This is a genomic window from Pedobacter sp. N23S346, assembly GCF_048515415.1.
Taxonomy (GTDB): domain Bacteria; phylum Bacteroidota; class Bacteroidia; order Sphingobacteriales; family Sphingobacteriaceae; genus Pedobacter.
Genome location: NZ_JBLYEE010000015.1, coordinates 57,672 through 111,826, shown reverse-complemented (window position 1 = coordinate 111,826; position 54,155 = coordinate 57,672). Strand labels below are relative to the sequence as shown.

Below are 54,155 nucleotides of genomic sequence, written 5' to 3'. Positions count from 1 at the left end.
ATTTAGGTGCCTATATCGGTGGTGTCCACCTCTTCCCATTCCGAACAGAGAAGTTAAGCCCACCAGAGCCGATGGTACTGCGGTAACACGTGGGAGAGTAGGTCGGTGCCAAATCTTAAAAGCCCAAGAGGCATTTAAAAAGAACCCTTGCAGTAACAACTGCAGGGGTTTCTTCGTTTACAGTAAGTTAAAGGTTAAAAGTTGTAGGTTATAAGTTACAGGTCTGGGAGCAGATAGCGATAGATGACAAGCAATTGTTTATAAGAATTGAAAGTTATAGGTTGAAAGGCCAGCAACGAACAACAACAAACGAACAACGAGATCAAAAATATCAATTGAAAAATCCTTCGTATATCCATAACGCGTCTTCCTGAACTTGATTCAGGATCTTTTCATTGCGAATAGACTGAAAACGATGGACGACAAACGACCAACCTCACTATTATTTCCTCACAGATTTTGTGGATCCTGCAGATTCGAGTACATCCTTTATAAACAGGTAAATATTTTACTTTTTATCCATATTCTTCTTCCGCGTTTGATTATAAAAAAAAATGGGAAATAAATTACCCGAAAATGTGGGTATAATTTTACCCATATTTTTTTAATTGTTCCCTAAAACAGCATTAAACGCCAATCTTCATTTTGGCTTATCTTTTGGGTTACTGGAATTATCATTTACAATCGATATGTAGCTAATAATTAGCTGCTTAAAGCGCTCAATCTCCTGTCTTCTTTAAATATCGCTTGTAAGGACCAAAAATCAAACAATTAATTTAAATTAGATGAATAAACATTTACTTCTCAGTTTAACGGGACTTATCTTGAGTATTTCCGTTTCCTTTGCTCAGCAAAAGGTAAAAGACGGTACTATAACTGGTACCAACTTGCCTAATAAAGATGCCATTTTAGAGTTGGAAAGCAATGATAAAGGCTTTTTACACGTTAGGATAGCACTTGTGGCAACTATAAACCCCGCCCCGTTAACTGCACATGTTGCTGGTATGATGGTTTATAACACTGCAACCAGTGCTGATGTAACACCAGGGATCTATTACAACGATGGTACAAAATGGGTTAAGAATGCAGCAGGAGTTGCAGGTCCGAAAGGCGATAAGGGAGATGCAGGATTAACTGGTCCTCAGGGAATTCAGGGTTTAAAAGGTGATGCTGGCCCTATAGGTCTTAGCGGCCCAAAAGGTGATACAGGTGCAACTGGTTTAGTTGGTCCTCAGGGAATTCAGGGTTTAAAAGGTGATGCTGGTCCTATAGGTGTTATCGGCCCAAAAGGTGATACAGGTGCAACTGGTTTAACCGGGTCGGCGGGTGTAACAGGCGATAAGGGCGATAAAGGAGACAGTGGTGCGCAAGGCATTCAAGGGCTGAAAGGAGATAAAGGCGACGTTGGTGCAACAGGTCCACAGGGAGCAACTGGCATTGCTGGTTCACAAGGTATTCAGGGATTAAAAGGTGATACAGGAGACAAGGGAGATAAAGGCGACGTTGGTGCAACAGGTCCACAGGGAGCAACTGGCATTACTGGTTCACAAGGTATTCAAGGATTAAAAGGTGATACAGGAGACAAGGGAGATAAAGGCGACATTGGTGCAACAGGTCCACAGGGAGCAACTGGCATTACTGGTTCACAAGGTATTCAGGGATTAAAAGGTGATACCGGAGACAAGGGAGATAAAGGCGACATTGGTGCAACAGGTCCACAGGGAGTAATTGGCACTCCTGGCGTACAAGGAATTCAAGGATTGAAAGGGGATACTGGAGACAAGGGTGATAAGGGAGATGTTGGAGCCACTGGTGTCACTGGTTCACAAGGTATTCAAGGATTAAAAGGTGATACTGGCGACAAGGGAGATAAAGGCGACGTTGGTGCAACAGGTACACAGGGAGCAACTGGCATTACTGGTTCACAAGGTATTCAAGGATTAAAAGGAGATACCGGAGACAAGGGGGATAAGGGAGATATTGGAGCCACTGGAGCTACTGGTTCACAAGGTATTCAAGGATTGAAAGGTGATACTGGAGATAAAGGAGATGTTGGCGCAACTGGTGTTACTGGTTCACAGGGTATTCAGGGACTAAAAGGTGATACAGGCGATAAGGGTGATGTTGGTGCAACCGGTCCTGCCGGTGCATCAACTCCTCAAACCATTACACATACTTTAAGTTCTGTTGATAACACCTTAACCAGTGATGTAAATGGAACTGCACCTACAGCCAAACTTATTAATTCTAATGTTCTGGGATTAGATGCAACCAATAACTTAACCTCAACCATTAATGGTGTGCTTTCAAATGCTGTAGATCTTTCTTTACTTTCAGTTGAACCGTGGAATGTTCAGGGTACTACCAATAAAGCAACAGCAAATAATGAAAATATTTATCAAACCGGAACAGTAGCGATAGGTAGGAATACCGTGCTGACTGGCACAACCTTAGATATTGCAGGTGCTGTACGGGGAGGCACTGGCAATACAGGAACTGTGGGTACAAACTCAGTAGCTTTTGGAGAGAGAAATATAGTAAGCGGTGCAAATTCGGTAGCTTTTGGTTATGGCAATAATATTTCCGGGATCAGAAATGCAGCCTTTGGGTCGGTCAATGTAATTTCAGAGGCTAATACTACGAGTAATTTTATTTCAGGTGTATCTAATGAGATCCGTAATGGTTCTCAGGAAGCTGCAATTTTTGGTAGAAGCAATATTATTAGTGCAACAGCGACAGCAGCACCAAACTTTATAATGGGATCTAACTCCACCATTAATGGGGGATTAATGTCTTTCATTACAGGTACCTATAATGTTGTTGAAGCTACTGGAGATCATGTGTTTATGGGAGGGATATCAGGCACTGCAAAAGGGAGGTTCAATACTATTTTTGGTAATCAAAATATTGCAGGTTCTTATTTTGAAACGGCAGTGGGATCTAAGTCTGCCATTACAACCGGAACGCCAGATAAATGGGTAACTACAGATGTTTTATTGCAAGTGGGTAATGGCGATAACGCTTTTGCTGCACCTAGAAATAATGCAATGACCATTCTTAAGAATGCCCATACCGCAATCGGTTTAACAGGTACAGAGGCCGCAGCAAAACCAACTGAACTTTTAGATTTAGGCGGCGCTGCAACTACAGGAAATGGTGGTTTAAGAATCAGGAATATCAACTCAGCAGCTTATGCAGGTGCTGCTACAGATAATTTGGTAGTAGCTGATGCTAACGGTATATTAAAAACAGTGACATCATCTACATTAACAACAGAACCTTTCCAAGTAGAAAGCACAACCACAAAGGCAACCACAAACACCCAAAATATTTACCAAAATGGTAATGTAGGTATTGGAGATTTTAGTGCAAGCAACCCATTAACAAATTTAGATGTGAGAGGTGCAATACGTGGCGGTACAGGAAATTTAGGTACAATAGGTACAAACTCTGCAACATTTGGTACTGGAAATACGGCATCTGGAAATAATTCTTTTGCTACTGGACTTAGTTCAACAGCGAGTGGGGTAGCATCTACAGCAATGGGTGAAGGGAGTACGGCTTCTGGCGTTCAATCATTTGCAGCAGGTTATCATTCTAATGCCACAAACATAGCGACTGTTGCATTTGGATATAGAAATAATGCCAATGGGCAATCGGCAGCCACTTTTGGTGGGTATTTGACCGCACAATCACAAAATGAATTGGTAATAGGTCATAATAATGCTATTAAAATTGGTACACCAAACGATTGGCTATACGATGAGCCTGTTTTTCAAATAGGTGTAGGTATAGGTGATCAGGTAGCTAATCAGCCTTTCGGTAATGCAATGACCGTGCTCAAAAATGGTAACATAGCAGTTGGTATTATAAATACAAATGCTGCTTTAGTAACTGAAGCAGCTGCAAAACCAACAGAAAGATTTGATATTGGTTCTGGAAATGTAAGAGTTCGTGATATCAATACTGTAACGGGCTCATCTACAGATAAAATTGTAGTAGCAGATGCAAACGGCGTTTTAAAAACAGTAACCTTCGCAATGAACACCACTAATATTGTAAACATTGCTACCGCTTACACTGCATTAGCAGATGATTATACCATCATTGCAGATGCCGAAACAGCTGGTTTTACTTTAACTATTCCGGCTGCAGCCCCTACCAATAAAGGACGCATTTTGGTTATTCGTAAAATAGATGAAAGTTCAAACGACATAACTTTTAGTCAGAGTATTAAAATTTCGAAAACGGTAACGATAACCAATTTGAACATCAATTCTACCATGCGTATTCAAAGTGATGGTACTAACTGGTATAAAATAGACTAATAAGAACTTATGTATCAGGGTGTAATTTTAAGGTATTACACCTCAGTACCACATTCCAAATCTCTTAAGACAATGAAAAAAAATATAAAATCAATCGCTTTTCTTGCACTCTTAGCAGCAACAGGCTACCAGGCAAATGCACAAACCACAGCTCAAAAAATTGGAGGAAACCCAACTACTAAAGATGTATCTGCACTTTTAGAGTTGGAAGCTAACAATAAAGGAGTATTAATGCCACGTGTTGCTTTAACCAGCTTAACTGACATTACCACTATTGTTAATGCGGCAAATTCACTAACTGTTTTTAACACTGCAACCACAACAACAGGAACTAACGACGTTACGCCAGGTTATTATTACTGGAATAAAGATACCGTTACGCCGGCAAATAGTAAATGGGTAAGGTTATTAGATGAAATAGCACCTTATGCTGAGCCTTTTAATGTAGAAAGCACAACAACAAAAGCAACTACAAATACCCAAAACATTTATCAAAACGGTAATTTAGGTTTAGGAGATTTTAGTGCTACTAATCCAATTGCAAGATTAGATGTTCGTGGAGCGGTACGTGGCGGGAAACCAAATTTAACAGCTGCAATAGGTGCCAACTCAGCTGCATTTGGGTTTGATAATATTGCTAGCGGTTTAAGAGCTATAGCGGGAGGTTGGACTACTACAGCAAGTGGAGTTAACTCAACAGCATTTGGCTCTGGGACAATAGCAAGCGGAGATAACGCATTTGTTACTGGTACAAATTCAAAAGTAACTGGAGCATATTCCACAGCAATGGGCCAGATAAGTGAAGCAAATGGACTTAGTTCTACAGCGATAGGAACAAGTGCTCGAGCAAATGGAGATTATTCAATGACGCTTGGTTATAATGCCATTGCAGGTTCATCTTACGAAACTGTATTAGGTGCAGGTAATGCTATAACTACAACAGGTAATCCTACTAATTTCGTACTAACTGATCCATTATTGCAGGTTGGGAATAGTGTAGCAAGTAGTAAAAACAATGCCCTAACTATTCTTAAAAATGCACACACTGCCATCGGTGTATCAGGTACCGAAGCAGCAGCTAAACCAACCGAACTATTGGATTTAGGTGGCGATGCTACTACAGGTAATGGTGGTTTAAGAATCAGGAATATAAACTCAGCAGCTTATGCAGGTGATATCACCACAGATAAAGTTGTAGTAGCAGATGCAAACGGCGTTTTAAAAACAACAACACCAAGTGCTTTAGCTATCGAACCTTTACAAATTCAGGGCACCACTACCAAAGCTACTGCTAATACGGACGCCGTTTATCAAATGGGTAATGTGGCTATTGGTACACAAAACGGAATCGGAACCTTCCATATAGATGCGGCAAAGACCAATCCGGCAACTGGTACTCCAACCGCCACAGACGTGTTGGATGATATCATCGTTACGCCTGGAGGAAGAGTTGGTTTCGGATATAACCCCTCGGATGCAGTATTTGGTGCTAATCAATTTGATGATAAAGTAACCTTCCAGGCAAATGGTGATTTAGATGTTAATTATAGTTTGGCTACCAGCAATAATGCACAGGCAATTGTTCATCGCAATATCATTTCAAGTGGTACCATTGCGTCTAGAACAGCCCGTCCAAACGGAACTTCTATTGCTGCGTTTGAGGGACATACCTCAACATCTAATAACACATTTGGTGCCTCTAATACAATTACTCAGCAAAGAGCAGGAGTAGTATTAAGAACAGGTAAGTATACCAACGTAGGTGGTGAAATTTGGTTAGGAACATCAGGAGCAAATGCTGATGGAAGTGCAAGGACAGCAGCCGGAAATGCTTATCGAGCCATAATGGATGAAAGAGGAAACTGGTCATTTGGTGCAGATCCAAACGGCGATGCTTTCTACAGAAATCCAACACAGCGTTTAGACTTAATTTTAGGTGGGGTGCGTATTGGAGCTTTAGGCTATGGACCGCTGGCATCATGGAGATCAGCTGAAGCAGCGGAAAGGCCAAACTACATTAGTACAGATGCTAATGATAGGGTTGTTGTTGCAGATGCAAATGGTGTTTTGAAAACGGTATCAGGTTCAATGAATAATATTATTAAAATAACAGCCGACTATACCGCACTGGCTAACGATTACACTATTCTGGCCAATGGAACAAATGGAGGTTTTACCTTAACGCTTCCTGCAGCTAACGCAAGTAAAGGTAGAATTATAGTAATTCGTAAAACGGATGAAACCAGCAATGTGCTTACGTTCAGCCAATCTATTAAAATTTCTGAAACAACCAGCTTCACCACACTAAACGTGCACAGTACGATTCGTATTCAAAGTGATGGAACAGATTGGTATAAAATTGATTAATTCACCCCATTATCATAGATAAAAATTACAGCAATGAAATATATATACATAAGAGTCGGTATAATCATCAGTTTATTTTCGATGACTGGCATGGTGGTTTTAGCACAAACTATAGCTCAAAAAATAGGAACCAATTCTACCATTAAAGACGCAAGTGCCTTACTGGAACTGGAGGCAACAAACAAGGGTTTTTTGATGACAAGAGTAGCGCTAACCAGTTTAACAGATGTAACTACTATTAATTCTCCTGCACATGCGTTAATGGTTTTTAATACTGCAACAACCAATTCCGGTACAAACGATGTAGTACCTGGTTATTATTATTACAATAAAGACCTCAATACTCCGGCCAATAGCAAATGGGTAAAGTTATCTGATTCACAAAATAAATCAGCTTCAGGTGATGTAAAAAATTCCTTCAAAACTGCAGATCATGCAGGATGGTTCCTTTTAGACGGTAGGGCAATTTCGTCACTCCCGGCCGCAGCTCAGGCTGCAGCCAGTGAATTGGGGTTTACTAACAACTTGCCTGATGCAACAAATCGTTTTTTGAAAACAAAAATCTCTTCAGAAAACCTAGGTGATATTGGTGGTATCAATGAATTAACCATTACCGTGGCTAATCTACCAAATACTACCTTTTCAGGCACCATTAATGGTACTGCAGCATCTGCCGGCGCGCATACGCATACCCTGCCTACTCCACTGCAAATAAATGATACGGATAGAGGAGCATCAGGTAATAGGTCCCTATGGAGTATTGATAATGTAGACACTAGTACAACTTCATCATCTGGAGCACACACGCATACGGTATCAGGTTCGGCATCTGTACCCTCAGGTGGTTCAGGTACCGCATTAGATAACAGATCTCCTTACCTGGTGGTGAATACATTTATTTTCCTGGCCAATTAAATATTTATAGGAGTTCTTATAGGAACCGTCATGATTATCAAAATACACAAGTGAATGATCAATCATGACGGCTTTATCACCATAAAAAACAAAACAGATGAAAAATCAATGCTATGGATTTTTGATGTTCTGCTTACTTTATTTTCCTGGTAATCAATTACATGCTCAAACAGGAGTTGGGAGTATGACAGTCGATAATTCTACCGTGACAATTTCTGCAGGTATAACCGAAACCCGATTTTCTGAGGGCAGTTACTTTGGACCAAATGCCAATTGGATTATAGATGGTACACTAGAAATTTTTAGTAAAAATATCTGGATTGCGCCTGGTGCCACGTTTTCTGGAACAGGAAAGATCGTGATTTATAATCCTGGTACCAATCCATTCTATAAAGACATGCCCTCTGGTGCCACTGATATAGATGGAAATAATGGAGCATTTATTAACCTTTTGATAGAACATCGCAATGCTGAAAATATGGTGCTAGCTGATGTAAGTGACCCAGGATATGGTACAGCAAACCCAGCCGGATCGTTGGCGGCCTCACTAAATATTGGCGGTACCTTGGATCTTGCAACTGATCGGGCAGATATTATGCTTAACGGAAATAATCTTGCCTTCAATACATCTGGCAAGATCATTAACTATTCAAGAGATAGAATGGTGGTAACCGAAAATAAGCCTTTGGGTTACATGATTAAAAATTATGCAGGTGCTGATTCATTTGTCTTCCCCATAGGTATTGCAGAAAATGATTATACACCAGCTACCGTTACACCAGTCTCTGCAGAAAAAATATATGCGAGTGTGCAGGATATTTCGGCAGCCGGAAAGCCAATTTTAAATGCGGCACTTGGTATGGATAGAACCTGGCATATTTTCGGTTCAAACCCCTTGCAGGCAAATCTCGTTTTGCAGCACAATAGCAGTACCAATGGTAATCTGTTTAAGGATGCCAATGCTGCGATTGCCCGTTATGTTAATGATGCAAAATGGGAGACGCTGAAAGGAACAAATCCTGCAATTGGTGTTCATACCAGAAGTAATATTTTAATGTCTACAGATTTAGCCGCAAATGGTGGCTACTTTACTAAACTCTCTGTATCCGGATCAACCTTATTGATTCCCAATTTATATACGCCAAATGGAGATGGCTCAAATGATGTTTTCGAAATCCGTGGATTAGATCTTTTCACGGAAAATGATTTGGTTATTGTAAATCGTTGGGGCAATGAAGTCTATAAGGCAGCTAATTATAAAAATAATTGGACTGGTGAAGGCTTAAATGAAGGTACTTATTACTATATACTTAGGGTAAAGGATAGTGCTGATGCAGGGTGGCAGGTATTTAAAGGCTACGTTACCTTAATCAGGGCATTCAAAAAATAATGAGTATTTGTCACAACGGGAAGCACTGGCTTTTCAAAGGGGATGGCACTCTTTATTAATCAGAAACGATGAAACCTTCATGCTTTTCATAATTATACAATGAAAGGATTCAATCATAGCAGCTTCATAAAACAAAATTATACAGATGAAAAAAATATTAAAAGTATTGGTAATACTGTTGTTATTTTCCAGGCTGGCAAATGGGCAGCAAGATGCCCAGTTTAGTCAGTATATGTTTAATGGTATCTATATTAATCCAGCCTATGCTGGTTATAAAGAGCAATTAAACCTCCATGCATTTTACCGTAACCAATGGACCGGAATTCAGGGTGCGCCTAAAACAATGTCGGTAGCTATTGATGCTATTGCCAATGATGGAAATGTAGGGCTAGCCTTGCAGATATCAAGCGACAGGTTGGGTGCGCAACGCAATCAATCTATTTATGGAAATTATGCCTATCGCATTCCAATGAATAAAGAGGGGACATCAAGGCTGGCATTTGGGCTAGGTGTTGGTGTGGTGCAATTGGGGATTGATGGAGCAATGTTAAATCCAAACGATGTAGAAATAGACCAGCCTACCGGTATGCAAAGTAGCATATTGCCTGATGCCCGGGCAGGCGTTTATTTTTCGAATGACCGTTTATACGCGGGCTTTTCGGCTGATAATTTAGTGTCCCAATATATTGATATTGACCGGTATGCATTTATTCCCCAGCCAAAACCACACTATTACCTAACTGCTGGTACACTAATTCCACTTTCCAGAGAAGTTTTATTAAAGCCATCCTTCTTGTTAAAAGATGATCGGGGAGGTCCAACCAGTTTAGATCTTAATGCTTTCGTTATTTTGGCAGAGAAGTTATGGATTGGGGGCTCTTACCGCACAGGCGTAAAACTTTATAGTAAGGATTATCTTCAGAAAGATTTAAGTCAGCTCAATTCTGCTGTGGCAGCGCTTCAAATTTTTCCTAACGATAACTTAAGGATTGGCTATGCTTACGATTATTCAATAGGTCCTCTACAAGGCTATAGCGGCGGTACACATGAAATTTCAATTGGTTATTTCTTTAACAAGAAAAACATGCGAATGTTAACACCAAGATTCTTTTAAACTTAGGTGCCTTAAGAGGCAATGAAATAATATGAGCATGAAAAAACTACTACTTTCTCTTCTTTTTTTAACAGCGTTGATATTAATGACTAAACCTGCATCGGCACAGTATGTATTAAATGCAGCCGATAAGCAATACAAGCTTTTTAATTATATCAATGCGATTGATCTTTACGAACAAGCTTATAAGAAAAAAAACACCTTGTATGCTGCAGAACAGTTGGGTAAATGTTATCGTTTTATAAATGATTATAAACAAACAGAAAGCTGGTATGCTATCGCTGCCGGTATGCCCGAAACCAGTGTGGATAATGTGCTGCAATATGCGAAAGCGCTTCAACAAAACATGAAGTATACCGAAGCAAAAGAACAATATCAAAAATATGCCTCAACCAATAAGCAAGTAACCAATATACAGTTGAAACTTTGGGAAGTGAGTTGTGATTCGGCATTGCTTTGGATGAAAAAACCAGTTGCCATTACCTTGGATAATAAAAAGAAATTGAATACTCCACAATCAGATTGGGGTGCACATTTATATCAAAATAGCGTGGTGTTTGCTTCAGATCGGGGTGGCGCAATTGAAGATAAGCAAGACGCGCATCGTTCGTTTTTAAAGTTTGATGGTTCAAAGAAACCAGATCGTAACATTTACGGCTGGACGGGTAACCGCTATTTAAGGCTCTTCATTGAGGATAAAAACAAAGATAGTGTAAGCAATTTACCAGTGAATGCAGGTACGGAATACCATATCGGGCCTGCAAGTTTTACTGCAGATGGCAATGAAATGTATTTTACCTTAACTAAAATCCCGAAGAAACCAGTATATGGAAAAGATGGTATTGTCACGCTAAATTTAGAGATTTATTCATGTAAAAAAGATTCCACAGGCATGTGGACAGTTCCAACTCCATTTAAATATAATAAGGCAGAAGCTTATTCAAATGGAGATCCATTTATTAGTGCTGATGGAAATTGTTTATATTTTGTTTCCAGCATGCTGAACGGAATGGGAGGAACCGATATTTATATGAGCCGGAAAACAAAGGCTGGTGATTGGGATACACCTGAAAATTTAAAAGGACTGAATACAGAAGGAAACGAACGTACGCCGGTTCTTGATCAGGAGTATAATTTTTTCTTTAGTTCGGATGGTAGAATTGGAATGGGTGGATTGGATATTTTTACTGCAAAAATTTTAAATGGAAAAATCGCAGAGCCTGTCAATTTACATTATCCAATAAATTCATCACAGGATGATTTTGCATATATCAAAAGCAATGATCAAACAGGTTACCTGAGTTCAAATCGTACGGATGGAATAGGTAGTGATGATATTTACAGTTTTGTGCCTAAACAAGTCATTGCATTCTGGCTTGTTGGAAAGGCATTAGATCGCAATTCAAAAAAACCTTTAGCCCATGCCATAGTAACCTTAAAGAAAATAAATGGGCAAGCACTAAAAGTTGAAACGGATGAAACCGGAGACTTTAAATTCAATCTTGATCAGGCCTCTGATTATAATTTAACAGGTGATAAGACTGGTTACAGAGGTGATGTTTCTAGTTTAACTACTCATAACTTAAATGTGAGTTCTGAAATAAAAAGGGATTTATACCTGGAGCAGATCATAATAGATAAACCCATTCGGATTGAAAACATTTATTATGACTTCGATAAATCTAATATTCGTCCGGATGCCGCAATTGAGTTAGACAAGCTGGTAAAAATCATGCATGACAATTCGACCATTTGGATAGAATTGGGCTCACATACTGATAGTCGTGGAAACGACCAGTATAATCAATGGTTATCTCAAAGCAGGGCAAACTCTGCTGTACAATACATTATTGATCGTGGCATTAATAAAAACAGAATTATAGCCAAAGGTTATGGCGAATCTATGTTGTTAAACCAATGTTCAAACGGTGTGAAATGTTCAGAAGCTGATCATCAGCTAAATAGGCGTACGGAGTTTAAAATTACAAAGTTTTAAATTCATATTTAAAGCTTTGATTTCTTCATCAATAGCAAATTTACATACGATATGAAGTAGCGTAAGCTGCCTCATATCATATTCTATAATCATTAGATAATGAGGTGAAATAAATTCATTAAATCTTCATTTGATATTTCGAAGTTTATTAAACAATTAACACAGTTTATAACCCATAAATAAATATTAACATGAAAGCAATTAAAATTTTAATGATCGCCCTGGTAGCTACTTTTTCTGTAAATGCAGTAAGTGCACAAACAAAAGAACCTGTTAAAGCAAAAACAGAAAAAACTACAGTTAAAAAAGCACACACAAAACACCATAACAAAGCCAAAAAAGCTGCTGTTAAAAAATAGTGTATAGCATTAAAAGGTTTAGGTAAAAACCGCTTCAGATTAATTCTTGAAGCGGTTTTTTGCTTATCAAACACTCCTCGCTCGTCCTCCTGAACTTGATTCAGGATCTTATCAAAATAGTTGCTGAACTAAATTCAGCATGACGGGTGGGTTGAGGATTCCCCTTGAAGACTCGTCCTCCTGAACTTGATTCAGGATCTTTTTTTTAGCATTTGATCAGCACTTAAAATGCAGTTTTAGAAACCATCTATCAAACTTAATTAACCTATCATTGTATTAAAATATCAGAAACCCACCTATATGAGACAAAGCGCAGGATTATTACTTTATCGAAAAACCGGAATAGAATTAGAATTTTTTCTGATCCATCCCGGAGGACCAATATTCGCTAAAAAAGATTTGGGTGTATGGTCTGTACCTAAGGGTGAGCTCGATGAAAATGAGGAACCACTCCATGCGGCAATCCGCGAATTTGAAGAGGAGGTAGGGACGAAGATCGATGGAGATTTTATTGAATTACAGCCTATTATTCAAAAAGGTGGGAAAAAAGTTTTATGCTGGGCAGTAGAAGGAGATCTTGATCCGGCAACCTTACATAGCAATACCTTCGAAATGCAATGGCCACCAAAATCGGGTAAAATGCAAAGTTTTGTCGAAGTAGACCGTGGTGATTGGTTTACTTATGAAAAAGCCATTCTTGCTATTAAAGACAGGCAGATTCCATTGTTGGATCAACTGATTACTTTACTGGATTAAGCCAATAAATCAAAGCTTGAACTTTCCTTTTCTGCACCATTAATAATCATAGCGATTTGATGATCGCCTAAGTGAAACTTTCTCGTCGTAATTAATACGAACTTTTGCTTTCGAACAATACTTACTTCGGCACCCGCCGGATAAATTCTTTCTGAGATTTTGAAAACTTTTTTGGTGTTCTGCCCATTTTGTTTTTTATAATAAATCGCATATTCCAACCTCACCTTTTGATCAGTTAAATTTTCATTTTTTATGGAGAATGAAAAAGTCAGGCTTTCGCCTATTTTGATTTTTGGCGTTAAAATTTCGAAGTCTTTAAGAACAATGCCTTCATCATTTAATCCATAATGCTTTAGGATTTCTACATGGCCTTGCTTTAAGAGCGTTCTGCACCCATGTTTAATAATGGCATCGGTTTCTACACTTAAGCCAGACCAGCTTTTAGCTATATTTAACACGATGTTTGGATGATCTTTGGCGATATCATTCAGGCTATTGGCAACACTTCTTCGAACATATTCTGAAGAATCATGCTTCAGGTTCTCTAAAATTGGTAAAATACTGGCTGGATCTTTTTTCAAAAAAGGAATGCCCATTGCCCAGGGTAAACGTGGGCGGCTTCCCTCACTCGATAACCTTCTTACTTTATGGCTTTCATGTAAAGACCATTCTTGCATTTTGGTAAGCATTAGATCACCATATTTTAAAATAAACGGACGAACCGCAAACTCGCAACTTACAAATTGAGTTGTAAATTCTAGTGCTTCAACAGATTCTTCGAAATAGTCAATCCCATAGGTTTCAATATAATCTGGCAAGAACATAAAAGCCAATCCATCTTCTCCGATGCCTTTTTTTCTTAGCTCCTCAATTGTTTTTTTGATGATTTCGATTGTTTCAGAATAATCAGCTGGGAGAAAACCATAAAGTACTTTTGAAGTGTGCTTCATCCTTTCCTTTAATTCTTTCGAACTGAAGTCTTCATTAAAAATTTCTTTCAGAAACTTTTCCCGATCAAAATCTGGTAATACAGAAACCAGTGCGCTTGTTAATCTATCATAAAATGCAGGCGAATAAAGGTCTTTAAGTAAATAGCTCATCGTTTTCTAATTGAGTTTTAAAGTTATGTTTTCCTTTGCCATTTTCATTTTAGGTTTTGCACATTTAATGGTTGCTATCCATAATGAGAATTTGAAAAAATAGGTTTGAAAAAATGATGTAAACAAAACGGAATTCAATCATTTCTTTATCAAATTTGTTAATCATCAAAAACTATAATATGAGCAATATAAAAATTGGTTGGATAGGCTTAGGGAATATGGGCATTCCAATGGCTGAGCAATTGATAAAAGCGGAATATTCGGTAACCGTTTACAACAGAAGCCAGGGAAAGGAAAATAAATTATCGGAAATGGGTGCCAGGGTAGCTGATAGTCCGCAAGTATTGGCTTCAGAAAGTGATGTAATCATCATTATGGTGGCCGATGATAAAGCAATTGAAGCTATTTTTGAGGCTGAAAATGGTCTTCTGAAAGCGGAGTTAAAAGGAAAAACCATCATTAATATGAGCACGGTTTCGCCAGCAATAGCTAAAAAGATGGCTGCTAACTGCACTGAACAAAATGCCCGTTATCTGGATGCTCCGGTATCAGGAAGTGTGAAACAAGCTGAAACGGGTCAGTTGGTGATTATGGTTGGTGGAGCGCAATCGGCTTTTGAAGAAGTAAAACCAATCCTTGATCAATTAGGGAAATTAAGCAAATGGGTTGGTGAAACCGGTGCGGGTAATCAAGCCAAACTGGCGATTAATTCGCTGCTTGCCTTGTACACTCAAGGTTTAGCAGAAACCATTTTGTTTGCCAATGAAAAAGGAATCAAGTCAGCAGATTTATTGGAATTGATCGGCAATGCCGCAATAGGTAATGTTTTTACTAAAATTAAAGGGGAAGCAATTTTAAATGACCAATACAAAGCTGCCTTTGCCTTGAAGCATATTGTTAAAGATTTAAGATTGGCTAAAGATGAAGGCATTTCAACACCCTTAGCTAAAACGGCGTTAAAAACTTTTGAAGATGCTGAAAGTGCTTATGGAGAAGAAGATTTAATAGCAATTTTTAAAGCTTTGAAGTAAGCAAAGCGTTAAGTCGATCGTATCTGGGAAAGCCTGTAAAGCCTTCCCAGATAGGATTACATTTTCATCAGGTTTGGATAAATCCGGATGAAAACCTGTGCGCCTACCGGGTTTTTACCATAAAGTTGATCAAGTGCCACATCTGTTTTATAAAGCGAAACTTGTGCACCCAATGCTGTTCTGAATTTATTAAAATTCAAAATGTCATAATTTATGCCCAAGCTTAAAGCATTAACCCCAAAAGCATCATGCCCGTAAATAGCTTCATTCAGATTGAGTTCTTCGACAGATTTTTGCACATGCTCATATCGGGTGAATAAAGAAAGTTTTTTAACCCGATAAGCACCTTCCAGCAATACAGCATTCTCGCCATCATGATCTTTAGTTTTATTTAAGCCCCATAAAGCTGTAGCGTTAAGGTTTTTTTCGTTGCCAAGTGGAAGCGCATAAATGGCAGAAACAATTGTTCTGTTTACATTTTCATCATTATGCAACGTTTCCGGGCTTTTAATCCAGCCATGCGAAGCCTGCAGCGCCCAGTTTTTGGTCGGATTATAAGATAACCTTGCGCTGTAAGAATCAAATCGTGGTTTATCGAAGTCTAAGCGGTTTTCATCGGGTTCTCTGCCAGTGAAAGACGAAGCCTCTATCTTTACTTTATCATAACGGTAGCCGATCGTCGCCACTCCAAAAGTAATATGCGTTCCGTCATTCCAGTGATGAGATATCGGCGCATCCGGATTGGCCAGTGCCGATGGTCGATGCATAAAGGCAACTGAACCTAAGGCTGGTTCGCCGGGATAGCCCAGGTAAAGCGTTAAATCAGATTTTTTGTTGAAGGCATAGGTATAAGCAACAGAAAGTTCTGAAAACAAATCATGTGGATGCTGGCGATCAACTAAAGGTTGTCCTTTCCAGCTCTCGCCGGTTTGAAACAAAAGCGGATATCCTGCGCCACCTTCGGTAAATCGATCTAATGAAAGCATAGAACTGAAATGAAATAAACCTTTTTGACCAACTTTTCGCTGCCCCATAAACATAAACCAGTTCGGTGCATCAAATTTGTCTCCTCCACGGCTTCCTTTGTCTGCTACATCTTGTTTAGTATAGCGTAGGGCCACATTTCCATGCAACATATACATCCACTTTTTGGAGTGAAACATTAAACCATACATGGGTGAAGCATCTGGCAACCATGCGGTTCCTGATCCATTTCTTTGCATGGGTAAATTTAAAGAGTAGGCATGGCTCATCGGCACTTCAGTTTGCATTCCTTTCATGTGGTGCATACTGTGATCCATTTGGGTAGTATCTTTTTTGCTAGAATCGCTCATCATGTGCATTTCATGCTGTGCGCTTGCGCCCATGGCAAATCCAAAAAGCAACAAGGTAAATAACGATATTTTGATGTTCATTTTTAGTGTTGGTCTTATTTGTGTGGTTACAAAATTAAGATTAACGGTGCTGCTGACTTTACATCATTACTGTAAATGTTTATATGATTTTTAAATGTTTATAATGAATAATACATCTCAAAAAGGTATTTAGATCGTTAAGAAATCTTTTTACAGGTTAGTCAGAGAGAATTCTGTAAAGCTCCGGGTTTAAATAGTAGTGTCTTTTTCCCACAATTCTTTTTTCAAGAACAGCCATTTTTACCAATTGTTCGAGATACTTTCTGGCCGTATTTTCTGCGTAGATTCCAGATTGTACAAGATGTTGCACACGGGTAAAAGGTTGGGTAAATATGGCATTTATCAGTGATTCTGCGCGTTGAATATCTGTATCTGCAAAAACCGCATTTAGGATAGCATCTTTTGCCGCAATGATATCATTAATCTTATTATAGGTTATAGTACTTTGAGTCAATTGGCAAACTTGGAAGTGCATTCCAAGGCTTGTTACGATCTGAATTAATAACGTATGGCATAACCAAAGATAATAATTTATCACCTTAAAAAATGTAATTTTTAATGTAGAAATAGAATATGGCATTAAACACTATACGAAAATATGTTATCACCTTAAAAATTAAGTAGAGAGATCTATAGGGCTTTCCTTTGTGAACGCTGGCAGCAATAAGTTTTAAGGCTAGATTAATAGACCGCATATTAGATTAGTTCTAATTGGATTATCAGCCTTAAAAACATTTAACAGGATGCCACAGGATAGTTGATGCGGTCGTTTTTAATATATTAACAAAAATGAACCGCTATAGCTTATGCTGAAGGTCATTATATTTAACCAAATATTTTTTAAACCGATGAAAAGCATCCATTTTCTCTTGCTTGCAGCCTTATTGCTGATGACTCTTGCCATTTCGGCGCAACCTAAAGCACCCGCCTGGGTAAATAAAGTAGGCGCCAGGAAATTTTCGTTTAAGCGGAATAATCTTTTGGTTAACCAATATGGGGCTGTAAATGATGGTAAAACTTTGGCTACAATTGCCATTCAAAAAGCAATTGATGAGTGCGCTAAAAAAGGTGGTGGAGTCGTGTCATTCTCTCCCGGGAAATATTTAACCGGATCATTATTCATAAAATCTGGTGTGAATCTCCTGATAGGTAAAGGAGTAGAATTATTGGGCAGTCAAGATATTAAAGACTATCCTGAAATTGATACCCGCGTAGCTGGAATTGAAATGAAATGGCCGGCTGCATTAATCAATATTTTAAAGGAAAATAAAGCTTCCATTTCTGGTGAAGGACTCATAAACGCTCAAGGCAAACCATTTTGGGATTATTACTGGAATTTACGAAAAGACTATGATGCGAAAGGCTTAAGGTGGATTGTAGACTACGATGCCAAACGCCCCCGAACAATTTTAGTTGAATCTGCAAAGGATATCATCATTAAAGACGTGACCATTCAACAAGCTGGCTTTTGGACGGTACAACTTTTATACTCATCATATGTAACAGTTGATCACATCACCATTAAAAATAATGTGGATGGCCACGGACCAAGTATGGATGGGATTGATGTCGATTCTTCGCTATGGACATTGATTCAAAACTGTGATATTGATTGCAATGACGATAATTTCTGTTTGAAAGCCGGTCGTGATTGGGATGGCTTGCGTGTAAACAGATCTACAGAATACGTGGTGATACGCAATTGTGTGGCCCGAAAAGGTGCAGGATTGCTCACGCTTGGTAGTGAAACATCTGGCAGTATCCGGCATATATGGGCTACAGATTTAGTGGGTTATGGCACAGGCAATGCCATTAATATCAAGTCTGCCAAAACAAGGGGCGGAACTGTAGAAGATGTATATTTTGGGAACATTACCATGCATGGCGTTGGAAATGTAATTCAGATTAATCCCAACTGGAACCCGGCTTATAGTTATTCTACACTTCCTGCTGGTTATAACCCTGATTCTATTCCACCACACTGGACTAAACTCCTCCATCGGGTAGAACCAGAAAGTAAAGGAATTCCTACTTTCCAGAACATCAATGTTTTTAATGTTACGGCAACCAACGCTAAAAAAGCCATTAACGCCATCGGTGTAAACGGAACAATTTTAAGAGACTTTAAGTTAACCAATCTTAAAATTGCAGCGGCAACGGCTGGAAGCATTGACTTCGCTGAAAATTGGACCTTTGATCGGGTTGAAATTGCAGCAGCAGATGGTTCTTCTTTAAAAGTAACCAATTCTACAAATGTTAAGCCTTAAATCAATTTTCCATGAAATGCTTTTACATTTTAAGTTGCTGTTTGTTTACATCCGTTGCTACCCTTTTTGCACAGGAATTATACCCTCCAAAACTAAAAGAAGGAACCTGGCATAATGAGAAAGCAAGCTTAAGGTATCACCCGGAAGGGCGCGATTTCGTGATTAAAAACGGCACTCGAAGATTTACCCGGGCCTTGTATGGTACTAATTCAGCCTTTCGGGTAGAGGGAGGTGATTTGCCAGAATTTGCACTATACATGCCGGCAATGGGTGGTAATTTACAGTTTGGTCTGATCAAAGGGGCACAAAGTAAATGGCTCATTAAAGCCGAAAATATTACCGCTAAATACCGCCCGGGATCGATGCTATACACTATTCAGGATCCATTGCTTGGGGAAGGAAAAATGCAGTTAAGCCTGTTGGCCTTGAGCAAGGGCGATGGATTGATCCTAAAGATTCGGTTTGAAAACGTAAAATCAGGCATAGAAATTTTATGGGCATTCGGTGGAGCCAGTGATCAGAAATTTAAAAGAAGCGGTGATTTAGGTGTAGATCCGGAATCATCCTTTTATTTGAAACCGGAAAATTGCAAGAACAATGTTTTTGCCGTTGATCAGCAGCATTTTTCTCTTCAATATGGGAAGGAAAAGACTTTAAAGGGCCAGTTTCCTGCACCGATTAGAATAGCAGATGCTATTGATCTGTTATCTCCGATTACATTGGATCAGTCTAATAGTAGGCAAAATCCTATCCTTACCGGTAAAATAAAAGTAGAAAACAATAAAGATTTTTATGTGCTGATTCAAAATCCAGCAATGGATCAAGCGCCTGCACGGTGGACTCCTGAAAACCAGTTTGTGGAATCGGAAAAGGCAAGGAAAATTTTAGCCAATCGAATCATAGTTGATACTCCTGATCCTTATTTTAATACTATCGGTGGGGCTTTGGCCATGGCTGCTGATGGAATTTGGGAAGATCCTTCTTACCTGCATGGTGCCGTTGGATGGCGTATGCGTTTGCCCGGTTGGCGTGGACCATATACTGCAGATCCACTCGGCTGGCATGATCGGGCAAGAACGCACTTTAAAGCTTATGCCCGCTCGCAAGTCATTACTCCGGAAAGTGGACCTGTTTTAGCCGATACCACATTTAATTTATCACGATCAAAAGATGCCATGGGCACCGCCATGTTTACCAACGGCTATATCAGTAGAGAACCGGATGGAAAGTCCATTCGTCCGCACCATTACGATATGAATTTGGTTTACATCGATCAGCTGTTCTGGCATTTCAATTGGACAGGAGACCTAGCTTATGTAAAAGAAATGTGGCCGGTAATCAAAAGGCACTTGGCTTGGGAAAAGCGGGTTTTTGATCCTGATAATAATGGCCTTTATGATGCTTATGCTGCCATTTGGGCAAGTGATGCCTTGCAATATAGTGGTGGAAGTGGCACACATAGCTCGGCTTATAATTACCGCGCTAATTTGCTTGCGGCGAAGATTGCACCTTTGATTAATGAAGATCCGAAGCCTTATCAACAGGAAGCTGATCTGATTTTAAAGGCTATGAATGCGGAGTTATGGATGCCAGAAAAAGGTTGGTTCGCAGAATATAAAGATGCCCTGGGTTTGCAAAAACTTCATCCATCTGCAGGTTTGTGGACGATTTACCACAGCATTGATTCTGAAGTTCCGGATGCGTTTCAGGCCTGGCAAAGTTTAAGGTATGTAGATACCAGTATTCCGCACATTCCCGTTCGGGCAAATGGCTTGGAAGATAAAGGTTATTACACCTTGTCTACCACGAATTGGATGCCATACGAATGGTCGTTAAATAATGTTGTGCTGGCCGAATCTACCCATACGGCATTGGCCAATTGGCAGGCCGGGAGAACGGAAGAAGCATTTAAACTGTGGAAAAGTGAATTATTAACCAGCATGTATATGGGTGGCAGTCCCGGTAATTTTGCACAGGTTTCTCATTATGATGCTACCTTAGGCGAATTGTATCGTGATTTTGGTGATCCGGTTGGAATTAATTCCCGTGCGCTGGTTGAAGGCCTTTTTGGTATTGTTCCCGATGCCTTGAACAAGACTTTACTCATCAGACCCGGACTACCGCAGGAATGGGACCACGCCAGTTTGAAAATTCCTGATCTTGCTTTTTCATTTAAAAGAAAGGGCGATATAGATGAATACAGATTGACCCCCTCTTTTACTATTCAACTGGGTTTGAAAATGAGAATTAAAGCCAGGGGCGATCGGGTGATCTCACTTAAAGTAAATGGCAAAGCGATCAGTTGGAAAAACGTAGATAACGCTATTTCTATTCCTGAAATTGAATTTGATGTCGCGCCAGCGAAAAATTATTTAGTTGAAGTGGTGTGGGGCAAAGGTGCTTTACCAAAAACCAGGTTAGAGATTACTTACCGTTTAGGGTCATCAATCGATATTGATTTCAATGATGCGAAGATTGTAAAAGTTTATGATCCGCAGGGCGTTTTGGAGCAGGTAAAAACGAATGAAAGCAAACTCAAAGCTATTGTAAAAGGAGAAATTGGCAACCGGACGGCTTTTGTGCAATTGCAGCAGCAAGATTTTACTTATTGGTTTCCATTATGTTTTGAAATTACAGACCCGGATAAAAAAGAGGATTATGTACTTAATCTCACTGATGCAAAATGGAAGAATCAAAAATTTGAAACCATAGATTTATCAACATTTTTCAACGATCAGGTAGGGCAAATTTTTAAAAACAAATATTTAAGTCCGAGACCCAACACGACTACACTTCAATTGCCGACACAAGGCATCGGCGACTGGACCAATACCAAACTCAATCCTGAAATTAATGATACCGGATTGCGGCAGTTGGCTGGGGAGAAAAATGAATTTTCATTGCCCTCAGGGATTGTTTTTAAAACGCCATCAATGGTTCAGCTTAAAAATATTATCTATACTTCCCAATGGGATAATTATCCGGCGCAGGCCGAAATTCCACTATCGGGGAAGGCCAATGCAGCGTTTTTCCTGCTGGCAGGTTCTACAAATCCAATGCAAAGCAGAATGGATAATGGTGAAATTATCGTCTATTATGCTGATGGTTCAACAGAGAAACTCCTGTTGAGTAATCCCGAAAACTGGTGGCCCATTGAGCAGGATCTGTATAACGATGGTTTCGCTTTTGATACTGGTGCCGATCACCCTGTTCGGGTACATTTGAAAATAGGCAAGATAGTAACCTCAGCAAATGCAGCGGAATGGAATGGAAAAGAAATTGAAGGTGGTGCAGCTACGGCATTAGGCATTAAGCTGAATCCGGCAAAAACGCTTTCAAAAATTACCCTTTCGGCACTTTGTAATGATGTGGTAATCGGATTAATGGCAGTTACCTTAAGCAGGTGATTGATTTCGAAAATAAATGTTATAACCTGGAACACTATTTAAATGATATTGTAAAATGATGCATATTTCTAAATTAAAAATAATAACAGCTTTTTTATTGCTGACCGTTTTGTTCAATAGTGAGCTTGTCTTCGCACAAATTAATCGTGAAGCATTGGTTACCCGACACAATATTGTGGTGAAAAATATAGATTCACTTGCTTCGTTATCGGTTGGCAATGGCAGGTTCGCTTTCACTGTGGATGCCACCGGACTTCAAAGTTTTCCAGATCGCTACGCAAAAGGGGTTTCGCTGGGTACGCAATCGCAATGGGGTTGGGGTTCATTTCAAAATGATGCAGACTATAAAATCACCGAAGCATACCGTTATTATAATCAATACGGGCGTAAAGTTCCTTACACGGTTCAGCTGAATGAATCGCCTCGTGCCAAAGCGGCAACTAACTATTTCCGGCAAAATGTGCATCGTTTACAATTGGGAAATATCGGATTTGACCTGATCAAAAAGGATGGAAAACCGGCAACTGTAAATGATATTCAAAACATCAATCAAAAGCTAAACCTTTGGACTGGCGAAATCACAAGCAATTTCACTTTAGAAGGTGTTCCGGTGGAAGTGATCACTGTTGGCCATCAGGATGTTGATCTGATTGGCGCTTCGGTATCATCGCCCTTAATTGCGGCTGGTCGCCTGAAAATTAGAATTGAATATCCCTATCCAACAGGTGAATGGGCAGATGTTGGGAATAACTGGGCGAATGCAGAAAAACATCATTCAGAATTATTAAACAATACGGATAATGGTGGTTTGATTAAACATAAGGTAGATTCTGCGACTTATTTTACCACCATCGCCTGGAAGGGTAAAGCACAATTGATAGAAAAACAACAACATTATTTCACCATTACGCCCGATCAAGCTTTAAAAACCTTCAGCTTCAGTTGCCTTTTTTCCGAACAGAAAGCTACGGTAGAAATTCCATCTTTCCAGCTCACACAAAATAACAGTAAATCTAAATGGAAAGCATTTTGGCAAAGTGGTGCTGCAGTAGACTTTGATGGCAGCACAGATAAAAGAGCCTTCGAACTGGAACGTAGAATTATTTTATCAGAATACCTGACCAAGATACAATGTTCGGGAGATTTCCCGCCACAAGAAACAGGCTTAATCTACAACAGCTGGTTTGGTAAACCACACCTGGAAATGCATTGGTGGCATGGTGTACACTTTGCTTTGTGGGGCAGGCCAGATTTATTAGCCCGCAGTACCAATTGGTATTTCAAGGTAGCAGATAAAGCGAAAAAAATAGCAGAAGTACAAGGATTCGAAGGGGTGAGGTGGCAAAAAATGACAGATAATAAGGGTAACGAAAGTCCCTCTTCTATTGGGGCCATGTTAATCTGGCAGCAGCCACATTTCATCACTTTTGCCGAATTGGAATACCGTTCCAAAACCGATAAAAAAGTGTTGGAAAAGTATAAAGACCTTGTTTTTAAAACGGCTGATTTTATGGCGTCCTTCGCTCATTTTGATAAAGAAAAAGGGCACTATGTTTTAGGTCCGGGTTTGATTCCTGCGCAGGAACGGTTCAAAGCAGAAAGTACATTTAACCCTACGTATGAGCTGGCTTACTGGGAGTGGGGATTAAAAACTGCGCAAGAATGGCGGGTTCGCTTAGGTTTGGAACGCAATAAAAAATGGGATGACGTAATGGCGAAGTTATCCCCATTGCCTGTTCAGAATGGAGTTTACCTCGCGGCAGAAAGTGCGCCAGATTCTTATACCAATCCAGAGTATAAAACAGATCATCCATCTGTGCTGGGCGCTTATGGGATGTTGCCAGAAACTAATTTGCTAAATAAGGGAACCATGAGAAAAACTTTTGACCTGGTATGGAAAGATTGGAGCTGGAATGATACCTGGGGATGGGATTTTCCAATGACGGCCATGACCGCAACCCGCCTGGGTATGCCCGATAAAGCAATAGATGCACTATTGATGAACGTTAAAACAAATACCTATCTCGTAAACGGGCACAATTATCAGGATGATCGCTTACGGATTTATCTGCCTGGAAATGGAGGTTTGTTGACAGCCGTCGCTTTGATGTGTGCCGGCTGGGATGGAAACAATCAAACCAATCCGGGTTTTCCAAAAGATGGGACGTGGAAAGTAAAGTGGGAGGGATTTAGGAAAATGATGTAGAAGAGGTTAGCGGTTTAGGGGGTTAGAAAAGGTTAGCAGTTTAGGGTGGTTTAGAAAAGGTTAGAAGTTGAGGGTAGTTTAGAAGAGGTTGATTGAAGAAGGTTAGCGGTTTAGAAAATTAACCTACCAACTAAAAACAGTTTTGAAAATTACCTAACCAATTTATGAGTTTGGTGGCATAGAAATTCAACTAACCCTCTAAACTTCTAACCCTATAACCATTTAGTCCTAACCATTTGAAATTCAACTAACTTCCCAAAAAGTAATTCAAAATTAATACGCCAACTAATCCAAGCACGGAAACAATACTTTCCATAATGGTCCAGGTTCCGAAGGTCTGTTTAAGTGTGAGGTTGAAATATTCTTTAAACATCCAGAAACCGGTATCGTTGACATGAGAAAACATCAGGCTTCCTGCACCAACGGATAGAACCATTAGCTCTGGTGAGGCATGTGAACCAATCAAGGGCAGTACCATTCCAGAGGCCGTTACGGCTGCGACTGTTGCAGAGCCAAGCGTAATCCGGAGTGATGCCGTGATTAACCAGGCCAGCAATAGCGGAGATAGACTCAAATTTCCGGTTAATTCTTTTACGGTTTCGCCAACACCACTGTCGATTAAAATTTGTTTAAAAGCTCCACCTGCTGCGATAATCAAAATAATCATCGTAATGCTTTTTACGCCTTCGGCACAAGATTCCATGGCTTTTTCGATACTTGTATTCTGAATAAAAAGTGTAATAATTACAGATAAAAGGAGGGCGGCAGTAGGGTCTGCCAAAAAGATGAATAATGATTTACCTATGTAACGACCACCGATCCCGCTGCCCACTGTTCCGGCAACAATTAAGAACACAGGAAGCAAGGCCGTGATGAAACTTTTTGCGGTACCTGGCAAACCTTCGCCTTCTTCAATTATAAAATCTTTAATTACGGCTGGCTGAATTTTATTCATAATCAACCGTGGAAAATAAATTCCGGCGATTACGGCAATGGGTAAACTTAAAATCAAGCCGTAAATCAGTGTTTGGCCAATGTCTGCATGGAAAATTCCTGAAAGTGCAACAGGCCCCGGATGAGGAGGTAAAAAACCATGAGTTACAGAAAGTGCTGTGGCCATTGGCAAGCCAATATATAACTTCGATAAGCCTGTGGCTGCAGAGATGGCAAACACCAACGGGATTAAAACTACAAAACCAGCGTTATAAAAAAGCGGAATCCCAACCAGCAAACCGGTAAGCAACACTGCCCACTGAATGTTTTGCTTCCCAAAGGCTTTAATCAGAATAAAAACAATTTTCTTTGCTGATCCGCTGTCTTCTATCAATTTTCCCATCATAGCACCTAGCGCAAGCACCATTACCATGCTGCCTAAAGTACTGCCAATTCCATTGCTGATGGAACCCATCACCTTTGTAGCTGGCATCCCCAGAAGTAATCCTGTAATAATGGCCACTGCAACCAGGGCAATCATCGGATTGATCTTTTTCAGGATCATCACAAAAAGCAGCAAAATGCCGAAGAGAAGAATAAACAATGACATGGTTAGATCGGGTTAAACCGCAATTTACTTTTTTATCATGATTGTTCGCCCGGTTACCAGGTGAAATTCAAAAATCCGGTATAAACCATCATCGTTCATTTCAATGCTCTCTACCAATCCGGTTTTGCTGAAAGTATCAGTAACCATGTCCCCAATCTTCACCTCCCGAAGTATATCATTTGGTGTTTCACTATTTAATCTGATCATCAATCAAAAGTAAGTTTTTAAAGCGTCTTCAAAATCTTCTTTTATAAAAATCCATTCTTTAGCTTTTAAACAAATGGGGTCAAAATCCAAATCTGCATCACTAAAATTTCTGAAGTTTTTAAGAATTTTTTCTCGATCGTGTGTCCACTCAAATCTCTTTTGATGTAAGTCGATCATTTGATCAATGGTGTAGTTTTCTAATAATTGATGTAAATCCCAGTAATCTTTCTTTCTTCCACCCCTTAAAATTACATCAACTTTCATGGCAATAATTTCTTCAACGGTTGCCATTCTTACATCATCGTGAATAACGTAATCTTGGAAAAATGGATCCATCGCATAATAAAGGTCTAGTTTAATAGCATTATTGCGATCAGTTCCAACTAAGTAGGATTTTCCCATACCTGGATTTCCACCAAAATCACCTTGTACATATTTATATTGTTTAAGTAAATACTGCTCAATGCAATCAAAATCTATGGAACGATACGGTGCATCGGTAAATAAGTCAATATCGACAGATAACCGATGACCCAAATATAAACTCAATGCAGTACCTCCAACCAGTCTGAAGTCTTTTAATTCTGCTGCTTGCATTAAATCTAACAAACTAGCTTTTAGAAATTGATTTACGGTATTCCAGTATAGCATTTAAGTCGATTCTAAATCAGAAGAGGTATTTTTTTTGTCCATATTAGATGCTGCATTGCCCAATACTTCCAGAATTTTACTTTGTCCGTAAAATCTTTCTAATTCAGCTTTTTCATCTTTACTTCCTCGTTCAAATACCCTTTCAATTACTGCTTTATATTGTACCTTCCAATCAATCTGATTAATATTTGTGTCCCAAAAAAGGGCTTTTCTTAAAACTTTTAAATCAGGCTTATCATCCAATAATAGCTTTTCTTTTTTAATTTCATAGTAAGCCTGTAAAACCAACATTGTTCCTTCTTCAAGATTTAAAGCGCTATCAATTTTAATAGAAAGTGATGGTGTTAAACTTCTTTTGCCTTTAGAAACATCGTTTATAATTTGTGGATATTCTTTTAAGGAAAGTGCAAAAGGCCTTTTTTTAATATTCCTTTTTTTTAGTTCCCTGTCTAAAATGATCCCCGGATGGATTCCCTTATATTTTTCAAACGATGGTGTCATACTCAAATGTAAACAAATTTGTTTACATTTAATGGATAGCTGTTAAACTAAATGCTTCTTTATTCACAATTGTAAACAGCGGATTACTAAATATCTACAAATTATATTTTCTCAGCTGCGAAGGAAAAAACAGACCGTTGGACAGTAGATAACGTTTTTGTTTCGATTAGGGTGCTTAGGTTAAATTTAACAGATGAGGCAGGATTCCAAAAAAAATCAATAATTATTGATCATGTTTAGTCCAGATGAGATCTTCGGTTTTATACCCGATTTCCTTTGCTTTTTTTAAATAAGCAGCTTTAATTTCTTCCGGAATGGTTGCTTTCCTCGACAGAATCCAAAGATAATCCAGGCTGTTTCCGGCAATCAGAGCATATTGGTAATCTTTATCAATTTCGATTACGTTGTAGCCAGCGTAAAACGGTCCAAAAAAGGAAACTTTTAGTCTGGCTTCATCTGTACCATTTACAAATTTTGCTTTCCCAACACTTTGTTTCCACTCTTTCTTCACGTAGTTATAACCGCGGTTATCCACTTTAATCGTTCCATCATCCTGAAGGGAATAGGTGGCCGTAACATTATTTAAATCCTTTTCGAATTTAAAATCCATCCTGGCCACTTCGAACCATTTACCTAAATATTTATCTTTTTTGAAGGGCTTAATGGCCGTTGCCCCCTTCGGTATAGACACCCCGCACCCTGCATAGCTGATTACAATTATGCCTAAGGTGGCCAGTAGTAAGGTGTTTCTAAGCTTATTGTTCATCTTTTAAATCAATTTGCTTAAAAACGCCCGTTTATTAAAAATGTTTCCAGTGTTTAAATATTTAACAGTGGATTTTTACTGCGGTAACCTGTCATCCGGTTAATTCCCCGATCTTAATATTTTTAGTGGGGGTTGATTTAGTATGCTCCTGGTACTTAAAATTCCGGTAACCACAACCAGCAAGATAACGGAACCAAAAAGTAATAAGGTGGCTGGAAAAGGTGGAACGAATGCCGCATCAAAAGTAAATTTAGCTAAAGCCCAGCTGCCACCGATGGCTAAAATTAAACCTGCGCCAGCTGCAAAGGCACCAAGAAAAAAGTATTCAATGGCATTAATGGCCAGGATTTGTTTTTTGCTTGCCCCCATAGTTCTTAATAAAATACTTTCTTTAGTCCGCTGATTTTTACTGGTGAGCACCGCTGAAATCAACACAATCCAACCGGTAACCATACTGAAACCAGCCATAAACTGAATGACAAAACCAATTTTACCCAACAATTCATCCAGTAATTTAAGCACCAGGTCTAAATCAATCACCGATACATTCGGGAAATGCTGAACCACTTCTCCCTGAAATTTCGCTGATACCTCATTTGAAGGCACACGGGTCATTAATACATGGAACTGTGGCGCCTGTTCTAAAACTCCGGCAGGAAAAACTACCCTGAAATTGGTTTGCATTTTACTCCAGTTTACTTCACGAAGGCTTCCTACAACTGTTGGAATCATCATTCCCTGAACATTAAATAAGATTTTATCATTCAGGCCGACATTGATCTGCTGTGCATAACGTTGATCAAGCGAGATGTAAATGGTTTCATTAGGTTTAATTTTTCCCACCCATTTCCCTTCGGTAATTTGCTCTGCTGCGGTAAGGCTATCCTGGTAAGTAGCCCTGAGTTCGTTGCGGTAAGCACGGCGGTTACTTGTATCGGCACTGGATGTTTTTCCATTAATTTCTTCGATGCGCATGGTAATCACAGGAACCTGGTTCATCAGTGGCAATTTGAAGGACTTCGTGAGGCTATCTAATCCTTTCTTCTGCGCGTTTTGAATGTCAAACATTACAATATTCGGCTGGTTACTTCCCGAAGAAAGCGTTACCCTGCTCATCAAAATGCCCTGAACAAAAAATAAGGTACAGATGAATGCAGTGGATAAGCCTATAGAAACCGTTAACATCAGGGTTTGATTATTCGGGCGATAGAGGTTAGCAAATCCTTGTCGCCATAAATAACTGATGGAATTTGGTAAAAGCTTTTTTACCATAAACATCAGGATCCTGGAGAGCAAAATCAATAATAAAAAAGCGACTCCAATGCTAGCCGTGAAAGCAACTGTCTGTATCCAGCTTTTCATTTGCAAATGCGTGAAGCCCACTACAAAAGCAACCATCAAAATATAAACCAGCCAAATTAAAGGGTCTTGCTTTTTGCCAGTTCGTTCGAAGGAAATTCTGATGGCATTTAAAGGCGAAATCTTTCTCACTGATAGGAGTGAAGGAAGGGCGAATAGGATGGAAATGATCAGTCCTAACAAAATCCCTTGGGCTACTGCTGCCCACGAAACTTGCATGGTAATCTCTACAGGAAGAAAATCTTTAAGCACAATTGGGAGAAGAAACTGTATTCCTGTACCCAATGCTGACCCCAGCACCGCTGCAATTAAGCCGATAAAAAAGATCTGAATCAGGTAAATGAAAAACGCATGTCTGGCTTTTAAACCTAAACAACGCAAAGTAGCAACTGCACTAAGTTTCTCCTGAATGTATACATGGATAGCGCTACCCACACCTACACAGCCTAAAAGCAATGCGATGAAACCAGATAGTGCCAGGAAGCGATTTACATCTTTAAAAGATCTTCCGGTTTGTTCTTTGCGGGATTCAACCGTATCGGCATCAAAGCCTTCACTTTCCAGTTTCGTCTCATTTTTCTTTACCCATTCATCAATGCCGGACGGATCATCGTATTGATAATAAAACTTATTGTTGATCCTGCTTCCGGTTTTAATGAGGTTAGTTTTCTCCAGAAACTGCATGGGGATGTAAACCGTTGGCGCCACTGTGGCTGCAATTCCGGTTTGGCCGGGTGCTTTAATCAACGTTCCAAGAATTTTAAAACTGATGTCGCCAACTTTGAGCGAATCGCCTACCTGAGCGCCAAATTGGAGCATTAGGGTTTGATCTACCAATGCATCCTGGCCAGACTGAAAGTTTTTTCCAGCCTCAACAGGTAAGGTTTCGAGTGAGCCGTAATAAGGATAATTACCTTTTAGTGCTTTCATTTGCACCAACCTGCTGCCGCCACCCTTTTTAAAATAGATCATCGAGGCAAATGTTTTCTCTTGCGAGCGATCATTCCCGAGTGTATCCAGCATTTTCTGCATCGCCTTGGTTACGCCTTTTCTGCTATCTAAAACCAGATCAGCACCAGTAAGTTCTTTCGCCTGCGCATCAATGTCGTGCTGTAAATTATCTTTAAAAGAATATACCGCTACCAAAGCTGCAATGCCAAGCACAATAGAAGAAATAAATAACAACAAACGTGAGCGGTTTTTCCGGCTATCCCGCCAGGCCATTTTAAACAGCCAGGATAATTTGATGCTTTGCTTAGGGAGCTTATTCTGCATAACCTTGGTTTTCATCAGAAACAATTACGCCGCCTTTAATTTTAATGGTTCTGCTGGTTCGGGCAGCAAGTTCCAAATCGTGGGTTACAATCACCAACGTAGTGCCTGCATCTTTATTCAGATCGAATAACAATTTAATTACCTTTTCACTGGTTTCTGCATCCAGATTCCCGGTGGGTTCATCAGCAAAAAGAATGGCAGGTTGGTTTGAAAATGCTCTTGCCAATGAGACGCGTTGCTGTTCTCCGCCAGATAACTGAACCGGATAATGATGGGAACGATCGGCCAGGCCAACCTTATCCAACAAATCGAGTGCCTGCGCTTTAATATTTTTTGCGCCACGTAATTCCAGTGGAACCATTACATTTTCTAAGGCTGTTAAGGTGGGCAAAAGTTGAAAATTCTGAAAGATGAAACCTACATACTGGTTTCTCATGGCTGCACGTTCGTCTTCATTGAGTTTCTCTAGTGCGATACCATTTAGTTCAACGGTACCACTGGTTGCCCGGTCCAAACCGGCACACAAACCCAGTAATGTGGTTTTTCCGCTTCCAGACGGACCAGTGATGGCCACCGTAGAAGCGCTTTCGATTGCAAAATTGATATTATTGAGTACGCTAAGTTCGCGCCCGGCACTTTGATAAATTTTATTTACGTTTCGAATATTTAAAATACTTTCCAATCGTTTATTTTTTTAGAATTTGTATACGGATATTAGACCAAACATAACCGCCCCTGATCTGTTAAGGTAGTGGTTTTTATTTAGAGAATTAACTACATCATATGTTACGAAAACGCTTAACCGTCTTATTTGTTTCGGCTTTACTGTTTGCCGCCTGTGGAAATAAACAAAGCAAAGAAAATAATAATCAAACTTTAGATTCAGCTGACCAAACCACGAAAAAATCAGGGGCACAGCTTAAAAATATACTCTTTTTCGGAACAAGTTTAACTGCAGGTTATGGTCTTGATCCGACTGAAGCTTATCCGGCACTGATTCAAAATCGAATCGATTCGCTGAAAATGCCTTATAAAGTAATTAACGGTGGACTTAGTGGTGAAACTTCTGCTGCCGGCAAAAGCAGGATTTCCTGGTTGCTGAAACAACCTATTGATGTGTTTGTACTGGAGCTTGGTGCCAATGATGGTCTCCGCGGATTGCCAGTTGCCCAAACCATTAAAAATCTGCAGAGCATTATTGATAGTGTGAAAATAAAGTATCCGGATGTAAAAATGGTGATGGCCGGCATGCAGGTTCCACCGAACATGGGCGCCAAATACGCAGAAGATTTTAAAAATATCTTTCCAAATCTGGCGAAGAAGAATAATATGGCACTGGTTCCGTTTCTTTTAGATAAAGTTGGCGGAGTTCCGAAACTTAACCAGGAAGATGGTATTCATCCTACAGCAGAAGGCGATAAAATCCTGGCTGATAATGTTTGGGTGGTATTAAAGGATGTGCTGGAGGCGAAATAGGTATTTTAAGAACTATCGGTTTTATGAATGTCAATATCCTCATGTGTGATAAATAAGATTTGGCCTATGTATACTCTCTGTTACAATTATTCGTTTTTAGAATAAGTTTGTAAATTAGATAATAAATTGTAAAGCATATGGAAAATTTAAACGATACAAAGGTTAAAGCGTTTCTGAATAGAATAAAAACAGAGTGGCCTGGATTTGTAGAACGTTTTGAATTTAAAACGGCTTCAGTAATTTACGTTCATTTGAAAAAGGGAATTTCGAGCGGAGAATTTTTAAGCACACTTGCTAAAAAGGTAGAACGCCTGGTTGATTTTAGCAATCCAATCATTCTATATCACATCGAAAGTGATGGAATGAATTTGAAATCGCATCCAATAAATTGGTATTCTTCACTAAATCCATCGGCTTTTCGTTCAGCGTTGTAAAAATTTAACTTTACGGCTAACATTGCTTAATACCCAAAGTTGAAAGCAATTTCTTGCAGCATTAAATAAATATCTTCTGTAAAAAGTAACAGATAAAGCTTGGCAGATTTTAATTTTTTAGGCAAAAAACCATAGTGTTTAAAGAAATTGGCACTGAAATTCGAAGCGCTTTTATAGCCGAGATCTGCAGCAACCTGGCTCACAGGTAATTTTTCTTTTGTCAGCATTTTCTTGGCCACCTGCATTTTATGCTCGTTCAGGAAACCAAAAACGGTTTGTCCAAAAACAAGTTTAAAGTATTTTTTAAGGTAGTTTTCATTGGTGCCTACTTTTCGGGCCAGGCTGGTTAATGAAATGGGCGCTTTTAAATTATTGATCAGAATTTCCCTGGCCATTTGGATAGGATCAAGCATATGCGCCGGAACTTCGAACGTTTCCATATTATGGTTTACGGCCTTAATCTGGTGTTCGATGTGGCAGAGTAATTCTATTGTTTTAGCCGCCAGATAAGTTGATTTAAGTGCTGCAGGATAATCACAAACGAACATATTACCGAGTATGTTAATCATCTCTATATCCATGTGCATTTGCTTATTTAAAGCAATAGATTCTTTAAACGACTTAAATTTATCGCGGGTTAACCGGGCAAAATAAATGTCATCAGGTTGTTCCAGGTAATTTATAAAAAATCGATAGCTACTTTCTGCATCTTCACTCAGGATCAAATACTGATTAGGCAGGAGCAATATTTTATGGTTTTCGCCATCCACTTTAATGGTTGCCGAATTACTAAAAATAATATAAAATTCTTCAGGGATAATCCTCAGGCTATACATATAAAAGCCGCCAGCATTAATTTGCACCTTTCGCAACAAGGCACCATCAATTTTAAGTTCTGAGCTTTTAGATTTTCCGCTCATTTTATGCACTGGAAATGAATCAAAAATAAGGTTTTGATTATTTCCGTTTCCGGCTATAAAATTTCCTTTATCTGGCATTTTGAGGTTAATGTTAATAATACTTTTGCCCAAAGTTACTATTTATTTAGACTATATATAAATAGAGCTTAACAAAATCATTAACAGGTTAATCATATGAAAAAAAGTTTACTTATTTTTTTCTGTGCCATTACGCTTTCCTTATATGCGCATGCACAGCGAATAACAATTACCGGAACAGTAACTGCTGCAGATCAGAAACCACTTGTAGGTGCAAGTGTATTTGTTGCCGGTAAAAATGAAAGTGTTTATACGAATCAGGACGGCACGTTTTCCATCGCCGCAAACAGTGGAGATAAATTATCTATTGCTTATGTTGGTTTCAAAAGGCAAACGATCTTACTAACCAGTGCAAGTAATAACCTGCGTATTGTTTTAGAAAGTGAAGAAAACCAGCTGGCAGAATTGGTGGTAACAGGTGCTTTGGGAATTAAAAGATCGGCGAGAGAGTTGGGTACCAGCACACAAACCATTAAGGATGATTACCTCAATCAGGGAAAAACCATTAACCCGTTAAATGGCTTAACCAGCAAGGTTTCGGGCTTAAGGGTAAATATGTTTGATAGTAAGGTAGATCCGCAGATTCAGATTGTAATGCGTGGTTCGCGATCATTAAACCGTACCAAAAATGAGCCGATTTATGTTTTAGATGGTGTTCCGGTGCCAACCATAGGCCGGATCAATCCAAACGATATTGAAGAAATTACCGTATTAAAAGGTGCAAATGCTGCGGCCTTGTATGGTTCGGAGGGAGTTAATGGTGCCATTATGATCACCACTAAACAAGGTGCCAAAGGGCGTGGCAGGGTAACCTTTTCTAATACCACCACCTTATCTAAAGTAATGATGTTGCCACCAGCGCAAAACACATTTGGGCAAGGGGTAAACGGAACTTATGTGGCTACACAATACGAAAGCTGGGGGCCGGCATTTGATGGAACCATGAAAAATTTCGGAGCGGTTCTGCCAAATGGAACTCAGCCGCAAGCCTTATATGCAGCACCGGATCAAGATAATCGCCTTGATCTTTTTGATACGGGCCTGAACATGCAAAATGATGTTTCTTTTTCTGGCGGAGATGATAAGTCTACTTATTTTATGTCTCTTCAGGATGTAAAAATTAAAGGCATTATTCCGGAGGATGAAAGCAGAAGAACAGGTGCCAGGTTTAACGGCACCAGAAAGTTTGGTAAGCTGAACACCGCTTACAGTGTGAACTATGTGCTCTTTAATAAGAATACCACACCAGACGGACCATGGATTACCGCTTATCAATTACCCGCTAATTTCGATTTCACTACGATGAGGAACTGGCAGGAAAGAGGATCAAATGCTAACCCGGCAAACTTTTTTACCGATCAGCAGAAAAATCCTTATTTCCAGATCGATAATTATCGTGATGATACCAAACAGCAAACCCTAAATGGAAAAGTAGAACTGGATTATCAGTTTACACCATGGTTTAAAGCGCTCTATCGTTTCGGTTATTATTCTACAGTAGCCGAAACCAGAAGTACAGTAGGTAAGTTTGAAGGGGTAGGACAAAGAAATGTGAATGGTTCTGTGAATGATGGTTCTGATAATTTCAGAAAAATGAACAATGACCTGATCCTGAACTTTAATAAAGACTTTGGGAAATTCACCACCCGTTTATTAATTGGTCAAAATTTAAGAAATGACTATACCAAATCACAAACTTTAAGCTCTGCTAATCTATTGTTTCCGGATTTATTTAACCAGGGAAGCGCACTCGGACAGTTGGCTGGAAGAAGCACCATTACCAAGTTCCGTTCTATGGCCACTTACGGAGAATTTACAGCGGGTTACAACAACTACCTGTTCTTAACCTTAACGGGAAGAAACGACTGGGTTTCTACCTTGAGCAAAGAGAACCGTTCTTATTTTTATCCGGGTGTTAGTACCTCATTTGTTTTCTCTGAAGCGATTGCTCCATTAAAAAACAGCAAGATACTGTCTTTTGGTAAAGTGTATGCCTCTTATAATAAAACAGGAAATAATACCCTCAATCCGTATTCATTGAATAATCCTTACAGCCAGGCCAATGGTTTCCCATTTGGGAACCTGGTTGGTTTCCTGCCGGGATCTACCTTTCCCAATCAGGATATAGAACCAGAATTTGTTACCTCGTATGAAGCAGGTATTCAGTTAAGTTTATTTAATAACCGCCTGAATTTTGAAGGCGCCTATGTTTTTTCAGATTCTAAAGGACAAATTTTTAATGCCACCACATCCCGTGCTACCGGTTATGCCAGTGCCAGGGTAAATGCAGGCCGGTTAACCAATAGCATTATTGAGCTTAACCTGAATGGTGATGTAATTCGCAGTGCCAATTTCAAATGGAACCTGGGTTTTAATTATACTTACATCAATAACCAGGTTAAAGAACTTTTCGAAGGCCTGGAATCGTTTAATATCTTCCGTCAATCTTATGCCAATATTGGCCAGGCTTACCCAAGCTTGCAGGTAAGTGATTATAAAAGAGATCCAAGCGGAAATGTAGTCATCAATGCAGCGAATGGAAATCCGGTTGTGGCTACCGATCCGGTACATTTAGGTACCATGGTTCCGCCGCACCAGATGGGATTAAATACAATGGTTACGTATAAAAATATCAGTTTAGGTGCACAGTTTGATTGGAGAATGGGTGGCTGGTTGTATTCGGAGATTGTACCCCGAATGTATACCGCCGGAACACATCCTGCAACAGTAGAATTTAATCGCCAGCCATTTATTTACCCTAATTCGGTAATCGAAACTTCGCCGGGTGTATTTGTGCCCAATACTACAGTGCTATCCAGAGGAGATAAGGCATTTTGGCAAGCTCAGGGTGCCGTGCAAAGCAACACCGCAGCCAAATCTGATTTTTTTAAAATGCGTGAGCTTAACATCACCTATAATTTCCCGGCGAAACTACTGGCTAAACAAAAAGTAATTAAAGAGGCAAGGGTTAGCTTTATTGCCAATAACCTTTTCCTGATCAGACATCAGGACAATACTTATGGAGATCCTGAATATTTGTACAATGATACCGATGGTTACATCAGTTTCAGGCAGGTGCCACCGTACAGAACGTTTGGATTTAATGTTAACGTGGTATTTTAAAGATTAAAAAAATGAAAATAAATTTAAATATATATCTGTTCACAGGGCTAATCATGATTGGTTTTAGTTCTTGCGAAAAGTTTTTGGATGTAAATGATGATCCAAACAATCCTGTTAATCAAAATTTACCTTTAAGTGCAAAATTACCAGCCGCACTTTTAAGCACCGTTAATCAGGAAGCCATTCAACTTAACCAATTGGGCGCTTTCTGGGGTGGCTATTGGGGAACCAATAGTGAGGGTATTAATCAGTATTTCAAAGAAAAAAGTTATGATGGTCCTTCCATCAGGCACCAGCGGGATGGGATTCCAATTTGGGAAAACGGTTTCCAAAATCTGCTTTATTATCAGTTAATCAAAGAACAGGGTCAGGTAGAAGGCGCAGGCTATTATGCCGGCATTTCTAAAATTATGCAGGGATGGCACTTTTTAAGGCTGGTTGATATTTACAACAATATTCCGTTTGATGATGCCTTACAAGGCACCAGGTTTCCAACGCCCCGCTATGAAGCTGGTGAGTTGGTTTACCAAAAATCGATCAACTTAATTACTGAAGGCATTAATGAAATAAAAGGTGCTGCAGCTGATCCAAGTATTGCCCGGGCTGACATTATATTTAATGGCTCCAAACCATTGTGGGCAAAATTTGGTAATACCATTAAGTTAAGGGCGCTGGTTCGGCAGAGCGAAAAAAATAATCAGGCTTACATTGCTGCGGAAATTCAAAAAATTCAGACAGAAGGAAGTGGTTACCTCGAACTGAACCAAAATGTAACACTCAAACCCGGTTATGAAAACACGGCAGGTAAGCTTAATCCATTTTGGGAAACTTATTACCGTAATGTTCAGGGTGCAACCACTGCTGCTTATGATAACTTAAGGCCAACAACATTTTTAATCGATCAATATAAACAACGGAATGATCCGCGTATGGCGAAAATTTATCAGGCCGTTGCAGGAGATTATAAAGGCGTGCTTTTTGGAAACCCGAATGCAACTGCCGAATACAATAGAAGTGTTACTTCTGCACTCCGTGGTCCGCAGGAAAATGGCAATGCTGCCGCAGGATTATTAAAAAGTGCTTTACAGCCATTGCTTTTAATGGGTGCTTTTGAAAGCCTTTTCTTACAGGCAGAAGCTGCACAGAGAGGGTGGATTACGGGAAATGCGAAAACATTGTATGAGCGAGGCATTCAATCGTCTTTTGCTTACAATGAAGTTCCGGCTACTGGTTTTGTTGCATATAATACGCAGGCTACGGTTAATTTTGATCAGGCAGCAGATAAAATCAGTGCTATTATCACACAGAAATGGCTGGCGATGAACGGTACTAACGGAATTGAGGCCTGGAGCGATTATAGAAGATTAGGACTGCCACTTATTCCTAATTCATTACAGGCTCCTTCGGCTACAGCCAGACCATTGCGCCTGATGTATCCGGAATCGGAAAGACAAACCAATAATGCAGAGGCTACCAGGCAGGGCGGCGACCAGGTAACTGTAGATAAAGTTTGGTGGGATAACTAATTTTCATAAATATAAAGCCGTAGATCAATTGATCTGCGGCTTCTATTTTTTATAAGAAACCCTAATCTGTAATTAATTTAAATAAATTGATTACAGACGACATTATTTAGAACGATTCTCGTTAACTTAGCAGAAATTCTTTAAGGTGTAGTTCCACCATGAGAATTAAAATTATAACTATTCAGCTCAAAATGAAAAAAATCCTCTTCGCCGTTCTTGCAATGGCTGCTCTGGGTGCACAGGCTCAAAAAAATACATTTCTGGAGCAATCCTTTTGGAAAGGAAATACAGACCTGGCCACCATCAAATCAGAAATTGAAAAGGGCAACAGTCCATCTCAATTAAACCAAATGTCATTTGATGCATCTGTTTTAGCGATTAATAACGCTGCACCTCAAGAATCGATTTTATATCTTTTGGCGCAAAAGGGTAATGATGTAAATAAGCTAACGCATGATAGCAGGACTTATTTATTCTGGGCAGCATCGAAGGGCAACATTCCGGTAATGGAATACCTGTTAAAAAATGGTGCTAAAGTAGATTTGCAGGATAGCCATGGTTATACACCATTAACTTTCGCAGCAGTTGGCGGTCAGGCAGATACTAAAGTTTATGATTTGCTGATCTCAAAAGGCGCTGACCTTAAAAAAGACCTGAATCACGATGGTGCAAATGCACTTTTAATCGCCATTGCAAATGATAAGAACTTTGCTTTGACTGATTATTTTGTATCGAAGGGTTTGAGTTTAAACAGTGTGGATGCAAATGGAAATACTGCTTTTAATTATGTTGCCAGAGGTGGAAACATCGAGCTGATGAATAAGCTGATTGCAAAAGGGGTGAAATACAATGATAATGCCATCATCATGGCGGCTCAGGGCGGTCGTGGATCTGCGAATGGTTTAGCTGTTTTTCAATACCTGGAGGGATTAAAATTAAAACCAACCGTTACCGGAAGCAATGGTGAGAATGCTTTGTTTTACATTGCCAGGAAACCAAAGCAGGAAGAAGTAATTGCTTATTTTCTTTCAAAAGGAGTAGATGTAAACCAGGCAGATAAAGAAGGTAATACTGCCTTTATTAATGCTGCTGGCTTTACCAGGGATTTAGGCACACTGGAGTTATTATCTAAAAATGTTAAAAACATTAACCAGGTAAATGCAAAAGGGGTTTCTGCTTTAGCAATGGCCGTTCGCAGCAACACTGGCGAAGTAGTGAAATTTCTTTTAGATAAAGGTGCAGATCTTAATGTTGCAGATAAGGAAGGAAACAACCTCGCTTATTACCTGTTTCAGGGTTATGGCCCTCGCGGGATGGAAGACTTTAATGGAAAACTAAAGGTTTTAACCGATAAAGGATTTAATATTGCTGCCATCCAGCCGAATGGGAATTCGTTATATCACTTAGCTGTTGCTAAAAACGATCTGGCTTTAGCCAAACTGGTGGCAGATTATAAAGTAGATGTGAACCTGAAAAATAAAGAAGGCTATACCGCTTTGCACAAAGCAGCGATGACAGCCAAAGATGTAGAATTGTTGCAGTATTTAATTGCTGTGGGTGCGAAGAAAGATGTGGCTACAGATTTCAAAGAAACACCTTATGATTTAGCAGCAGAGAATGAATTTTTAACCAAGAACAAAGTATCAATCGACTTTTTAAAATAATAAAATGAATAACTTTTTTAAATTGTGCCTGGCATTCGCACTTGTTTTGTCAATTCCATCGTTCAGTTCTGCTCAAAAAACAACTAAGTATAAATGCATGGTACAAATGACCAATTATGTTGGTGAGGGTGCCTATATCGCAGTATCATTAATTGATGCTAAAGGCGCTTATGAAAAAACACTTTATGTAATGGGTTCTGATAAAAAATGGTATCCTGATTTAAAGGAATGGAATAAGGCTTACAAGAAAAAACCAACCAATATTAGTGCCATTACCGGTGCATCAGTTACTGGTGGCGACCGTAGTGTAACGGTTTTGGATATTGAGACCGATAAAATTAATAAAGGTTATAAGTTGCGCTTTGAAACTGCTGTTGAAGACAATAAATACTATCAAAAAGATATCGAAATCCCTTTAACTACCGAAGGTTTGGCTGCTAAAACCGAGGGTACGGGATACATCAGATACGTACGCTTAAGCGCAAACTAAAAAAGCTTAATCAATGACAATTTCATTCTGGAGATACAGCCACTTAGCACTGGCGGTATCTTCTTTTCTTTTTATAGCCCTTGCTTCCGTTACAGGGATCATCCTGTCTTTTAAACCCATCACGGAGAAAACAACGCAATCTTACAAGGCTAAAAATTTCAATCAGCTTACGGTTGCTGAGGTTATTCCTAAACTCAAAAAATCTTATACCGATATTGGTGAGGTTACGGTAGATGTTAACCAGTTTGTAGTAGTAAATGGAACTGACCTTCAGGATAACTCCGGAAATTTTTACGTAGACCCCTCAACAGGAACATCGTTAGATAAAGTAGGTAAGGAGAATGAATTTTTCAGGTGGGTAACTACGCTCCACCGTTCCTTGTTCTTGCATGAAACAGGTAGGATTTTCATTGGCGTAACGGCCTTCCTTTTGTTTTTAATTGCCACTTCAGGCACGGCGCTCATTATTCAACGCCAAAGAAGTTTTAAGCAATTTTTCGGAAAGATTGTAAAGGATGGTTTTGCCCAATATTACCATGTGGTACTGGGCAGATTGCTGCTGATTCCAATCATCATCATTTCTTTGAGTGGTACTTTTTTATCGCTGCAAAGGTTTGGAATTATTAAAGAGCAAAAAATTACGCACAAAGTTGATTTCGATGCACTTAAAACTGATCCGCAGAGAAATGTCGCTGACTTTGAAGTATTCAAAAAGATTCCAATCAGTAAAGTTCAATCGATTGAGTTTCCTTTTTCTGAAGATGTGGAAGATTATTTCACACTAAAACTTGATGATAAGGAAATCACAGTTAATCAGATTACAGGTGAAATACTTACAGAACAAGCTTATTCAAAAGCGACTTTGTTCAATAACCTCAGTTTGGATTTACATACAGGCAGGGGCAGTGCCATTTGGGCGGCTGTTCTGGCCATTGCATCTGCCAATATTTTGTTTTTCATTTATTCGGGTTTCGTGATCTGGTGGAAAAGAAGATCGAGCAGAATTAAAAATAAATACAAATTTGATCAGGCAGACTTTATTATTTTAGTTGGATCTGAAAACGGAACAACTTTTAGATTTGCCAGGGCCATACATGAACAGTTGTTGAAAAATGGTAAAACATCTTTCATGGCCGAGTTGAACGATTACAAAATATTTCCAAAGGCGAAGCAATTATTAGTTTTTACGGCTACTTATGGTCAGGGCGAAGCGCCAACAAATGCCAGAAAATTCAGGTCTTTATTGGAGAAACATCCTCAAGCTAATGCGGTGGATTTTGCTGTGGTGGCTTTTGGCTCGCATGCCTACCCAGATTTCTGTAAGTTTGGTTATGAAGTAAATAATGCATTATCCCATCAGCCATGGGCGAAACCATTGGTCGAAATCCATACCGTAAATGATCGGTCGCCAGAAGAGTTTACCAAATGGGCAACGCTGTGGGCGCAACATTCAGAAATGGAGCTCACTTCATTGTCGAAATTATTGGAGGCAAAGCCTGTAAAAACACAATCTTTTGAAGTGGTATCGAAAACGGTTTCAACACATGCGGAAACATCATTTATTATCCGTTTGCGACAAAAGAGCAGGAAAAAGTTTACATCAGGAGATTTACTGGCTATTTACCCGGCTAACGATCATCGTGAGCGTCAGTATTCTATTGGTAAGATGGGCAATGATGTACAATTGAGTGTGAAACTGCATGAAGGTGGGTTAGGTTCTGGGTTTTTACACAAATTAGAAATTGGCCAAAAGTTAAATGCAGTGCTGATTAAAAATGAACATTTTCATTTTCCGGAGAAAGCCAAAACCGTAGTGATGGTATCAAACGGAACCGGGATTGCACCATTTTTAGGGATGTTAAACCAACATAGTAAAGGAAGGAATATTCACCTCTATTGTGGCTTTAAAAATAAGGCTTCCTTTTCACTTTATGAAAATGCATTAACAACAGAACTTTCCAAACTGACTAAACTAAACGTCGCCTACTCCAGAGAAGGAGAGAAGCAATATGTGAAAGATTTATTGATAAAAGATACTTCTTTTATTGGTGAAACCCTGAACGATGGTGGCGTAATCATGCTTTGCGGCTCGCTGAGCATGCAGAAAGATGTAATTGACTGGTTGGAAGATGCATGTTTAAAACTTGCCATTCAGGATGTAAGTTATTATCAATCGCGTGGACAGATTTTAATGGATTGCTATTAACAACCTGCTTATCCTATCACTTTAGATCTTCAGGTAACCTCTTGTTTTAAGGCTATTTTAATCAAATGCGGAGATTAGCTCCTTTAATCTCCGCATTTTGTGCGGAGATTAATTTGTTTTATGCGGAGATTATGGTTAAGTTTGGGTTAATCTTGCGGAGAATAACATGTACATATACCAGCACAAGGCTTGGCCAAACTTTACGTGGGATGAAAATCTTCTTTCCGGTTCATTGGCTCAGGTTCGATATAAGCAAGGAAAACTTCTTGGCAGGATGGAAGGATTTGGCTTTGATTTACAGGAAAAGACAACGCTTGAAACCTTAACGCTAGATGTATTAAAATCCAGCGAGATTGAAGGTGAAATGCTTGGCCGTGATGAAGTTCGCTCTTCCATTGCCCGCAGATTAGGCATGGAGGTGGCGGGGCTGGTACCTTCAGACAGGCATGTTGATGGCGTTGTTGAAATGATGTTGGATGCCACACAGCGCCATACGGTAGCATTAGATGCCGAACGTTTGTTTGGATGGCATGCGGCGCTTTTTCCAACAGGTAGAAGTGGCTTGTATAAAATTGTTGTTGGTAACTGGCGCAACAATACTAAAGATGACCCTATGCAAGTAGTATCTGGCGCGCTGGGTAAAGAAAAGGTACATTTTGAAGCTCCTGCCTCAACAGTATTGGATAAAGAAATGCTGCGGTTTACACAATGGTTTAATCAAAATAAAGATCTTGATCCCGTGATTAAAGCGGGTTTAGCGCACTTATGGTTTGTTACCATCCATCCGTTTGATGATGGAAATGGCCGGATTGCAAGGGCAATAACTGATATGCAACTGGCACGTGCTGATGAAACTTCTAAAAGATTTTACAGTTTGTCTGCTCAAATCAGAGTGGAACGAACAGCATACTATAACATATTAGAGAAAACACAACGTGGATCATTAGACGTAACAGCGTGGTTGGAATGGTTTCTTTCCTGTTACGATGCTGCACTTTCCAATACGGATCATACCCTGACCAAAGTAATACAGAAAGCCGACTTTTGGGAAAACCCTGACACTTTTGATCTCAATAAACGACAAAAACTGATGTTGAACAAACTTTTAGATGGTTTTGATGGCAAGCTGAATTCCTCTAAATGGGCTAAAATCTCCAAATGTTCTCAAGACACAGCCGGGCGAGATATTAATGATTTGATGGAACGTGGTATTTTAAAGAAAGAGGCTGCCGGGGGCAGAAGCACAAGCTATATTTTAAGCTAGCGTCCTGATATAGTGTCGGAAATATACTACAACTCTTTTTTCCACTTTTTAATCATTTTGTCGCTAATATTATCCGAATGATAAATCGAACCATCATCACCAAACATTATACAGCTAAACTTCGGGAACTGGTTGATAAATTTCAATCCGGCTTCTTTTCCCAGCACCATGATGGAAGTACTTAAGCCATTTGCCAGTTCTGCGTCTGGTCCAAAAATGGTTACGCTTGTTAAGCCTGTGGCGGGATAACCTGTTACAGGGTTGATAATGTGAGAATACCTTTTGCCATCAAATACCACGAACTTTTCATAACTGCCGGAGGTAACCACAGCACTGTTTTTTAAAGGTACAATGGTGTAAAGACTATCCTTCAAAAATGGGTTGGTGATGCCAACCGTCCAGTGGTTGCCTTTAGGGTTTTTACCCCAGGTACTCATATCGCCGGAGCCGTTTACGATTCCTGCTTTGATCCCTTTTTTCAGCATCATATTGCGACAGCGATCAGCGGCATAACCCTCTCCTAATGCACCAAAACCAATCTTCATCCCTTTTAATTTTAGAAAGATGGTGGAGTTTACGCTATCGAGAATAATGTTCTTATAACCCACTTTTTCAACAGATTTTTTAATGGCATCGGCGGTAGGCATTTCCGTCATCGAGCCATCAAATTTCCAGATTCTATCCATCGCTGCAAAACTGATATCAAAAGCACCACCTGTTATTTTGGATAAATAAAGTGCTCTTTTAGTCAACTCAAATACCTCCCTGTCTACTTCAATTGGTTTGATGCCCGCATTGCTGTTCACCTGAGAAATTTGAGAAGCGGGTTTCCAATCTGAAATTAAAAATTCAATCCGGCTGATTTCTGAGATTACCGTATCAATATTTTTTTCTGCCGTTTGTGCATCTTTGGCAACAATGGTAATTTCAAATTTGCTACCCATTAATAGTGTAGTTCTCTTTCTTAATACCTGTGCAAAAGCGGTAAAATTTAAAAGCAGGAAAAGGGTAATCAGCTTAGTTTTCAAAAGCAATTTCATTTGGTGATTAATATTCAAATTTAAGAAAGCAATTGCGAAAGATTGTTAATAACAGCCAATAAAAAAGGCCCCAAAGTAATGAGCGTTACTTTGGGGCCTTAAGTAAAAATGCTGTTTCTAGAATTTATATGATAATGTGGTCATGAACTGGCGAGGTGGAATCGGGTTCACACTGTAGTTCTCATGAACGAAATAATTTAACTCGTTGGTGATGTTTGAAATCTTCGCCAGTAAAGAAAGTTTTTTCCAGGTATACCCTGCAGATAAATCTAGTGTTGTGAATGACGTTAATGGAATAATTCCTGTTGATGAATTATTCTTAGTAGTATTTCTTCCTCCATTCCGATCACCAGTATAAAATGCTGATGCACCAAATTTCAAACCTTTTACTGCACCATCCTGGAAGGTGTAAAATAAAGTTCCATTGGCGGTGTTCTTAGTGGTGCCTACAATGCGCTCACCCTCCACTATACCTGATGTTGCCAATGTTGATGTATAGCGCATGTAATTGTAACTGTAACCAGCAATAAAATTTAAGCCATTAACTATTGTTCCAGATAGGTCAATTTCAAGACCATCACTAGCAGTTGCGCCAGAAAATTCACGTTTTGTCGGATCTGCTAAAGCAGCTTGCGCAAATTTGTCATTTTTGATTTTGTAAACTGTTAAGTTAGCAGAAAGCTTTCCATCTAAGAAATCGTTCTTGATACCCGCCTCATATTGGTCAATAATTGATGGCTCCATCGGGCCGTTGGTGGCGATATCAATCCCTGTGTTTGATGTAAAGTTATTTGAATAACTCACATATACCGAGGTTGATTTTAACGGTTCATAAATTAATCCGAATTTAGGTGAGAAAGCCTTGTCGATTTTATCTAGCGCAGTACCCTTTGTTTCTACACCATTCGCAAGTGTATTAATAGTTGTTGTAGGTGTTTTTTGAAATGACCAGCGAACACCTGCTAAAACTTTTAATTGTTTAGTCAGGCTTAATAGATCCTGAACGAAGCCACCCATTCTAAATACCGAAGCATCTGTATTAGAAAGTAATGTAGTTACGGGCATATTAAAATTACTCGGCTGATTAAATGACGCCGGATCTAACAAGTTTACGCTATCGTAGTACGTTGCTGTCCCTACTGCTGGTAAAACATTAGTAGATGCAAAGCCACCTGTAGTGGTTTTGGCCTGATCAGCATCTACTCCAACTAACAACGTATGTTTTATACCAGCTGTTTTAAAATTACCAGTTAAATTTAGCTGTTGGTTAAAAGTAAGTTCTTCAATATCAGAACGGGTTAATGCCCTGTTCCATACACCAGCAGCATTTGCAGCCGGACGTTCTGCAGAGAAATAATCTCTGTTATAAGCTTGAACTGATGCACTTACGTTCAATTTCCAATCTTCATTAAATTGATGATTTAAAACGGCCTGAGCTGTTGAGGTATTAGTTTTGTTATAAGCCCAGTTGGTATTGACGAATACATTTCTCCCAAGTGTAGATAATTTATTGCCAACCGTTCCCAGACCAAAATCTGGCGTAAAATTACTTTTTAAATAATCACCCTGAACAATGATTTCTGTTTTGTCATTTATCTTATAAAGTAAAGATGGATTTACATAAAATCTTTTAGACGATACATTGTCTCTAAAACTTCCAGCTGATTCATAAGTACCAATTACCCTGAATGCAATCTTTTTAGAAATTGGGCCATAAAAATCAAGAATAGGTTTATATAAATCATAACTTCCTACCCGCATGGACACCTCTCCACCATACTCAAATTTTGGTTTTTTGGTGACCATATTTACCACTGCTCCACCACTAACACCACCGTATAACAAGGCCGCGCTACCTTTTAGAACTTCCACTGATTCTAAAGTACTGGCTTCCGGACTTCCACCTATTGTTGTTCTGGCACCGTTTTTAAATACATTATTTGCACCTAAACTATAACCTCTTGCAAAAAAGTTTTCGCCAACCGATCCCCGATTTGCGCCAAGTGCAACTCCATTTACATTTTTCATCACATCTCCAAGGGTATTTGCCTGTTGATCGGCAATTACTTGTGTACCAATAATTTGAACGGCTTGGGGAAGATCGCGAGGTGCAATGGCAATTTTACCGAGATTTACTGGTTTCTGGTTTGGTGTTCTATAACCATTAACGGCTACTTCATTAAGTTGCGACGATGATTCTGCGATAGAGAATAAAACTTCAGCATCAGCACCAGCCGAAACAGAAACTTGCTTTTCCTGTGCAGATACACCAATTGCCGAAACTTTTATAGTATAGTTTCCTGCCGGAACATTTTTTATCTTAAAGTTTCCTTTTTCATCACTTTGTGCGGTCTTAGAAGTGTTTTTTAATCCAACACTTACAAAAGGAGCAGGGTTCCCATCGCTGGTTTTAACAGAACCTGATACCGATCCATTCTTTGATTGGGCATAGGTTACGCCAGTCAGGAAAATAAAGAGAATAGTTAATTTAAAAATTTGGGTAAATTTTTTATACATCTTATTTAGATTAATTCTTAGTGGCGCAAAAGAAAGAAATTAAAATGAGATTAGAAAACTATATTTAATTATTCTAAATAATAATAAGAAGAGTAGGGTATAATTAATATAGAAGATGTAATCAGGTACTTGCCGCGAATCAACTTACGAAGTTTAGTTTGCCTGTGTGGAGGGAAACTTCGTCAGTTTAAGAGATTAGTTTTTTTTACAACTTGTAGCACCTGTCTTTGCAATGATGTGAATCAACTTATGAAACTGAATTCGATTTATAGTATGCATAAATAGGATTTAAACAGTTTATTCTTGTTTTAACTACCCCGACTTTTAGGCACCCCTTCCAAAGGACTACAGTGTGAAAACAATTTATTTTGTAAAGATCTTTTTCCGCTCTTTGCCGCGGAGGCATAGTACTTTGGAGCGCCAAAGTATCCAAAGCGCTTTGTCAATCCAACTATGGGCCTTTTACACCACCTCACACACATCAAAAAAACAGCGGGCACTTCGTTTTGTGTTCAAAATTCTTTTAAGCTTCGAACCTGCATTTATGAACACAAAACCACTACGTTTAAGGTTAGTTAGTGCCGTACATACTATTCTACAACTGTTTTTTTGATTTCTCTGGCCCTTGGGATTGACGGCGCTCTTCGGTAAAGCCTATGCTTTATTAAAGCTGGTTAGCAAAATGCATAAAAAATACGCCTATAAGATGTTTCCACACGATCATCCAAGGAGTGGAATAGTGATCGCTATTCTCTCCGATGCATCTGAGGGTGGTCGCAGACCGGGGTGTAAAAAGCAATAATAATTATTGATCTCAGGTTACGAAGTTTAGCTGCCTGTGCAGTGGGAAAACTTCGTCAGTTTAAATAATGAATTTACTAGTTCTTTTTTCGCATCTTTTCCTGCGCGGCTTCTATTGGTAAATCCTTATCCCAGATCACTTCAGATTGATAGTTCTTTTTAAGTAATTCAATATATTCATTCATCGGCGTAAGGCCCATTTGATTCCTGCGGTTATCCAGGCCATCCGGATTTTCTATTGGCCAAACAGTTACGACCTGACCATTTTTAATGGTTTGAGTGCCAAAAACTTGTTTTTTTCCGCTCCTGAGTAGCATTCTGTCCTGTAGCGTTGCCAGATCTGATTTTGCCACAATACCCATATCTGCCTGCTTCTTTAAAACAGGGAAATATTTAGACATATAAGCCGTATCGGCATGATCGATAACCAGAAAGATGGTATTATTTTCAATAGCACTAAGCCCTTTTGGCCAGCCACACTGATCCAGAAGTGATGCGATATAAAGCTGATTCTGCCGATCACTGGTTTTCATTTCCAGGGCAACTTTTTTCATCGCTTCCGGATTTTTCGTTGCCATTTCTTTAATTAATTTTGCCCTGATTTCCTGATCCGCTTCCCTGATCATTTTAAGTTTCTGACTAATGGCAAGACCATCATAACATTGTACATCCTGTGCATTAGCTCGGTTAAAGGCCAGAAAGAGCAGAAAAAAGTAAAAGATTTTTTTTAACATGATTCAAAATATATTTAAAGTTTTGCGTGTATTTAGTGCAGGTAAATTAATGAATTTTTAATTAATATACGAAATATTTCGTATATTAATGTGCGCTCTTTTTATATTATGATTTTAAAAATAAATGTGAAGTAATTGGATGAGCCTAACCATGGATTTTTTAGTTTATTAAGAGGCTGTATCATAATTCGAAATGTAATCCCGAGCCTATCGAAGGACTTATGAAAAATGTCTTTAACGGTGTTTCTACAAGCTCAACATGACAAATCTTAATAAATTTATGATACAGCCTTATTGGTTAAATTTTATCAGGTTTTAAGGAATCATTCAAATCCTTGAAAGAGGTAGGGCGAATGTATTTAAGGATTTACCAGGTCATTGTAAGGTAGGTTGAAGGAGCCATTGGTGATGCTAATCGCCTGTCCGGCCTGGTTTCGCACCGTTCCGGAAAAAGTCCCCTTAATTCCTTGCTTACTGATTTCTTCTATTTTTACGGTGAAAACATCATCCGCCCAGGATGTATTCCAGATCAGTGTGCCTTTATCTGTTTGAATATAGTAACGGGCGATCATCCCCATTTCTGCAGGCGTGCTGTAGGTACCTACGCCTATATTTCCCCCTTGCTTCCATATTTCGAAATCAAGCCCCGGAGGGCCGGGATTAGTATTGCTAAGCAGGCTACTTTCAAAACCGCCAACAACAATGTGTTCCCAACGGTCGTCGTTTCCACCGCCTTGAAAGTTTACAGAATAGTAGTTAATCTCTTTTCCACCTACAGTTGCTTTGAAAAAGTAGTTTTTAGCTTCTTCGGCTCCGCCACCACCATCTTTCTTACATCCGCCTAGCGAGAAGAGCATAGAAGCGGTCAGTAATGTCATAAAAAGTAGCAGAAATCTGGGTTGAATGATATTGCGACTGGCTGCTTTCTTTTGCCGGGGATGATTTCTTTCCCTTGTCAATATAAATTTTCTCATGTTTTCATCGAATTATGTAACATGCAAAACTATTCCCAATGCCCGAGATAATAAATACCACTTTTAGTCGGTTTATTTCTACTGGTTTTTAGGTATTTTTGGCTTGTTGATCCCCGTTTTTCGCCATTTGTAGATTTTTGGCAGATATTTACTATCCTTAATAAAAAAAATATAATAGCCTTTATTAATTGGGCTCATTTTAGCTGATGAAGAAACTATTCCTTATACCAGTTCTGCTTTTGGTCTGCCTGTTTGTAGCCGCACAGCAGCAATTGCCGCTCAATGAAGATCGATATGTAGATAGTCTGCAAAATGTTATCAACAGTAATAAGCATGATAGTTTAAGGGCTGAAGCCAGTTTTACTTTAGTGTATTACTGGAAGGTGCGAGATACCGTAAAAAGTAAAACATATCTTGCTAAAGGGAGGAAACTTGCAGGCAATTCTCCATACCTTAAGGCCTTAACACTTTTTTACGAAGGCCAGTATTACTCTGCACAAAACCCTAAAAAAGCAGCTGTTTTTTTTAAGAAAGCGGAAGAATCGCTTGCGCCAATCCATACCAAAAATGCCTATCTCAAACGGGCTTCTGCCTGGTTCTTTTATGCACTTATGGAAAAGGATACGAAAGGATATGAATTTATTACCCGTATAACCCTTGATCATGTTATTCCACTGGCCAATAAATCTGGCGATATGGAAGATATTGCGCATTACTATGGTCAGCTTTCTACGGTTTTAATGAATAACTATCAGTTTGCTAAAGCCGCAGAATATGCACAGAAGGCCATTGGGATCCTCGAAAAGCATGCGCCAAAATCTTCTTCACTGGTTATTTCCTACCTCAGTGGGGTGAGTATTTATTGTTATGATAATCAATCGCCAAAGGCTAAAAAACTACTCGAAAAGGCGCATCAATTGTTATTGCCATTTCCAGCATCTGTAAATTATCCGCTTTATTATTATAATGAGGCACTTTATTATACTACAATTCAATCCTATTCAGCTGCATTAGCCAGTATTGATAAAGGAATTGGAATGGCAAAAAGGTTAAAACAAACCCAGCTTTATCAACAATTTATCTTTAGAGAATATGATATTTATAAACAGCAAAAAGCCTATGCAAAAGCTAAAAATTTATTGCTGGATGTGATTTCGGAAGGTACACTGGTGGCAAATATTAATGATAAAGCTACCATTTATGGGGAGTTAGCAAGCATTAATGGCTACCTTAAAGATTATAAGCAAGCCTACGAGTGGTTGCAAAAAGCGAAAGTAATTACAGATAGCATAAATGGAAGTCAAACGAAGTTAAAAATTAATGAGTTGGAGGCCCGCTTTAGAAAGGCAGAAGATCGGCAACGAATTGCAGCACTACAAAGCCAGGCCAAGCAGGCTTTACTAAAGGCAAAGAATGGAAATTTAATGATGTGGCTCCTGGGAATGGGCTGTCTCCTTATCATCATTGTGCTTTTATCGCTGTTGATCTATTCGAGATATAAACGGAAACTTTCTGAGCAGCGGGAGATCAACTTTGCTCAGAAACTGGAAGAGATGGAGCAACGTGAGAAGCTAAAAGTTACCGAAGCCATGCTTGATGGAGAGGAGCTTGAACGGGAGCGGGTGGCCCGAGATCTTCATGATGGTTTGGGTGGAATGTTGGCTGGCGTAAAAATCGGATTATCCGGATGGAAAAATAATACGCCGGAGGTTTCAAATGATCATGAATTACTCCGGGTAATTGGTCAGCTGGATTCTTCTGTGACAGAACTGCGGAGAATTGCCCGTAACATGGTGCCAGAAACGCTGTTGGATTTTGGACTGGAAGTGGCGTTAAAGGATCTTTGTGAATTTTATATGCGAGCAGATTTGAAGATTAATTTTGAAGCCTTCAATATCAAATCTGATATCGCCATTGCGGTACAGCTTCATATCTACAGGATTGCACAGGAATTGCTTTCTAACGCCATCAAACACGCTCAGGCATCAAGCATTATTTTGCAATGTAGTCAGGATAACAGTATTTTTCTAATTACCATTGAAGATAACGGCATTGGTTTTGATCGGGCCATGCAAGAGAAAAGTAAGGGGATGGGCTTGAAGAGCATCATGAACCGGGTAAATTTCTTCAACGGAAATCTGGAAATCCAGTCTGAAAAAGGTGAGGGAACAACCATTAATATTGAATTGAAGATAGATGCAAAAAGATAAGCTGCTGACTGCGATAGTCGATGATCACCCTATTGTTATTGAAGGGTTAAAGAACATGCTCAAGAATGAGCCCAATATTGAAGTTGTTGGTGGTTTTCAAAATGGAGCAGAAATTTTGTCTTACCTGGAAACGGGGAACGTAGATCTGATTCTGCTCGATATTACCCTTCCTGATATGAATGGAATGGAGCTATGTTTAGAAATTAAAAAGAAATATAGATCTGTTATTGTGTTAATTCTAAGCAATAGAACGGAGCGTAGTATTGTGGTACAGACGATTCAGAATGGCGCAAGTGGATACTTGCTCAAAAATAGTTCGCTTGATGAACTCAGGCTCTGCATTGCAGAAGCAGTAAAAGGAAGTATCTGTTACAGCAAGGAAGTAATGGAGATTCTCAGTCGCCCATCCAGGAATGAATTAATTGCAGCCCCGCGGTTAACCAAACGCGAAAAACAGATTCTCGAATTGATCGCCCAAGGCAAAACAAGCCAAACTATTGGCGAAGAATTATTTCTTAGTCCGCTAACGATTGATACCCACCGGAAAAATCTCCTTCAGAAATTTCAGGTTAGAAATGTAGCGGAGCTGATTATGTCTGCTAACCGACAGCATTTATTTTAGGTGGTGTTTTTAATGATTGAATGATTGAATGTTGAATGATTGAATGTTGAATGACTGAGTGTTATAATGAAGTGGTTTAATTTTGAATAATTGAATGTTTGTGATCTAATTTTGGGAAATCCCTTTTGCAACGAATCGTCCTCCTGAACTTGATTCAGGACCTTACCTCTATAGGTGCTGAATTAAATTTACTGCGTAGCTTTCCGCTGCGCTACAGGTCAGCATGACGAATCGGTTAGCACATCCCTCGGGAAATCCCTTTTGCGACTAATCGTCTTCCTGAACTTGATTCAGTGTATTACCTGGATAGTTGCTGAACTAAATTTACTGCGTAGCTTTTCGCTGCGCTACAGGTCAGAATGACGAATCGGTTAGCACATCCCTCGAGAAATCCCTTTTGCGACTAATCGTCCTCCTAAACTTGATTCAGTGTCTTAACTAGATAGGTGCTGAACTAAATACCATCGACGTAATTTCTTAAATAGCTAAAAATCAATTAATAAAAAAAAGTGTAATATATCAAAATGCGAATCCCATCGTTTATAAACCAATTGTATTCGCTATTTTTGCCGGCTATGTTGCTAAGCAACAGGTTCCCCACTTTTAAATTTCAATGATAACAAAAAAAACTTTTTCCATCGCGGTTAGCAGCCTCGCTTTACTACTTACCATTTTCTTTTCGGGTAATGCATTTGCACAAAAAGACAAGCATCTGGAGAATCAGGATGTGTCTATTCTTTCTGATTCTGCTACTTTGACTAAAGGCGATTATCTGATGCATTTGGAAAAAGTATTTGAAGCCATAAACAAAGTTCCGGTAACCGTAGGCTCGTTTAAAAAGCTGAAGTCTATGGATGCGCACCTCACCCAGGATGAAGCTGCACTCGCGCTTTTAAAAAGCAGACTTACACAATCAGACCGGAATTTGAATCTTCATAATTTGCAAATGAACGAGACGCTGCTGGAAGAGTTGCAAAGTAACAATAGAGATTGTTTGATGGATCTTGATGAATATGAAAAAGAGTTAAGGGCATTGAAAACCCAGATTCTTAATCTGCGTAAAGATACTGTACTCATAAAAGTATTTACCCAGCCCGCCATGCGGATTATGTTTAAAGATCAG

General features: G+C 39.3%; 38 protein-coding genes and 1 rRNA gene (1 of these 39 only partly in view). 24 read left to right on the top strand and 15 right to left on the bottom strand.

Translation table 11 applies throughout. The features are described from left to right. The first annotated feature begins 2 nt into the window (after positions 1-2). The 9 genes from rrf (at position 3) to ACN1CD_RS20950 (ending at position 13,225) form a co-directional block, all read left to right on the top strand. Positions 3-114 (top strand): 5S ribosomal RNA (rrf, locus tag ACN1CD_RS20990). A 671-nt stretch (positions 115-785) separates the two neighbouring features. Continuing rightward, entirely contained in the window at positions 786-4,328 is a 3,543-nt protein-coding gene (locus ACN1CD_RS20985) for a hypothetical protein (protein ID WP_419132373.1), read from the top strand. Positions 4,329-4,400: 72 nt separating this feature from the next. Then, on the top strand, positions 4,401-6,695 hold the full coding sequence (locus ACN1CD_RS20980; protein ID WP_419132372.1) for a hypothetical protein: 2,295 nt from the start codon (positions 4,401-4,403) through the stop codon (positions 6,693-6,695). 33 nt (positions 6,696-6,728) lie between these two features. After that, complete coding sequence (locus ACN1CD_RS20975; protein ID WP_419132371.1) at positions 6,729-7,610, top strand: hypothetical protein; 882 nt, start codon at positions 6,729-6,731, stop codon at positions 7,608-7,610. Positions 7,611-7,707: 97 nt separating this feature from the next. Continuing rightward, positions 7,708-9,000, top strand: a complete 1,293-nt coding sequence (locus ACN1CD_RS20970; RefSeq protein WP_419132370.1) for a gliding motility-associated C-terminal domain-containing protein — start codon at positions 7,708-7,710, stop codon at positions 8,998-9,000. A gap of 145 nt (positions 9,001-9,145) precedes the next feature. Further along, on the top strand, positions 9,146-10,114 hold the full coding sequence (locus ACN1CD_RS20965) for a type IX secretion system membrane protein PorP/SprF (RefSeq protein ID WP_419132369.1): 969 nt from the start codon (positions 9,146-9,148) through the stop codon (positions 10,112-10,114). A 37-nt stretch (positions 10,115-10,151) separates the two neighbouring features. Continuing rightward, positions 10,152-12,110 carry an OmpA family protein gene (locus ACN1CD_RS20960; RefSeq protein ID WP_419132368.1) on the top strand — a complete coding sequence of 653 codons (1,959 nt, stop codon included), beginning with the start codon at positions 10,152-10,154 and terminating at the stop codon, positions 12,108-12,110. Between the two features lie 191 nt (positions 12,111-12,301). Continuing rightward, the gene (locus ACN1CD_RS20955; RefSeq protein ID WP_419132367.1) at positions 12,302-12,469 is read left to right on the top strand and encodes a hypothetical protein; all 168 of its coding nucleotides are present in this window, start codon (positions 12,302-12,304) and stop codon (positions 12,467-12,469) included. Positions 12,470-12,769: 300 nt separating this feature from the next. Beyond that, entirely contained in the window at positions 12,770-13,225 is a 456-nt protein-coding gene (locus ACN1CD_RS20950) for an NUDIX domain-containing protein (protein WP_419132366.1), read from the top strand. On the opposite strand, the gene ACN1CD_RS20945 is transcribed toward ACN1CD_RS20950, so the two are convergent. Beyond that, on the bottom strand, positions 13,222-14,325 hold the full coding sequence (locus ACN1CD_RS20945; RefSeq protein WP_419132365.1) for a DNA alkylation repair protein: 1,104 nt from the start codon (positions 14,323-14,325) through the stop codon (positions 13,222-13,224). The genes ACN1CD_RS20950 and ACN1CD_RS20945 overlap by 4 nt on opposite strands. Positions 14,326-14,504: 179 nt before the next feature. Between ACN1CD_RS20945 and ACN1CD_RS20940 the strand changes: the two genes are divergently transcribed. After that, complete coding sequence (locus tag ACN1CD_RS20940) at positions 14,505-15,356, top strand: NAD(P)-dependent oxidoreductase (RefSeq protein WP_419132364.1); 852 nt, start codon at positions 14,505-14,507, stop codon at positions 15,354-15,356. Between the two features lie 56 nt (positions 15,357-15,412). Here the strand turns inward: ACN1CD_RS20940 and ACN1CD_RS20935 are convergent, their stop codons facing one another. Continuing rightward, positions 15,413-16,771 (bottom strand): hypothetical protein, encoded by a 1,359-nt coding sequence (locus ACN1CD_RS20935; RefSeq protein ID WP_419132363.1) that lies wholly within the window; start codon positions 16,769-16,771, stop codon positions 15,413-15,415. A 157-nt stretch (positions 16,772-16,928) separates the two neighbouring features. Beyond that, entirely contained in the window at positions 16,929-17,246 is a 318-nt protein-coding gene (locus tag ACN1CD_RS20930; protein ID WP_419132362.1) for a hypothetical protein, read from the bottom strand. A gap of 373 nt (positions 17,247-17,619) precedes the next feature. Here ACN1CD_RS20930 and ACN1CD_RS20925 point away from each other — a divergent pair, with 373 nt between their 5' ends. From ACN1CD_RS20925 to ACN1CD_RS20915, 3 genes are read left to right on the top strand one after another with little or no spacing between them, the layout of a single operon-like run. Continuing rightward, the gene (locus ACN1CD_RS20925) at positions 17,620-19,038 is read left to right on the top strand and encodes a glycoside hydrolase family 28 protein (RefSeq protein WP_419132361.1); all 1,419 of its coding nucleotides are present in this window, start codon (positions 17,620-17,622) and stop codon (positions 19,036-19,038) included. Positions 19,039-19,049: 11 nt separating this feature from the next. After that, complete coding sequence (locus ACN1CD_RS20920) at positions 19,050-22,445, top strand: DUF4450 domain-containing protein (protein ID WP_419132360.1); 3,396 nt, start codon at positions 19,050-19,052, stop codon at positions 22,443-22,445. A 55-nt stretch (positions 22,446-22,500) separates the two neighbouring features. Next, complete coding sequence (locus ACN1CD_RS20915) at positions 22,501-24,651, top strand: hypothetical protein (protein WP_419132359.1); 2,151 nt, start codon at positions 22,501-22,503, stop codon at positions 24,649-24,651. A 247-nt stretch (positions 24,652-24,898) separates the two neighbouring features. Here ACN1CD_RS20915 and ACN1CD_RS20910 read toward each other — a convergent pair whose 3' ends face one another. From ACN1CD_RS20910 to ACN1CD_RS20880, 7 genes are all read right to left on the bottom strand, one after another. Continuing rightward, the gene (locus ACN1CD_RS20910) at positions 24,899-26,194 is read right to left on the bottom strand and encodes a gluconate:H+ symporter (protein ID WP_419132358.1); all 1,296 of its coding nucleotides are present in this window, start codon (positions 26,192-26,194) and stop codon (positions 24,899-24,901) included. A gap of 24 nt (positions 26,195-26,218) precedes the next feature. Then, positions 26,219-26,401, bottom strand: a complete 183-nt coding sequence (locus ACN1CD_RS20905; RefSeq protein ID WP_419132357.1) for a hypothetical protein — start codon at positions 26,399-26,401, stop codon at positions 26,219-26,221. Between the two features lie 3 nt (positions 26,402-26,404). Next, positions 26,405-26,998: a nucleotidyl transferase AbiEii/AbiGii toxin family protein gene (locus ACN1CD_RS20900; RefSeq protein ID WP_419132356.1), complete on the bottom strand. Its 594-nt coding sequence runs from the start codon at positions 26,996-26,998 to the stop codon at positions 26,405-26,407. 54 nt (positions 26,999-27,052) lie between these two features. After that, entirely contained in the window at positions 27,053-27,553 is a 501-nt protein-coding gene (locus tag ACN1CD_RS20895; RefSeq protein ID WP_419132355.1) for a helix-turn-helix transcriptional regulator, read from the bottom strand. A gap of 223 nt (positions 27,554-27,776) precedes the next feature. Then, positions 27,777-28,319 (bottom strand): lipocalin family protein, encoded by a 543-nt coding sequence (locus ACN1CD_RS20890; protein ID WP_419132354.1) that lies wholly within the window; start codon positions 28,317-28,319, stop codon positions 27,777-27,779. A 99-nt stretch (positions 28,320-28,418) separates the two neighbouring features. Beyond that, complete coding sequence (locus ACN1CD_RS20885; RefSeq protein WP_419132353.1) at positions 28,419-30,953, bottom strand: ABC transporter permease; 2,535 nt, start codon at positions 30,951-30,953, stop codon at positions 28,419-28,421. Further along, a complete protein-coding gene (locus ACN1CD_RS20880) occupies positions 30,943-31,635 on the bottom strand; it encodes an ABC transporter ATP-binding protein (protein ID WP_419132352.1) in 693 nt (230 codons plus the stop codon). The genes ACN1CD_RS20885 and ACN1CD_RS20880 overlap by 11 nt, the downstream gene beginning before the upstream one ends. Before the next feature lie 101 nt (positions 31,636-31,736). On the opposite strand from ACN1CD_RS20880, the gene ACN1CD_RS20875 reads away from it, so the two are divergent. Next, the gene (locus ACN1CD_RS20875) at positions 31,737-32,429 is read left to right on the top strand and encodes an arylesterase (RefSeq protein ID WP_419132351.1); all 693 of its coding nucleotides are present in this window, start codon (positions 31,737-31,739) and stop codon (positions 32,427-32,429) included. Between the two features lie 137 nt (positions 32,430-32,566). Then, positions 32,567-32,863: a hypothetical protein gene (locus ACN1CD_RS20870; protein WP_419132350.1), complete on the top strand. Its 297-nt coding sequence runs from the start codon at positions 32,567-32,569 to the stop codon at positions 32,861-32,863. Positions 32,864-32,889: 26 nt separating this feature from the next. Here ACN1CD_RS20870 and ACN1CD_RS20865 read toward each other — a convergent pair whose 3' ends face one another. Next, positions 32,890-33,894: a helix-turn-helix domain-containing protein gene (locus tag ACN1CD_RS20865; protein ID WP_419132349.1), complete on the bottom strand. Its 1,005-nt coding sequence runs from the start codon at positions 33,892-33,894 to the stop codon at positions 32,890-32,892. Between the two features lie 63 nt (positions 33,895-33,957). On the opposite strand from ACN1CD_RS20865, the gene ACN1CD_RS20860 reads away from it, so the two are divergent. The 6 genes from ACN1CD_RS20860 to ACN1CD_RS20835 all read left to right on the top strand — a co-directional run bounded on the left by ACN1CD_RS20860 (position 33,958) and on the right by ACN1CD_RS20835 (position 44,134). Continuing rightward, positions 33,958-36,984 carry a SusC/RagA family TonB-linked outer membrane protein gene (locus ACN1CD_RS20860; protein WP_419132348.1) on the top strand — a complete coding sequence of 1,009 codons (3,027 nt, stop codon included), beginning with the start codon at positions 33,958-33,960 and terminating at the stop codon, positions 36,982-36,984. An 11-nt stretch (positions 36,985-36,995) separates the two neighbouring features. Then, positions 36,996-38,510 (top strand): SusD/RagB family nutrient-binding outer membrane lipoprotein, encoded by a 1,515-nt coding sequence (locus ACN1CD_RS20855; RefSeq protein ID WP_419132347.1) that lies wholly within the window; start codon positions 36,996-36,998, stop codon positions 38,508-38,510. A gap of 191 nt (positions 38,511-38,701) precedes the next feature. After that, positions 38,702-40,174 carry an ankyrin repeat domain-containing protein gene (locus tag ACN1CD_RS20850; RefSeq protein ID WP_419132346.1) on the top strand — a complete coding sequence of 491 codons (1,473 nt, stop codon included), beginning with the start codon at positions 38,702-38,704 and terminating at the stop codon, positions 40,172-40,174. A 4-nt stretch (positions 40,175-40,178) separates the two neighbouring features. Further along, positions 40,179-40,664, top strand: a complete 486-nt coding sequence (locus ACN1CD_RS20845) for a DUF2271 domain-containing protein (protein WP_419132345.1) — start codon at positions 40,179-40,181, stop codon at positions 40,662-40,664. 13 nt (positions 40,665-40,677) lie between these two features. Then, positions 40,678-42,870, top strand: a complete 2,193-nt coding sequence (locus ACN1CD_RS20840) for a PepSY domain-containing protein (protein WP_419132344.1) — start codon at positions 40,678-40,680, stop codon at positions 42,868-42,870. A 166-nt stretch (positions 42,871-43,036) separates the two neighbouring features. Then, entirely contained in the window at positions 43,037-44,134 is a 1,098-nt protein-coding gene (locus ACN1CD_RS20835) for a Fic family protein (RefSeq protein WP_419132343.1), read from the top strand. 26 nt (positions 44,135-44,160) lie between these two features. On the opposite strand, the gene ACN1CD_RS20830 is transcribed toward ACN1CD_RS20835, so the two are convergent. From ACN1CD_RS20830 to ACN1CD_RS20815, 4 genes are all read right to left on the bottom strand, one after another. After that, the gene (locus tag ACN1CD_RS20830; protein WP_419132342.1) at positions 44,161-45,162 is read right to left on the bottom strand and encodes an FAD:protein FMN transferase; all 1,002 of its coding nucleotides are present in this window, start codon (positions 45,160-45,162) and stop codon (positions 44,161-44,163) included. A 129-nt stretch (positions 45,163-45,291) separates the two neighbouring features. After that, positions 45,292-47,691: a TonB-dependent siderophore receptor gene (locus ACN1CD_RS20825; RefSeq protein WP_419132341.1), complete on the bottom strand. Its 2,400-nt coding sequence runs from the start codon at positions 47,689-47,691 to the stop codon at positions 45,292-45,294. 878 nt (positions 47,692-48,569) lie between these two features. After that, a complete protein-coding gene (locus tag ACN1CD_RS20820) occupies positions 48,570-49,226 on the bottom strand; it encodes a DUF6624 domain-containing protein (RefSeq protein ID WP_419132340.1) in 657 nt (218 codons plus the stop codon). Between the two features lie 359 nt (positions 49,227-49,585). After that, positions 49,586-50,200, bottom strand: coding sequence for a hypothetical protein (locus ACN1CD_RS20815; protein ID WP_419132339.1), 615 nt, complete (start codon positions 50,198-50,200; stop codon positions 49,586-49,588). A gap of 206 nt (positions 50,201-50,406) precedes the next feature. Here ACN1CD_RS20815 and ACN1CD_RS20810 point away from each other — a divergent pair, with 206 nt between their 5' ends. The 3 genes from ACN1CD_RS20810 to ACN1CD_RS20800 all read left to right on the top strand — a co-directional run. Further along, a complete protein-coding gene (locus ACN1CD_RS20810; protein WP_419132338.1) occupies positions 50,407-52,410 on the top strand; it encodes a sensor histidine kinase in 2,004 nt (667 codons plus the stop codon). Beyond that, positions 52,397-53,032, top strand: coding sequence for a response regulator (locus ACN1CD_RS20805; RefSeq protein WP_419132337.1), 636 nt, complete (start codon positions 52,397-52,399; stop codon positions 53,030-53,032). The genes ACN1CD_RS20810 and ACN1CD_RS20805 overlap by 14 nt, the downstream gene beginning before the upstream one ends. Positions 53,033-53,645: 613 nt before the next feature. Further along, positions 53,646-54,155, top strand: the start of a protein-coding gene (locus ACN1CD_RS20800; RefSeq protein WP_419132336.1) for a mechanosensitive ion channel family protein. The gene runs 1,845 nt beyond the window's last position; 510 of the gene's 2,355 nt are visible here — the first part of the coding sequence; it begins with the start codon at positions 53,646-53,648; its stop codon lies off the right edge, out of view.

What these genes read in the sequence shown, in the direction of transcription:
- ACN1CD_RS20835 (WP_419132343.1), top strand. Translation starts at nt 43,037, where the DNA reads ATGTACATATACCAGCACAAGGCTTGGCCAAACTTTACGTGGGATGAA.
- ACN1CD_RS20910 (WP_419132358.1), bottom strand. Translation starts at nt 26,194, where the DNA reads ATGTCATTGTTTATTCTTCTCTTCGGCATTTTGCTGCTTTTTGTGATG.
- ACN1CD_RS20975 (WP_419132371.1), top strand. Translation starts at nt 6,729, where the DNA reads ATGAAATATATATACATAAGAGTCGGTATAATCATCAGTTTATTTTCG.
- ACN1CD_RS20900 (WP_419132356.1), bottom strand. Translation starts at nt 26,998, where the DNA reads ATGCAAGCAGCAGAATTAAAAGACTTCAGACTGGTTGGAGGTACTGCA.
- ACN1CD_RS20805 (WP_419132337.1), top strand. Translation starts at nt 52,397, where the DNA reads ATGCAAAAAGATAAGCTGCTGACTGCGATAGTCGATGATCACCCTATT.
- ACN1CD_RS20850 (WP_419132346.1), top strand. Translation starts at nt 38,702, where the DNA reads ATGAAAAAAATCCTCTTCGCCGTTCTTGCAATGGCTGCTCTGGGTGCA.
- ACN1CD_RS20855 (WP_419132347.1), top strand. Translation starts at nt 36,996, where the DNA reads ATGAAAATAAATTTAAATATATATCTGTTCACAGGGCTAATCATGATT.
- ACN1CD_RS20985 (WP_419132373.1), top strand. Translation starts at nt 786, where the DNA reads ATGAATAAACATTTACTTCTCAGTTTAACGGGACTTATCTTGAGTATT.
- ACN1CD_RS20820 (WP_419132340.1), bottom strand. Translation starts at nt 49,226, where the DNA reads ATGTTAAAAAAAATCTTTTACTTTTTTCTGCTCTTTCTGGCCTTTAAC.
- ACN1CD_RS20980 (WP_419132372.1), top strand. Translation starts at nt 4,401, where the DNA reads ATGAAAAAAAATATAAAATCAATCGCTTTTCTTGCACTCTTAGCAGCA.
- ACN1CD_RS20965 (WP_419132369.1), top strand. Translation starts at nt 9,146, where the DNA reads ATGAAAAAAATATTAAAAGTATTGGTAATACTGTTGTTATTTTCCAGG.
- ACN1CD_RS20860 (WP_419132348.1), top strand. Translation starts at nt 33,958, where the DNA reads ATGAAAAAAAGTTTACTTATTTTTTTCTGTGCCATTACGCTTTCCTTA.
- ACN1CD_RS20935 (WP_419132363.1), bottom strand. Translation starts at nt 16,771, where the DNA reads ATGAACATCAAAATATCGTTATTTACCTTGTTGCTTTTTGGATTTGCC.
- ACN1CD_RS20845 (WP_419132345.1), top strand. Translation starts at nt 40,179, where the DNA reads ATGAATAACTTTTTTAAATTGTGCCTGGCATTCGCACTTGTTTTGTCA.
- ACN1CD_RS20815 (WP_419132339.1), bottom strand. Translation starts at nt 50,200, where the DNA reads ATGAGAAAATTTATATTGACAAGGGAAAGAAATCATCCCCGGCAAAAG.
- ACN1CD_RS20930 (WP_419132362.1), bottom strand. Translation starts at nt 17,246, where the DNA reads ATGCACTTCCAAGTTTGCCAATTGACTCAAAGTACTATAACCTATAAT.
- ACN1CD_RS20925 (WP_419132361.1), top strand. Translation starts at nt 17,620, where the DNA reads ATGAAAAGCATCCATTTTCTCTTGCTTGCAGCCTTATTGCTGATGACT.
- ACN1CD_RS20810 (WP_419132338.1), top strand. Translation starts at nt 50,407, where the DNA reads ATGAAGAAACTATTCCTTATACCAGTTCTGCTTTTGGTCTGCCTGTTT.
- ACN1CD_RS20840 (WP_419132344.1), top strand. Translation starts at nt 40,678, where the DNA reads ATGACAATTTCATTCTGGAGATACAGCCACTTAGCACTGGCGGTATCT.
- ACN1CD_RS20885 (WP_419132353.1), bottom strand. Translation starts at nt 30,953, where the DNA reads ATGCAGAATAAGCTCCCTAAGCAAAGCATCAAATTATCCTGGCTGTTT.
- ACN1CD_RS20915 (WP_419132359.1), top strand. Translation starts at nt 22,501, where the DNA reads ATGATGCATATTTCTAAATTAAAAATAATAACAGCTTTTTTATTGCTG.
- ACN1CD_RS20920 (WP_419132360.1), top strand. Translation starts at nt 19,050, where the DNA reads ATGAAATGCTTTTACATTTTAAGTTGCTGTTTGTTTACATCCGTTGCT.
- ACN1CD_RS20890 (WP_419132354.1), bottom strand. Translation starts at nt 28,319, where the DNA reads ATGAACAATAAGCTTAGAAACACCTTACTACTGGCCACCTTAGGCATA.
- ACN1CD_RS20905 (WP_419132357.1), bottom strand. Translation starts at nt 26,401, where the DNA reads ATGATCAGATTAAATAGTGAAACACCAAATGATATACTTCGGGAGGTG.
- ACN1CD_RS20970 (WP_419132370.1), top strand. Translation starts at nt 7,708, where the DNA reads ATGAAAAATCAATGCTATGGATTTTTGATGTTCTGCTTACTTTATTTT.
- ACN1CD_RS20825 (WP_419132341.1), bottom strand. Translation starts at nt 47,691, where the DNA reads ATGTATAAAAAATTTACCCAAATTTTTAAATTAACTATTCTCTTTATT.
- ACN1CD_RS20950 (WP_419132366.1), top strand. Translation starts at nt 12,770, where the DNA reads ATGAGACAAAGCGCAGGATTATTACTTTATCGAAAAACCGGAATAGAA.
- ACN1CD_RS20870 (WP_419132350.1), top strand. Translation starts at nt 32,567, where the DNA reads ATGGAAAATTTAAACGATACAAAGGTTAAAGCGTTTCTGAATAGAATA.
- ACN1CD_RS20940 (WP_419132364.1), top strand. Translation starts at nt 14,505, where the DNA reads ATGAGCAATATAAAAATTGGTTGGATAGGCTTAGGGAATATGGGCATT.
- ACN1CD_RS20955 (WP_419132367.1), top strand. Translation starts at nt 12,302, where the DNA reads ATGAAAGCAATTAAAATTTTAATGATCGCCCTGGTAGCTACTTTTTCT.
- ACN1CD_RS20895 (WP_419132355.1), bottom strand. Translation starts at nt 27,553, where the DNA reads ATGACACCATCGTTTGAAAAATATAAGGGAATCCATCCGGGGATCATT.
- ACN1CD_RS20960 (WP_419132368.1), top strand. Translation starts at nt 10,152, where the DNA reads ATGAAAAAACTACTACTTTCTCTTCTTTTTTTAACAGCGTTGATATTA.
- ACN1CD_RS20875 (WP_419132351.1), top strand. Translation starts at nt 31,737, where the DNA reads ATGTTACGAAAACGCTTAACCGTCTTATTTGTTTCGGCTTTACTGTTT.
- ACN1CD_RS20945 (WP_419132365.1), bottom strand. Translation starts at nt 14,325, where the DNA reads ATGAGCTATTTACTTAAAGACCTTTATTCGCCTGCATTTTATGATAGA.